Annotated in this window: 54 protein-coding genes and 2 pseudogenes (2 of these 56 only partly in view); 28 read left to right on the forward strand and 28 right to left on the reverse strand. The window is 62.3% G+C overall.

Features of this window, described 5'->3' with window-relative positions; translation table 11 throughout:
• The 8 genes from mobA to FJ492_RS02060 all read left to right on the forward strand — a co-directional run.
• A protein-coding gene (mobA, locus tag FJ492_RS02025) for a molybdenum cofactor guanylyltransferase MobA (RefSeq protein WP_140768223.1) crosses the window boundary here: on the forward strand, positions 1-27 show its 3' portion. 606 nt of this gene lie to the left of the window's left edge; the window shows 27 of its 633 coding nt (coding positions 607-633); its start codon lies off the left edge, out of view; the stop codon is at positions 25-27.
• A complete protein-coding gene (gene mobB / locus FJ492_RS02030; RefSeq protein WP_140768225.1) occupies positions 24-533 on the forward strand; it encodes a molybdopterin-guanine dinucleotide biosynthesis protein B in 510 nt (169 codons plus the stop codon). The genes mobA and mobB overlap by 4 nt, the downstream gene beginning before the upstream one ends.
• 159 nt (positions 534-692) lie before the next feature.
• Complete coding sequence (locus FJ492_RS02035) at positions 693-1478, forward strand: ABC transporter substrate-binding protein (protein WP_027142669.1); 786 nt, start codon at positions 693-695, stop codon at positions 1476-1478.
• 73 nt (positions 1479-1551) lie between these two features.
• On the forward strand, positions 1552-2268 hold the full coding sequence (locus FJ492_RS02040) for an ABC transporter permease (RefSeq protein ID WP_140768227.1): 717 nt from the start codon (positions 1552-1554) through the stop codon (positions 2266-2268).
• Entirely contained in the window at positions 2265-3089 is an 825-nt protein-coding gene (locus tag FJ492_RS02045) for an ABC transporter permease (protein WP_140505397.1), read from the forward strand. The genes FJ492_RS02040 and FJ492_RS02045 overlap by 4 nt, the downstream gene beginning before the upstream one ends.
• 113 nt (positions 3090-3202) lie before the next feature.
• Complete coding sequence (locus FJ492_RS02050; protein ID WP_140768229.1) at positions 3203-4072, forward strand: NAD(P)-dependent oxidoreductase; 870 nt, start codon at positions 3203-3205, stop codon at positions 4070-4072.
• A 7-nt stretch (positions 4073-4079) separates the two neighbouring features.
• Positions 4080-4784, forward strand: coding sequence for a DNA alkylation repair protein (locus FJ492_RS02055; protein WP_140768231.1), 705 nt, complete (start codon positions 4080-4082; stop codon positions 4782-4784).
• 104 nt (positions 4785-4888) lie between these two features.
• Positions 4889-5452: a DUF3299 domain-containing protein gene (locus tag FJ492_RS02060; RefSeq protein ID WP_140505403.1), complete on the forward strand. Its 564-nt coding sequence runs from the start codon at positions 4889-4891 to the stop codon at positions 5450-5452.
• 9 nt (positions 5453-5461) lie between these two features.
• Here the strand turns inward: FJ492_RS02060 and FJ492_RS02065 are convergent, their stop codons facing one another.
• The 4 genes from FJ492_RS02065 to FJ492_RS02080 form a co-directional block, all read right to left on the reverse strand.
• The gene (locus tag FJ492_RS02065) at positions 5462-5953 is read right to left on the reverse strand and encodes an Lrp/AsnC family transcriptional regulator (protein WP_006205209.1); all 492 of its coding nucleotides are present in this window, start codon (positions 5951-5953) and stop codon (positions 5462-5464) included.
• A 108-nt stretch (positions 5954-6061) separates the two neighbouring features.
• Complete coding sequence (locus FJ492_RS02070; RefSeq protein WP_140768233.1) at positions 6062-6736, reverse strand: uracil-DNA glycosylase family protein; 675 nt, start codon at positions 6734-6736, stop codon at positions 6062-6064.
• Positions 6676-7287, reverse strand: a complete 612-nt coding sequence (locus tag FJ492_RS02075) for a glutathione S-transferase (RefSeq protein WP_140768235.1) — start codon at positions 7285-7287, stop codon at positions 6676-6678. The genes FJ492_RS02070 and FJ492_RS02075 overlap by 61 nt, the downstream gene beginning before the upstream one ends.
• A 33-nt stretch (positions 7288-7320) precedes the next feature.
• Positions 7321-7944 carry a thermonuclease family protein gene (locus tag FJ492_RS02080; protein ID WP_140505409.1) on the reverse strand — a complete coding sequence of 208 codons (624 nt, stop codon included), beginning with the start codon at positions 7942-7944 and terminating at the stop codon, positions 7321-7323.
• A gap of 76 nt (positions 7945-8020) precedes the next feature.
• Between FJ492_RS02080 and FJ492_RS02085 the strand changes: the two genes are divergently transcribed.
• A complete protein-coding gene (locus tag FJ492_RS02085) occupies positions 8021-9541 on the forward strand; it encodes a HAMP domain-containing sensor histidine kinase (protein ID WP_140505411.1) in 1521 nt (506 codons plus the stop codon).
• Positions 9542-9589: 48 nt separating this feature from the next.
• Positions 9590-10117, forward strand: coding sequence for a GNAT family N-acetyltransferase (locus tag FJ492_RS02090; RefSeq protein ID WP_140768237.1), 528 nt, complete (start codon positions 9590-9592; stop codon positions 10115-10117).
• A gap of 19 nt (positions 10118-10136) precedes the next feature.
• On the opposite strand, the gene FJ492_RS02095 is transcribed toward FJ492_RS02090, so the two are convergent.
• A complete protein-coding gene (locus tag FJ492_RS02095) occupies positions 10137-11135 on the reverse strand; it encodes a nicotinate-nucleotide--dimethylbenzimidazole phosphoribosyltransferase (protein WP_140505415.1) in 999 nt (332 codons plus the stop codon).
• 198 nt (positions 11136-11333) lie between these two features.
• Here FJ492_RS02095 and FJ492_RS02100 point away from each other — a divergent pair, with 198 nt between their 5' ends.
• Together FJ492_RS02100 and FJ492_RS02105 are read left to right on the forward strand one after the other, a co-directional pair.
• Positions 11334-11564: a DUF1289 domain-containing protein gene (locus tag FJ492_RS02100; RefSeq protein WP_027142658.1), complete on the forward strand. Its 231-nt coding sequence runs from the start codon at positions 11334-11336 to the stop codon at positions 11562-11564.
• A 10-nt stretch (positions 11565-11574) separates the two neighbouring features.
• Complete coding sequence (locus tag FJ492_RS02105; RefSeq protein ID WP_140505417.1) at positions 11575-12279, forward strand: TIGR02281 family clan AA aspartic protease; 705 nt, start codon at positions 11575-11577, stop codon at positions 12277-12279.
• Between the two features lie 105 nt (positions 12280-12384).
• Here the strand turns inward: FJ492_RS02105 and dusA are convergent, their stop codons facing one another.
• Positions 12385-13383 carry a tRNA dihydrouridine(20/20a) synthase DusA gene (dusA, locus tag FJ492_RS02110; protein WP_140768239.1) on the reverse strand — a complete coding sequence of 333 codons (999 nt, stop codon included), beginning with the start codon at positions 13381-13383 and terminating at the stop codon, positions 12385-12387.
• 115 nt (positions 13384-13498) lie between these two features.
• Here dusA and FJ492_RS02115 point away from each other — a divergent pair, with 115 nt between their 5' ends.
• Together FJ492_RS02115 and FJ492_RS29050 are read left to right on the forward strand one after the other, a co-directional pair.
• Positions 13499-14167 (forward strand): hypothetical protein, encoded by a 669-nt coding sequence (locus FJ492_RS02115; RefSeq protein ID WP_246675855.1) that lies wholly within the window; start codon positions 13499-13501, stop codon positions 14165-14167.
• Positions 14168-14923: 756 nt separating this feature from the next.
• Positions 14924-17167, forward strand: a complete 2244-nt coding sequence (locus FJ492_RS29050; protein ID WP_246675857.1) for a hypothetical protein — start codon at positions 14924-14926, stop codon at positions 17165-17167.
• 112 nt (positions 17168-17279) lie between these two features.
• Here FJ492_RS29050 and FJ492_RS02125 read toward each other — a convergent pair whose 3' ends face one another.
• Entirely contained in the window at positions 17280-17909 is a 630-nt protein-coding gene (locus tag FJ492_RS02125) for a hypothetical protein (RefSeq protein ID WP_181166558.1), read from the reverse strand.
• A gap of 977 nt (positions 17910-18886) precedes the next feature.
• Between FJ492_RS02125 and FJ492_RS02130 the strand changes: the two genes are divergently transcribed.
• Positions 18887-19138 carry a hypothetical protein gene (locus FJ492_RS02130; protein WP_181166009.1) on the forward strand — a complete coding sequence of 84 codons (252 nt, stop codon included), beginning with the start codon at positions 18887-18889 and terminating at the stop codon, positions 19136-19138.
• Positions 19139-19293: 155 nt separating this feature from the next.
• Here the strand turns inward: FJ492_RS02130 and FJ492_RS02135 are convergent, their stop codons facing one another.
• The 3 genes and pseudogenes from FJ492_RS02135 to FJ492_RS02145 all read right to left on the reverse strand — a co-directional run.
• Positions 19294-19596: a DUF982 domain-containing protein gene (locus FJ492_RS02135; protein ID WP_140505424.1), complete on the reverse strand. Its 303-nt coding sequence runs from the start codon at positions 19594-19596 to the stop codon at positions 19294-19296.
• A 123-nt stretch (positions 19597-19719) separates the two neighbouring features.
• A pseudogene (locus FJ492_RS02140) lies at positions 19720-20705 on the reverse strand (oligopeptide/dipeptide ABC transporter ATP-binding protein).
• An 8-nt stretch (positions 20706-20713) separates the two neighbouring features.
• Positions 20714-21214: pseudogene (locus FJ492_RS02145) on the reverse strand (ABC transporter ATP-binding protein); the annotation flags it as partial.
• On the opposite strand from FJ492_RS02145, the gene FJ492_RS02150 reads away from it, so the two are divergent.
• Together FJ492_RS02150 and FJ492_RS02155 are read left to right on the forward strand one after the other, a co-directional pair.
• On the forward strand, positions 21165-21458 hold the full coding sequence (locus tag FJ492_RS02150) for a hypothetical protein (RefSeq protein WP_246675867.1): 294 nt from the start codon (positions 21165-21167) through the stop codon (positions 21456-21458). The pseudogene FJ492_RS02145 and the gene FJ492_RS02150 sit on opposite strands and share 50 nt — an antisense overlap.
• Before the next feature lie 251 nt (positions 21459-21709).
• On the forward strand, positions 21710-23167 hold the full coding sequence (locus tag FJ492_RS02155) for an NCS1 family nucleobase:cation symporter-1 (RefSeq protein WP_140505426.1): 1458 nt from the start codon (positions 21710-21712) through the stop codon (positions 23165-23167).
• A 35-nt stretch (positions 23168-23202) separates the two neighbouring features.
• On the opposite strand, the gene FJ492_RS02160 is transcribed toward FJ492_RS02155, so the two are convergent.
• The 5 genes from FJ492_RS02160 to tpiA form a co-directional block, all read right to left on the reverse strand.
• Positions 23203-23742: a DUF1697 domain-containing protein gene (locus FJ492_RS02160; RefSeq protein WP_140768241.1), complete on the reverse strand. Its 540-nt coding sequence runs from the start codon at positions 23740-23742 to the stop codon at positions 23203-23205.
• Between the two features lie 8 nt (positions 23743-23750).
• On the reverse strand, positions 23751-25388 hold the full coding sequence (locus FJ492_RS02165; protein WP_140505430.1) for a CTP synthase: 1638 nt from the start codon (positions 25386-25388) through the stop codon (positions 23751-23753).
• Between the two features lie 197 nt (positions 25389-25585).
• Positions 25586-26716 carry a L,D-transpeptidase gene (locus FJ492_RS02170; protein ID WP_140711625.1) on the reverse strand — a complete coding sequence of 377 codons (1131 nt, stop codon included), beginning with the start codon at positions 26714-26716 and terminating at the stop codon, positions 25586-25588.
• Between the two features lie 211 nt (positions 26717-26927).
• On the reverse strand, positions 26928-27398 hold the full coding sequence (gene secG, locus FJ492_RS02175; RefSeq protein WP_140505433.1) for a preprotein translocase subunit SecG: 471 nt from the start codon (positions 27396-27398) through the stop codon (positions 26928-26930).
• Positions 27399-27565: 167 nt separating this feature from the next.
• Entirely contained in the window at positions 27566-28336 is a 771-nt protein-coding gene (gene tpiA / locus FJ492_RS02180) for a triose-phosphate isomerase (protein ID WP_140505435.1), read from the reverse strand.
• 142 nt (positions 28337-28478) lie between these two features.
• On the opposite strand from tpiA, the gene FJ492_RS02185 reads away from it, so the two are divergent.
• The 5 genes from FJ492_RS02185 to glp all read left to right on the forward strand — a co-directional run bounded on the left by FJ492_RS02185 (position 28479) and on the right by glp (position 33984).
• Positions 28479-30371 (forward strand): SurA N-terminal domain-containing protein, encoded by a 1893-nt coding sequence (locus tag FJ492_RS02185; protein WP_140768243.1) that lies wholly within the window; start codon positions 28479-28481, stop codon positions 30369-30371.
• Positions 30368-31378 (forward strand): anthranilate phosphoribosyltransferase, encoded by a 1011-nt coding sequence (gene trpD, locus FJ492_RS02190; protein WP_140505438.1) that lies wholly within the window; start codon positions 30368-30370, stop codon positions 31376-31378. Before FJ492_RS02185 ends, trpD begins: the two co-directional genes overlap by 4 nt.
• 3 nt (positions 31379-31381) lie before the next feature.
• Positions 31382-32230 (forward strand): indole-3-glycerol phosphate synthase TrpC, encoded by an 849-nt coding sequence (gene trpC / locus FJ492_RS02195; protein WP_140711635.1) that lies wholly within the window; start codon positions 31382-31384, stop codon positions 32228-32230.
• Between the two features lie 66 nt (positions 32231-32296).
• Complete coding sequence (moaC, locus tag FJ492_RS02200) at positions 32297-32779, forward strand: cyclic pyranopterin monophosphate synthase MoaC (RefSeq protein WP_140505531.1); 483 nt, start codon at positions 32297-32299, stop codon at positions 32777-32779.
• Complete coding sequence (glp, locus tag FJ492_RS02205; protein ID WP_140768245.1) at positions 32779-33984, forward strand: gephyrin-like molybdotransferase Glp; 1206 nt, start codon at positions 32779-32781, stop codon at positions 33982-33984. Before moaC ends, glp begins: the two co-directional genes overlap by 1 nt.
• A 47-nt stretch (positions 33985-34031) precedes the next feature.
• Here the strand turns inward: glp and FJ492_RS02210 are convergent, their stop codons facing one another.
• On the reverse strand, positions 34032-34862 hold the full coding sequence (locus tag FJ492_RS02210; protein WP_140768247.1) for an alpha/beta hydrolase: 831 nt from the start codon (positions 34860-34862) through the stop codon (positions 34032-34034).
• A gap of 165 nt (positions 34863-35027) precedes the next feature.
• On the opposite strand from FJ492_RS02210, the gene FJ492_RS02215 reads away from it, so the two are divergent.
• Positions 35028-36653 (forward strand): AMP-binding protein, encoded by a 1626-nt coding sequence (locus tag FJ492_RS02215; protein WP_140768249.1) that lies wholly within the window; start codon positions 35028-35030, stop codon positions 36651-36653.
• Positions 36650-37486 carry a tryptophan 2,3-dioxygenase gene (kynA, locus tag FJ492_RS02220; protein WP_140768251.1) on the forward strand — a complete coding sequence of 279 codons (837 nt, stop codon included), beginning with the start codon at positions 36650-36652 and terminating at the stop codon, positions 37484-37486. Before FJ492_RS02215 ends, kynA begins: the two co-directional genes overlap by 4 nt.
• A gap of 19 nt (positions 37487-37505) precedes the next feature.
• Here the strand turns inward: kynA and kynU are convergent, their stop codons facing one another.
• Genes kynU through FJ492_RS02240 form a run of 4 tightly spaced genes read right to left on the reverse strand, consistent with a single transcriptional unit; the run spans position 37506 to position 41541 of the window.
• On the reverse strand, positions 37506-38753 hold the full coding sequence (gene kynU, locus FJ492_RS02225; protein ID WP_140768335.1) for a kynureninase: 1248 nt from the start codon (positions 38751-38753) through the stop codon (positions 37506-37508).
• Positions 38754-38787: 34 nt separating this feature from the next.
• Complete coding sequence (locus tag FJ492_RS02230; protein ID WP_140768253.1) at positions 38788-39711, reverse strand: ABC transporter permease; 924 nt, start codon at positions 39709-39711, stop codon at positions 38788-38790.
• A gap of 5 nt (positions 39712-39716) precedes the next feature.
• Complete coding sequence (locus FJ492_RS02235) at positions 39717-40496, reverse strand: ABC transporter ATP-binding protein (RefSeq protein WP_140768255.1); 780 nt, start codon at positions 40494-40496, stop codon at positions 39717-39719.
• Positions 40497-40554: 58 nt separating this feature from the next.
• Complete coding sequence (locus tag FJ492_RS02240) at positions 40555-41541, reverse strand: ABC transporter substrate-binding protein (protein ID WP_140768257.1); 987 nt, start codon at positions 41539-41541, stop codon at positions 40555-40557.
• Positions 41542-41693: 152 nt separating this feature from the next.
• Between FJ492_RS02240 and FJ492_RS02245 the strand changes: the two genes are divergently transcribed.
• Both FJ492_RS02245 and lexA read left to right on the forward strand, forming a co-directional pair.
• On the forward strand, positions 41694-42467 hold the full coding sequence (locus tag FJ492_RS02245; RefSeq protein WP_140768259.1) for a GntR family transcriptional regulator: 774 nt from the start codon (positions 41694-41696) through the stop codon (positions 42465-42467).
• 407 nt (positions 42468-42874) lie between these two features.
• On the forward strand, positions 42875-43618 hold the full coding sequence (gene lexA, locus FJ492_RS02250; protein ID WP_140505455.1) for a transcriptional repressor LexA: 744 nt from the start codon (positions 42875-42877) through the stop codon (positions 43616-43618).
• On the opposite strand, the gene FJ492_RS02255 is transcribed toward lexA, so the two are convergent.
• Positions 43612-46065: a ComEC/Rec2 family competence protein gene (locus FJ492_RS02255; protein ID WP_140768261.1), complete on the reverse strand. Its 2454-nt coding sequence runs from the start codon at positions 46063-46065 to the stop codon at positions 43612-43614. The two genes, lexA and FJ492_RS02255, sit on opposite strands and share 7 nt — an antisense overlap.
• A 103-nt stretch (positions 46066-46168) precedes the next feature.
• Here FJ492_RS02255 and gltX point away from each other — a divergent pair, with 103 nt between their 5' ends.
• A complete protein-coding gene (gltX, locus tag FJ492_RS02260) occupies positions 46169-47593 on the forward strand; it encodes a glutamate--tRNA ligase (protein ID WP_140711655.1) in 1425 nt (474 codons plus the stop codon).
• 182 nt (positions 47594-47775) lie between these two features.
• Positions 47776-49098: a citrate synthase gene (gltA, locus tag FJ492_RS02265; protein ID WP_140505460.1), complete on the forward strand. Its 1323-nt coding sequence runs from the start codon at positions 47776-47778 to the stop codon at positions 49096-49098.
• Positions 49099-49132: 34 nt separating this feature from the next.
• On the opposite strand, the gene lpxB is transcribed toward gltA, so the two are convergent.
• The 7 genes from lpxB to rseP all read right to left on the reverse strand — a co-directional run.
• Positions 49133-50305, reverse strand: coding sequence for a lipid-A-disaccharide synthase (lpxB, locus tag FJ492_RS02270; RefSeq protein WP_140750271.1), 1173 nt, complete (start codon positions 50303-50305; stop codon positions 49133-49135).
• Positions 50298-51212 (reverse strand): LpxI family protein, encoded by a 915-nt coding sequence (locus FJ492_RS02275; RefSeq protein WP_140505463.1) that lies wholly within the window; start codon positions 51210-51212, stop codon positions 50298-50300. Before FJ492_RS02275 ends, lpxB begins: the two co-directional genes overlap by 8 nt.
• Positions 51184-52017 (reverse strand): acyl-ACP--UDP-N-acetylglucosamine O-acyltransferase, encoded by an 834-nt coding sequence (gene lpxA / locus FJ492_RS02280; RefSeq protein ID WP_140505465.1) that lies wholly within the window; start codon positions 52015-52017, stop codon positions 51184-51186. The genes FJ492_RS02275 and lpxA overlap by 29 nt, the downstream gene beginning before the upstream one ends.
• Before the next feature lie 13 nt (positions 52018-52030).
• The gene (gene fabZ, locus FJ492_RS02285) at positions 52031-52498 is read right to left on the reverse strand and encodes a 3-hydroxyacyl-ACP dehydratase FabZ (RefSeq protein ID WP_015317790.1); all 468 of its coding nucleotides are present in this window, start codon (positions 52496-52498) and stop codon (positions 52031-52033) included.
• Entirely contained in the window at positions 52491-53546 is a 1056-nt protein-coding gene (gene lpxD / locus FJ492_RS02290) for a UDP-3-O-(3-hydroxymyristoyl)glucosamine N-acyltransferase (protein ID WP_140505466.1), read from the reverse strand. The genes fabZ and lpxD overlap by 8 nt, the downstream gene beginning before the upstream one ends.
• 73 nt (positions 53547-53619) lie before the next feature.
• On the reverse strand, positions 53620-55998 hold the full coding sequence (gene bamA / locus FJ492_RS02295) for an outer membrane protein assembly factor BamA (RefSeq protein ID WP_140768263.1): 2379 nt from the start codon (positions 55996-55998) through the stop codon (positions 53620-53622).
• A 217-nt stretch (positions 55999-56215) separates the two neighbouring features.
• Positions 56216-56363 carry the 3' end of an RIP metalloprotease RseP gene (rseP, locus tag FJ492_RS02300; protein ID WP_140505469.1) on the reverse strand. It continues 995 nt past the right edge of the window, so the window shows 148 of its 1143 coding nt (coding positions 996-1143); the start codon falls outside the window, past its right edge; its stop codon occupies positions 56216-56218.

Consider the following 56363-nt stretch of genomic DNA (forward strand, 5'->3'; position numbering starts at 1 on the left):
CACCTGTTGCAGAGCATGACGCCATGAACAGACGCATCTTCGGCATTACCGGCTGGAAAAACTCCGGCAAGACCACACTCACCGAGAAGCTGGTCGCCGAGCTTGTGCGGCGCGGCTGGAAGGTCTCGACGGTCAAACACGCCCATCATGATTTCGACATCGACAAGCCAGGCGCGGACAGCTTCCGCCATCGGCAGGCCGGCGCAACCGAGGTTGCGATCGTGTCGGGCAATCGCTGGGCGCTGATGCACGAGTTGCGTGGCGAGCAAGAGCCGCCGTTGGACGCGATCCTCTCGCGGCTCGCCCCGTGCGACATCGTGCTGGTCGAAGGCTACAAGCGCGAATCCCACCGCAAGATCGAAACGAGGCGGCTGGAAGCGAGGGACCGGACGCCGCTTGCGGCGGGTGATCCCAATATTGTCGCCGTCGCCGCGGATTTCGCCATCACCGACAAGAGCCTGCCAGTGTTCGACCTCGACGACGTAGAATCCATAGCCGACTTCATCGAGCGCACGACCGGCCTCGCTGCTTGAGATGTAACGTAAGGGCAGAATCCCATTACCGATTTTGGCGGTTTTGCAGTTGCTTTTTTCTTGGAAAGAGTGGGAGTATCGGCCCAGCGGGCGGTCAAAAAGCACCGCCCCACAGAGCCGCTTCGGAACGACGGCCGGGACCATAAAGAGAGGACTATCATGCGTATTGCACTGCGTATCGCGCTCGCCGCATCGGCTGCGCTGCTGACGCTCGGCGTAGCCCAGGCCCAGGAAAAGACCCTGCGGATCGGCACCGAAGGCGCCTACCCCCCATTCAACAACCTCACCGCCGATGGCCAGCTTGTCGGCTTCGACATCGACATCGCCAAGGCGCTTTGCGATGAGATGAAGGTCAAGTGCACCTTCGTCGCCCAGGATTGGGACGGCATCATTCCCGCACTTCAGGCCGGCAAGTTCGATGCCATCGTCGCCTCGATGTCGATCACGCCGGAGAGGAAGGAGAAGGTTGACTTCTCGCACAAATACTACAACACGCCATCGGCGCTCGCCGTGCCGAAGGATTCGCCGCTGAAGGGCGTGACCAAGGAAGACCTCGCCGGCAAGAGCATCGGTGTCGCCACCACGACCACCCATTTCAACTATGCCTCGAAGACCTACACCGACAGCACCGTCAAAGGTTATCCGAGCAGTCCCGAGGAGCAGGCAGATCTTGCCAATGGCCGTCTCGACGCTATCGAGGACGATATCGTCGTGCTGCAGCAGTGGCTTGATTCGCCTGACGGCGCCTGCTGCAAGATCCTCGGCCAGCCCTCGCCGCAACCTGTCGAAATTTTCGGTCCTGGCGCCGGCATAGCCGTTCGCAAAGGCGAGACCGACCTGGTCAACAAGCTGAATTCCGCCATCGACGCCATCCGTGCCAACGGAAAATATAAGGAAATCAACGACAAGTACTTCAAGTTCGACGTCTACGGCGCCGAGTCCTGATCATCATTGCCAAGGCGGCAGGGAACCCCTGCCGCCTTTCATCTCAGGAGCGCCGTGGGGATAAGACCAGTCAATGCCAGCCCAAAGCATATGGACACTGCTGAGTTGGGGACCCGAGGGCTGGAGTGACGATATTGCGTATGGCGCGCTGGTCACCATCGCGCTTGCCCTTGCAACGCTGCCGATCGGCCTGACGATCGGCTTTTTCGTCGCCTGGGCCAAGCAGTCCGAAGAACCGTCGCTGCGGGTGGCCGCCAACATCTACACCACCGTATTTCGCGGCCTGCCGGAACTGGTGACGCTGTTCCTGTTCTTCTTCGGCATGCCCATCCTGCTGCAATATGTCATCCGCCTGTTCAAGCCCGAGGCGACGGTCGACGTCGACAGCTTCATCGCCGGCATGATTGTGCTGTCGCTGATCTTTTCCTCCTACGCCAGCGAGGTATTCCTCTCCGCCTTTCGCGCCATTCCCAAGGGCCAGTATGAGGGCGGCTACGCGATCGGCCTGTCGACATGGCTGACCATGCGCAAGGTGATCCTGCCTCAGCTGCTGCGCATCGCCTTCCCCGGCCTCGAGAATTGCTGGCTCAGCCTGCTCAAGGACACCGCCCTGGTCTCGGTCGTCAACCTCGCCGAAACCCTGCGCAACGCGGGGGTGGCGGCGCGTGTCACGAAACACGCGTTCCTGTTCTACAGCGTCGCGGCCCTGGTTTTCCTCGTCCTGACGGTCCTGTCGTCGATCGCGACCGGGTTCATCTTGCGTTCGCTGGGACGGAGGGAGGCACGATGAGCGTCAGCCAAGCTATCTCCGTTGACCGGCCGCCGCCGCAGGCACGCGGCTGGCCACGCACCCGTATCGTCGGATACGCGCTCGTCGGCCTCTGGATTCTCTTCGGCCTCGGTATCCTCGCCTATCTCATCTATGCCTGGAATGGCGAGTTCTTTGCCAGATATGCGCCTGCCTATCTGCAGGGGCTGTGGACCACGCTGTCGCTCGTTGCGATCTCGATGGTGGTCGGCGCGATCTTTTCGCTGCCCGTCACCTATGGCCGCATGTCGAAGAGCCGTTTCCTGTCCGGCCTTGCCTATTGCTATGTCTATTTCTTCCGCGGCACGCCACTGCTGGTCCAGGTCTACCTCGTCTACTATGGCTTGGGTTCTTTCCGGCTGCAGCTCGAATCCATCGGGCTGTGGTGGTTCTTCCGCGAGGCCTTCAACTGCGGCGTCTTCGCCTTTGCGCTCAACACCGCGGCTTATCAGGCCGAGATCCTGCGCGGCGCCATCGAAAGCGTGCCCAGGGGCCAATGGGAAGGAGCCGCCTCGCTCGGCCTTCACAAGCTGCAGACGCTGCGCAAGGTTGTCCTGCCGCAGGCGTTTATCGTGGCATTGCGGCCCTACGGCAACGAGCTGGTTCTGATGATCAAGGCTTCGGCGATCGTCGCCATCATCACCGTCTACGACCTGATGGGCAACGCGAAGCTCGCCTACGCCAAATCCTTCGATTTCCAGGCCTATGTCTGGGTCGCCATCGTCTATCTTGTGATGGTCGAAATCCTGCGCCACGGCGTCGAATGGATCGAGCGCCGGATCACGATCCACCTAAAGCGCTGAACCGTTCCTGATTGGCCTGTGCCAGTCGATGCGGCGGTGCGCGCCTTGACGAATTCGTCGCATGGCCTAGAGCTTCCGCAGCTGAAATCTCTGTTTCGCCGGAAGGACAAGGCATGGCATCGGTGGCATTTCTCGGTCTTGGCGTCATGGGCTATCCCATGGCCGGACACCTGAAGAACAAGGGCGGCCACGACGTCACCGTCTACAACCGCACCCAAGCCAAAGCCGAACAATGGGTCGCCCAACATGGCGGCAGCCTTGCCGCGACGCCGGCCCAGGCCGCCGAGGGCAAGGATTTCGTCTTTTCCTGCGTCGGCAACGACGATGATTTGCGCTCGGTGACCACGGGGTCGGAAGGCGCCTTCAAGGCGATGGAGAAAGGCTCGGTCTTCATCGACAACACCACGGCGTCGGCTGAAGTCGCGCGCGAACTGGCGCAATCCGCGCAATCGGGCGGATTCTCATTTCTCGACGCACCGGTCTCCGGCGGTCAGGCCGGCGCCGAGAATGGCGTGCTGACCGTCATGGTCGGTGGCGAGGAGGCGGCGTTCGACAGGGCCAGGCCCGTCATCGACGCCTTTGCCCGCATGGTTGGACTGATGGGGTCGGCGGGCGCCGGCCAGCTCACCAAGATGATCAACCAGATCTGCATCGCCGGATTGGTGCAGGGACTGTCGGAAGGCATCCACTTCGGCAAGAAGGCCGGCCTCGACATCGAAAAAGTCATTGAGGTGATTTCCAAGGGTGCGGCCGGTTCGTGGCAGATGGAAAACCGACATAAGACCATGAACGCCGGCAAATATGATTTCGGTTTCGCCGTCGACTGGATGCGCAAGGACCTCGGCATCTGCCTGGCGGAAGCCGACCGCAACGGCGCCCGGCTGCCGGTGACCGCGCTTGTCGACCAGTTCTACAAGGACGTGCAGGCGATGGGCGGCAAACGCTGGGATACATCCTCGTTGCTGGCCCGGCTGGAAAAATAGGATCGCGATGGCCGAGCTTTCGCCCCAATCCAGTGCAGAAGAAATCGTCGCGTATCTGCGCTCGATCGCCACGGCGGAAAATCGTCTTGGCATGCTGCGCTACGGCATCAAGATCGAACGTGCGCTCGGCATCTCGCACGGTGTGCAGCGGCAGATTGCCAAGAAAATCAAGCGCAACCACGAGCGCGCGTTCGCGCTGTGGCAGACAGGTATCGTGGAGGCGCAATTCATCGCTTCCGTCACGGCCGACCCAAAGCGGTTTTCCGCCGCGGATGCAAGGCAATGGGCGTCGAGCTTCGACTCCTGGGATATCGTCGATGGCGTCTCTGATCTGTTCGTCGACACGGATGCCTGGATAGAACTGATCAGCGAATTTGCGGCCGATGAACGGGAATTTGTTCGACGCACGGCTTTTGCCATGATGGCCTGGTCTGTCGTCCACCGGAAGAAAGAGCCGGAGGCGACCTTTCTCGCCTTCTTGCCCATCATCGAAGTGCAGGCCACCGACGCCCGCAATTTCGTGAAGAAGGGTGTGAATTGGGCCCTTCGTTCGCTCGGCAAACGGTCCATGGTTATGCACGGTGCTGCCCTTGCTGTCGCCGAAAGGCTCGCGCAATCGACCGACAAGACCGCGCGCTGGATCGGCAAGGATGCTGTGAAGGAACTATCGGATGCCAGGACAATCGAGCGCCTCGCCGCCAGAAAGACCTGACAGGTTGAGGAGTGCTGCGGCCGGTTCTCGCCCGACATATGATGCGGCTCGAGCATTGACGCCACCGACGGCGGCGTCTTTACTCGCCCGCAAAGGATGCGGCCATGACCCATTTCAAATCAATCCTGGCGCTTGCTGCCGCGCTTGCTCTCTCCACCGCCGGCGCTTCGGCCGAAACCACGCACATCTTTTGGAAGGATTTGCGCCCAGTAACCCAGGCGGTTGCCGAAGACGCCGGCCTGCCGATGATCGCGGCGAAACTGCCGGATCACGGCGAGACGCTGTCGGTTGCCCTGCAGGGCAAAACGATACAATTAGCCGGCTATGCATTGCCGGTCGATCGCGACGGCGATCTCGTCTATCAGTTCCTGCTGGTGCCTTGGACCGGCGCGTGCAGCCACATGCCGACGCCGCCGCCCAATCAGATCATGCTGGTCACGCCTGCCCGTCCCTACAAGATGTCGAAAGCCTACCAGCCGGTCGCCGTTACTGGTGCCCTGAAGCCGGAGATGGAGAAAAGCCAATTGTTCATTCTCGACGGCGTCAGCGTCATCCAATCCGGTTACGCCGTGCGCAAGGCAGATGTCATGGCCGTCGACACGGTGCCGGATTCCATCGTATTGCCGGTGAACTCGCCCTGGAGTTTCCTCAACAAGAAGAAGAATTGAGTTGCGGGATCAGGCCGCGTTGGCGCCCGACTCCTTGTCCAGCACCATGTAATCGAGCGGGATTTCGGTCGTGTACTTGATCTGCTCCATGGCGAAGGACGACGACACGTCCCGGATCTCGATCTTGGCGATCAGCCGCTTGTAGAAGGCGTCATAGGCGGCGATATCGGGCACCACGACACGCAACAGGTAATCGACGTCGCCGCTCATGCGATAGAATTCGACCACCTCGGGAAATTCCTGGATGACCTCGGAGAACCGGCGCAGCCATTCATGGCTGTGCGAATTGGTGCGGATCGACACGAAGACGGTGACCCGCACATTGACCTTTTCGTGGTCGAGAATGGCGACGCGCCGCTTGATGACGCCCTCCTCTTCGAGCTTCTGGATGCGCCGCCAGCACGGCGTGGTCGACAGGCCGACTTTCTTGGCAACGTCGGCGACCGCGAGCGTCGCGTCCTCCTGCAGGAGGCGGAGAATTTTTCGGTCAAGGCGATCCATCGGAAGCTCCTGGTGGAATAGTTTCGCTATATTCCCTTTTATTTGGGCCGTTCACAAGAAAGAAATTCTGCTGCCTGCGCCGAAAGCGAGTGATTTCTTGCTGAATGCCTAACCGAGGCGATAGCGGATTTCCGACCGCAGGAAAGGCAGCAAATCCATTTCAAACCAAGGATTCTGCTTCAACCAGCCAGTGTTGCGCCAGGATGGATGTGGCAATGGCAGCACTTTGGGGCCGACGGAACTGTCCCAGATGGCGCGCCAGTTCATCACTGTTTCCGTCAGCGAGGGGCGGCGCGCCGCGCCCATGTGCCAGGTCTGCGCATAGATGCCGATCGCCAGCACCAGGTCGATCCGCGGCATCGACGCCATCAAGGGCGCGCGCCAGGCCGGGGCGCACTCACGCCTCGGCGGCAGGTCGCCGCCCTTGGCGTCCTGTCCGGGAAAGCAGAAGCCCATCGGCACAATGGCGAATTTCTCGATGTCATAAAATTCGTCGCTGGTCACACCGAGCCAATTGCGCAGGCGGTCGCCGGAAGCGTCGGTGAATGGCATGCCCGACACATGCACCTTGGTTCCCGGGGCCTGGCTGGCGATCAGGATGCGGGCGCTTGACGAGGGTCGCAGCACCGGACGCGGCTTGTGGGGCAGCGGCTTGCCGGCGGGAGTGTCGACGCAGATGCGGCAGGCGCGGACCGTCGCGGCGAGCCTGTCCAGTTGGACGCTCAAGCGGCGGCACTCGGGCGGCTGGAGACGGCCTGATGCCAACGTAGCACATTGGTGCATTCCTCCGGCACCTTGATGCGTGCCGGCTTCATGAAGTCGATCGCGATCAGGCCGGTGATGTCGGCAATCGAAAAGCTGTCGCCGGCGGCGAATTCGCGGCTGCCCAGTTCAGCGTCCAGCAGCCTGAGAAAATCCACCGCCTTCGGCTTGTTGGCCTCGCCCCATTCGGAGATCTGCGGGATTTCCCATTCCTTCATGGCCGGATGGATGTGGCGGAAAGCTTGCGTGACGCTGCTGAGCAGGTTGAACTCCATCCGCCTCTGCCACATCTCGACCTGCGCCTTGCCAAGTGCGCCGCGCCCGAACAATGCCGGCTCGGGATAAAGCTCCTCGAAATAGCGGCAGATAGCGACGGATTCGGTGAGGATGGTGCCGTCATCGAGCTCCAGAACCGGCAGGCGCCGCAGCGGATTGCGCGAGCTGACCGGCTGCTGCTTGTGTTCCAGTGCGCCCATGTCGATGGGCACCAACGGAACCGTGGTCCCCTTTTCAGCGAGGAAAACGCGAACCCGCCGTGGGTTGGGCGCACGACCGCCGTCGAACAGCTTCATTTCAATCCTCCTTTTCCTTTCGCCAGACATGCTTCACCAGAACCGAAATATCTCGCGCACGGCATCGCCGATCGACGCCAGCATGCCATGTTTTCGCTCCACGACATCGCCGTGGTGGCTGTCGCGCCAATCCTGCGGCTGGTCGAACGTGCCCGCCCAGATGCCAATCCTTGCGGCGCGCGCGGTGGCTTCCTCGCCTTCGAAGTCGCCATAGGCGACGGCCCAGCCCGCCTCGACCTGGGCGCGGTTGAGGTCGGTGCCGCCGGCCTTGCAGTCGCCAAGCAACCGGCCATAGCGATCGCGCTGCCAGCCGCTGCAAGTGACCGGCCTGCCGGCGATCAGCCGCACCAGCGATTGGCGCGCCTGAGTACCACAGGCATAGTCGGCGCCGCTCTTGCGGCAGGTCTGGGTATACTCCGGAGCGTCGATGCCGCGCATTCGGATGCGCTCGGCGCCGAGCGTGATCGAATCGCCGTCATTGATGATGGCCGTACCTTGCGTCTTGCGTGTCTCCACCCGGTCAAGACGCGCCGCAAGCAGGATCAACAGCCCCAGAATGATGACGGTCAGCCCGTAGTCCAGCAGCTTGCGCCACAGGCTTCTGCGGCGAGGTGCCGCGTACCGCGGGCGCGACCTTGGCGACCAGGAACGGCTCATATGGCAAACGGTTGGTTAATCATTCGAACGTAGCTTAACACCTTGAAATCGCTGCGCGCATAAATTGAAGCTTTTGATGCCCTCGCAACGCTCGAACACAGCGGACAAGTTCATTGTGGACCGCAGGAAACGGCATCGCAACAGCGATGTCGCGCGCGCGGTGCGCAAGACGCGCGACCGTCTTTCGCAGCAGGCCGGCAATCCCGATTTCGATCGCGAACTGCTGAAGCTCCACGCCCGGACCATGACAAGCGGTGCCGTCGTCATCCCGCTGCTCGTCCTGGTGATCGCCGCGGCCGGCCGTTTGGCCGGTGTCGGCAATGAGATCGGGCTCTGGGCTTTGTTTACGCTCACCTGCTATACAACAGTCGTCTTCATGGCGCGGCGCATCGAGCGCACGGAAGCTTCCGAACTCAACTCATTGCAAACGCGAAGGGAATTCCTGGTCGGGCATTTCCTTTGCGGCCTAGGCTGGGCCTGGTTCGTCTGGCTGGGCTGCGGCGCCTGCGAGGTCGACCAGTTCCAGGTGATCAAGGCGGTGGTGCTCCTGTTCGCCATGGCAGGGACCGCGCTCATGGCCTCGTCCCTGAGCGGCGCCCTGCTGGCGACCTTCGCGTTTCCAGTGGCGCTCTACGCCTATGCCGCGACCAGGTCGTGGATGCCGGTCGAGGCGATCATGGCCGGGCTGCTCGTCCTGTCGCTGCCTTTCTTCGCCTATATCGCCAGTCACCTCAATCGCTTCTCCCTGCTGCTCTTGTCGTTCCGCTCCGAAAAGGATGCGCTGATCGCCGAAGTGGAGACGGCGAAATCGATGTCGGACGAGGCGCGGCGGCGGGCCGAGGACGCCAACCTTGCAAAATCGCGTTTCCTCGCCTCGATGAGTCACGAATTGCGCACCCCGCTCAACGCCATTCTCGGCTTTTCCGAGGTGATGGCGAACGAGGTGCTGGGGCCGATGAGCAATCCCACCTATCGCGACTATGCCCATGACGTGCATGATTCAGGCCAGCACCTGCTCGACCTGATCAACGAGATCCTCGACCTGTCGCGCATCGAGGCCGGCCGATACCAGCTCAACGAGGAGCCGGTGATGCTGCTCAACATCGTCGAGGATTGCTGTCACATGATGGAGCTGAAGGCACGCAATAAGGATATCCGCGTCGTTCAGGATTTCGAACAGACATTGCCGCGGCTGTTCGCCGACGAGCGCGCCGTGCGCCAGATCGCGCTCAACCTTCTGTCCAACGCCATCAAATTCACCGCCACCGGCGGCGAAATCCGCGTCCGGGTCGGCTGGACGGCGGGTGGAGGACAGTACATTTCGATCAAGGACAACGGCCCCGGCATTCCCGAGGACGAGATCCCGATCGTGCTTTCAGCCTTCGGCCAGGGGTCGATCGCCATCAAGAGCGCCGAGCAAGGCACCGGGCTTGGCCTGCCGATCGTGCAAGGGCTGCTCGCCATGCATGGCGGCGAGTTCGAGCTTCATTCCAAGCTGCGCGAGGGCACCGAGGCGATCGCCATTTTCCCGCTGAGCAGGGTGATGGAAGAACTGCCGGCGCTGCCGACCGCCGCGGTCGCCGCGCGACGGCGGTAGCGCCTTGGGCGCCTGCGTCGACACAGCCGCGAAAAGGAACGGACCATAATGACGGCGGAGTGGGATGCCAGCAGCATCGAAATCAAATCGCAGCGGCTTCGCCTGAAGCTGTTTGCGGCCGACGATGCCGCAGAAGTCTTTGCCGCCATCACTCCCGCGATCACCCGCTTCATGCAGTGGGAACCACCTCGATCACCAGCGGCTTTTGGCGAGGTATGGCGATCCTGGCCGGCCCCGATCCTTGACGGATCGGATTGGCATTTCGTCGTGCGTTCGTTGGCGGACGGTCGCTGCCTGGGGCTTGTCGGCCTTCATGCGGCCAGGACTGCTTGTCCCGAGATCGGAATTTGGCTAAGGGAGGACGTACATGGAAACGGCATCGGCCGCGAGGCCGTTGCCGCCGTGGCGGCTTGGGCGTCCGACGCATTCAATCCGGATTGCTTCGAGTATCCAGCCGCAGAAGAGAACGTGGCGAGCAGAAGGATCGCGGAAGGCCTTGGCGGTTCAATAGTCGAGACACGCTCGAATTCGAAATATACCTCGGTCGTCTATCGCATTCCCAATAGCCGGCGTTGACGCGCGAGGACCGGGGACGTTAGCCCCGCACAGCCGCCGCCATGCCTGAACTTGTCAATGCCGCTGCCTTGACCAGCCCGGCCGCCAGGGCTGCTCCTGCCCCTTCGCCATGACCGATGCCCAGATCGAGCAGCGGACGCAGCCCGAGGTGCTCGGCGGCCCTTGCATGCGCGGGCTCCGGCGACAGGCTGGCGAGAAGACAATGATCAAGCGCTGCGGGGTTCGCCGCATGCAACACCGCCGCGGCTGCCGTTGCCGCGAAGCCATCGAGCAGTACCGGTATCTGCTGCATCCGCGCGGCAAGGATTGCGCCGGCTATCGCCGCGAACTCGCGGCCGCCGACCCGGCGCAGCGCCTCCAGCGGGTCTTCCAGATGGTTCCCGTGAAAGGCCAGCGCCGCATCGATCACCTCCGCCTTGCGGGCCTGCATCGCCGCATCGGCGCCGGATCCCGGACCAATCCAGTCGGCACCCCTGCCCCCCAGCAACGCGGCGAACAGGGCGGCGGCGACGGTGGAGTTGCCGACGCCGAGATCGCCCAGGCAAAGCAGGTCGGTGCCGCCGGCAATCGCCTCCATTCCGAAGGCCATGGTGGCCGCGCAACCGCGTTCATCGAGCGCGGCATCCTCGGCGATGTCGCCGGTCGGGATGTGCAGGGCAAGATCGAACACCTTCAGACCGAGGTCGTTGGCAATGCAGATCTGGTTGATCGCCGCACCGCCGGCCGCGCAAAGCTCGACCGCGTTGGCGGTCGCCGCCACGGGCCTCGTCGAAATGCCATGCCTGACAACGCCATGATTACCGGCAAAGACAGCCATCAAGGGCCTGGTCACGGCGGGCGGAGCGCGACCGCTCCAGGCCGCGAGCCACGCGGCGATGTCCTCGACGCGGCCAAGCGAATTCACCGGCTTGTCGGCCTTGGCAAACAGCGTGCGCACGCGCGCTTCGGCTTTGAGGTCGGCTGCCGGCAAATTGTCGAGCAGGTTACGGAAATCATCGAAAGGCAGTGCACTGGTCATGTCGCGAACAATCGTTCCTGGATCCAGGGAGCGGCATAGCTGCCTTGCGTGATCGGCACAACCTCCTCGATCGTCCTTGCTGATTTGCCGCAAAGACGGTCACGGAAGGCGCTATCGCGAGGGCTTGCATTGGCTTTGCCGTTGCACCATGTGGAGATGGAAGAGCGGATTCCGGACCGGGTCCCTCGAGAGAAAGTCATGACGGCCATCGAAACTCCCTGCATCCTGGTCTGTTCGATCGATATGAAAACCGGCTTCTGCTTCGGTTGCGGCCGCACGCGCGACGAGATCGGCGCCTGGATGGCGATGACGCCCGAGACGCGCCGCAGCGTGATGGCCGAACTGCCGGCCCGGCTGGAAACCGTCGAGCGCCGGCCGCGCCGGGAAACACGCCGCACCCGCATGGCGCGCGAACGCGACGCACTCTAGCGAGGAACGGATGAGCAGCCGGCTGTTCTGGACTGTGATGGCGGTGATCGGCGTGGGGGCAGCGCTTCTCATGCTCAACGATTCCGCAGGCAGCACGCTCGGCGTCGAGAATTACGATTTTGGACGGCTGATCTGGCTTGGAGCTTTCGGCGCCCTTATCGGTGCCGGCTTGCTGCGGTCGGCGCCGCTCGGAGTGATGGCCCGCAATCTCGGCGCCTGGGCCGCTATCGTGCTCGCGCTGATTGCCGGCTACCAATATCGTTACGAGCTGCAGGACGTCGCCAGCCGCGTGACCGCGGGCCTCGTTCCCGGCAGTCCGCTGGCGCTCGGCGTCGAAGACGGCCACGCCACCGTGACCCTGGACAAGGCCGACAATGGTCATTTCGAAGCGCGCATCCTGGTCAACGGCAACCCGGTTCGCACCGTCGTCGACACCGGCGCGACCAGCACGGTCCTGACTTCGGAAGACGCGCAAGCCGCCGGCTTCAATCCGGCGGCGCTCAACTACACAATACAGGTTTCGACAGCCAACGGCATGGCACGCGCCGCAGCGGTCAAAACCCACGAGCTGGCGATCGGCGGCATCGTGCGCAAGGATATGTCGGTAATGATCGCCGCTCCCGGCATGCTGAGCCAAAGCCTGCTCGGCATGAACTTCATCGGTTCGCTCTCGGGCTTCGACGTGCGCGGCGACCGTATGATCCTCAGGGACTAATGCATGTCGCCCGGAAGTGCCCTCGGTTCCGGGACAACGACATGCATAAAGTCAGAAGCTTACAGCCGGTCAGGCGAATCCTATTCGCCGCGACATGCTGTAAGTTCAGGCCGCTTCGGCGGCCGCTCCACCAAATTCGACAGCCGCGAAAGCCGTCTTCAGCACGTCCGGTCCGGCTCCGGGCCGGGTCGCGTCGGTGGATAGGATCTGGCGGTAGCGGCGCGCGCCGGGCAGCCCGTGAAACAGCCCGACCATATGGCGGGTGACATGGCCGAGCCGTCCGCCTTGTTCGATATGGCGCGCCGCATAATCCGCCATCGCATCGACCAGCGCCGCGAAATCGAACGCTTCCGGCAGCGCTCCGTAGAAGGCGGCGTCAACACCGGCCAGAATGCCTGGTGTGTGGTACGCGGCGCGGCCGAGCATGGCCCCATCGACATGATCGAGATGCGTCCGAGCCTCTTCAAGCGACTGAATACCGCCATTGATGCCAATGAATTTACTCGTCTTTTTTTCCTTCAGCCGATAGACCCTGTCATAGTCAAGCGGCGGGATGTCGCGGTTTTCCTTGGGGCTCAGCCCTTCCAGCCACGCCTTGCGAGCATGCACCCACAAGGTATCGGCGCCGGCATCGAAAACCCCATTCGCCAGCGCATCGAGCGCCGGCTCCGGATCCTGTTCGTCGACGCCGATGCGGCATTTGACCGTGACCGGCACCGTCACTGCCGCTTTCATCGCGGCGATGCAGTCGGCGACAAGGTCGGGCACTTTCATCAGGCAAGCGCCGAAGGTGCCCGACTGGACGCGGTCGGACGGGCAGCCGACATTGAGATTGATCTCGTCATAACCGAAGGCCTCGCCAATACGCGCCGCTTCGGCAAGTTTTGCGGGATCCGAGCCGCCAAGTTGCAGGGCGACGGGATGTTCCACCTCATCGAAGCCAAGCAGCCGCTCGCGTGCGCCATGGATCACTGCGTCGGCGACAACCATTTCGGTGTACAGCATCGCATGTATCGTCAGCCGGCGATGGAAGAACCGGCAATGCCGATCCGTCCAATCCATCATGGGTGCAATGGCCAGCCTATGATCTTGATTTTTCAGCATTTTTCCTTTAACATCAAATTCTTAGGTCCTAGCGGCCCAACCCGAATTTACGCCAGAATACGACCCTTTTCGCCACGTTTCGATCTCTCAGTGCACACGAAGCGCACACGAAAAAATGGCCACCTACACAAAGCTCCCGTCCGGTTCCTGGCGTGTCCAAGTCCGTCGCAAAGGACGCTACGTCAGCGAAACCTTCCTGCGCCGAGACGACGCACGACGTTGGGCAACTGATGCCGAACGGCAAGTCGATCGTGGCGAGACGCCGACAAAGTCCCGTATAGCGCGCCTGAAGACCTTCGGCGAACTGATAGACCTTCATATCGACGACATGTGCGATGTAGGCAAGTCCCCTCGCCGCTCCAAGGCCGCGGCCCTCGATATGCTCCAACGGCATCTGGGGAAGTGCAACCTAGCAGCGCTCGATCGCGAACGGCTCATTCGTTTTGGTCGTGACCGCGCCGCCCAAGGTGCCGGACCGATGACCCTCGGTATCGACATCGGCTTTATAAAACTTGTTCTTACTCACGCCGCTGCGGTCCACGGCCTGCCCGTCAAGGTCGAACCGGGTGATTTCGCGCGTGTCGCCCTAACGAGGCTTGGTCTCGTTGGCAAAGGCCAACAGCGAGATAGACGACCGACACAGGATGAACTCGACAAGCTCATCGCTCATTTCGAGGCAAACCCTCGCCAGATTGCACCGATTAGCCAGATCATTCGGTTCGCTGTCGCAACCGCGATGCGCCAGGAAGAGATATGCAAGGCGCGTTGGCCCGATTTGGAATAACCGGTGCCTTACGTTCAATCAGGCCGGTGATCGGCCCTACATAGGCGTCATATTCGTCTTGCGCCACCGACACATCTCTGACCAGTAACGGGTCCCAATCCGATAGTAGGATTGTGCGGATTGCCGCTCCCATTGATTTAATACTCATCATCGTTTGCCATTGGTTCGTCATTTCGGCCAGAGGGTAACGACTTGGCCAAGGGGGTTAAGGACCACGACTGCGCCGGCTCCGGTAAATCTTGTAGTGCCATTCGCCATCGGCGTCACCGAAATTGGGTTCGCTACGGCGTCCATGATCGCTGCTGGAGACTCAGACCCGCGAAGAGCAGGCACCACAATGGCCGTTCTGCATGGTACTGGCCGAGATGGTTGACCGTGGAGGTCTGTGGCCTAGCTAGAGTTCAGGATGGACCGTCCGGACCCCGAAAATGCGGATTGGAACGCACCGTGGGAGAACTTTTGGGATATTGACGATGGAGAGGTGCGAGTCGGCTTTTCGGGGCGCTGGCGGCGGGCGACAACCGGCGGCCATGGCATCTTCGAGTTTCGGTTCGAGCGCAAATCTTCTGCGCCGGGATCTTCTGCCAGCGCCCGACCGGCGCTCCGCAACGCAACAATTGTATTCGCACGGCACTGGAGGACCCGAAGCAGTGACAGCTTCGAGAGCAGGCAGAGGCTTTAGCCAGCACCAGGGAGAGGACCCGAAAACCGCTTCGCGAGCTTAAAATTGCACCCAAAAACCACACGGGCACGGCGATGCCAAATCATCTTGGTGGAATTTACACAAGTGACACAGATCTCGCCATCCTGGGCGGGATCGCGATGCTCGTATTGGCGGGCGCCTTTCTTGTGCTCCGGCATGCCCTTATCGCAGTGCTGCGGGGTCGCCCGAATCCAAATGCCTATCTGAAAGAATGCAAGCCTGTCCCTCTCGATGAGGTTTCTTGGGTCTGGGAACGCCCGATCGATCTTGCAACCGGATCTGGTTCTTCTCAGGCTGTCGTGCCCTCAGATGCGGATGCCCGGCCTCAGGATGCAAACTACCGTCAGTTGGGGGTGCGAATCGAGCATTTCGAGATGATCTCCGAAGCTTATGAGAGTTCGCCAGGCGACCTGCCCGATGCTTTCGCTTCCCCGACCAACATCGCTACGCCCCCTCCTCCTCGTTTTCGCTGGCCTATCGGTCTTGTATCACGCCTGGGCATCGCCACAGTCTGCCTGGCCGTGCCGCTTGGCTATACGATGACGAGACCAAATTGGGTCGAAAGCGCCCCCGCCATTTCGCAAGCCCAGAATCCCTCCCCGCCCGATCTTTCGCGATCCTTCGCGGTTCCGGCGAGTGCTGCATTGGATATGGAGGGACCAGCCCAGGGCGGCGGGCGTACGAATACTGAAGCGCTTGGCCCGGATCTCGCGGCTGCCAACGCTGAAGTCGAGGCTGCTCGTGCTCAGGCATCCGCTGCGAGGGATCAGGCCGGCCAGGAGCACCGAGCTGTGGAAGAAGAGCGCGCCAGAAGCGCCTCTCTGCAGAGTGAGCTCTTGGAATCGCGCAAGCAGGTCGACGTCCTGAGGACAAGCATGGCAGCAGCCGACAACGCATACGGGGAGCGTCTGCGCAACGAACTCGCGGCAGCCCGCACGTATGGCGCATTGCAGCGCATTGCGGGAGACGCTCGCAGGCTGCTGGGCGAGAGCATCAACTATGTCGTTACGCAGATGCCGGCTGCTCATCTGGAGCGTCAGCGAACCGAACTGATGGCGCGCGACCTATCCCAAGCGCGGGCGCAAATTTCACAGCTTGAGGCCACGGCCGCCGAGGACCGCGCCAGTGCCAAGGCCTCGCTTGCGCAAGTGAACGGAGTGCTTGACGACGAGCGCCGGAAGTCGAAGGACCTTCGTGGCGACCTCGCCGCAATGGAACTGTCCAAGGCCGCGATCGCGGATACGGCTGAGCGGGAACGAACCGGTGCAGCCACAGCGAGAGGACGGGTGGAGCAGACCGCAATCCAGACTGCGCAGGCCCTCGCCCGGGAACGCGCTTCCGCAGCATCGACTCGTGAGGATCTCGACAAAGCCCGCCTCGAGCGCGACGCGGCTGAACAGGAACGAGCCAAGGCTGTCTCAGCAAAAGAGCGTGCGGAGCAGACCGCAGCCCAGACGGCGCAGGCTCTGACACGAGAACGCGCTTCCGCAGCATCGATCCGTGAGGACCTCGATAAAGCCCGCCTCGAGCGCGACGCGGCTGAACAGGAACGAGTCAAGGCTGTCTCAGCAAAAGAGCGTGCGGAGCAGACCGCAGCCGTGACGGCGCAAGCTCTCGCCCTGGCGCGCGCTTCCGTAGCATCGACCAAGGAAGACCTCGATAAAGCCCGCCTCGAGCGCGACGCGGCTGAACAGGAACGAGCCAGGGCTGTCTCAGCAAGAGAGCGTGCGGAGCAGACTGCAGCCGAAGCGACGCAGGCTCTGACACGAGAACGCGCTTCCGCAGCATCGGCCCATGAGGATCTCGATAAAGCCCGCCTCGAGCGCGATGCGGCTGAGCAGGAACGAGCCAAGGCTGTGTCAGCAAGAGAGCGTGCCGAGCAGACCGCAGCCGAGACCGCGCAGGCTCTGACACGAGAACGCGCTGCCGCAGTATCGACCCGTGAGGACCTTAATAAAGCCCGCCTGGAGCGCGGCACGTCTTCAACACTTTCAGGACAGGTCACCAGGCTGAACGAAGCTCTGGACAACCAACGCGAAGCCACTGTTTCTCTGGCCCGCGACCTGGCTGCCAAACGCGCGGACAATGACAAGCTCAGGGCTGAGCGCCGCAGCGCGCAAATTGAGCCGCCGCTGCAGCCGCGCTCTGGCCGCGCATCGGACGGCACCGGTCAGGTGAAAGCTGTCAGCCAGAAGACGACTACGCGCAGCAAGCTTCGCAACTCCTCGCGGGTGATCCGCGTGCGTACTGTCGCGCTTCCCTTTGCCCTCCGGCCAATACACCCGACGTCGGATTGAATTCCAAACGATTGCGACGACGATGAAGGGTCCATTCATTGGCCTGCACCATTCGCAACACACGGAGGCCGGGAAAAGCGGAATGAATTCGCAAGGAGTTCCGCGCTCTGCGCTATGTCAGACCGATCACGCTGCCTTTCGCGTTCAATTCGCACCCGACCGGCGCCTGACGCGTCTCCACCCGTCCCTGATGCATATAGTCGATGCTGACCTGAACAGGGGCCGAGATCTTACGTTGGCTCAGCCGACGTATGGAACCTGCGCTGCTGACGCGCACACTGGCCGCGCCAAACTTGGCGGCGGCCTGCTCGATTGCGTCCTGACAGGCGCGAACGACCTTATCCGGGACACCGGGCAGCGCTTCGATCGGGTGGACCGCTGATAGAACAGTGTTGTCTTCGAGAGGCTGCAGGGCGGGCGGGAGGTCGAGCGAATGTCCGCCGTCCGTGGACCGGTTGACAATGTCAGCTGGAGTTGACGGTATTGAGGCCGTTGGAGTGGTGCTGATCCCGTCATTGGTCGACGGCGGACTGCCGCTGTTGCCCACAGGATCGCCGGGATCGCCGGGATCGCCGGCAGGTCCTTTGCCCTTGCCTTTGCCGTTGCCGCCGTTGTCATGGCTGCCATGACCCCCGTTATCACCCTGATGGCCGCCACCGTCATGCCCTCCGCCGTGCGGGCCGGCGGCTGCAGTTCCAGCGCAAGCTGCCGCGATCGAGCACGCGAATGCAAAATAAGCCAAGCTGAATCCAAGGGATCGACGCACGGCAGTCTCCAAATGTACCTCAGCCCAGCCGTCCTTGCGCGGCATGCGGTCAGAACGTCTAAACCGCCGCTGCCCCAAGGCAGAAACTCGCGAATACGGTGCCCACGGAATTAACTAGGGAATGAATCCGCTGCATCAAGGACGCGGTGTGGGACGATGATCGGCATCGATAGCGGCAACACAGCAATCTTTCCCAAGACCCAGAAACCACAACGCCGCAAAGGTTATCTCGGCAATGTTGCAGCCCTCGTCGCTGCTTGCCTTGGAGAAAATCATGACGATCACAATTTCCGCGTTTCTCAGCGCACTCGGGTCCGAAAGTCCCCCAGGCAAACTGGACGCCGCAGAGGACAACGAGGCCCACGGATATCGCAGCGAACATCCGCATGGAGCGGTCAATATCGTCGGCAGAAGAGCGTCAAAAAGGGAATGTCGGCGGCTCCGTCGTGGGAACGAAAAAGAAGAGAAGCAGAAGTTTCGTGTGCGATTTTTGCACACGTGCTCTCATAACCGTCTGATTTTATTTACTTGTCTGTCCAGTCCATCATGGGCGCCATGGCAAGTTTATGATATATACTATTCATTTCATTGTCTTTTTCGATCCGTCCAATACCAAGGAGAAGAGCTGCGGAACTTGGTCCCGCAGCCGTTCCAAAAACCATCTTCTGCGACTGTGCTCACTGTGACGTGAGGCATCAGTCTTTTCTGTGCACAGATAGTGCACACGCCCCTGCTCGCACAAGCTGCATTGGTCGATCATGAGGCGGCAGAAATGCCATGGCGCCATCACGGTCATTTAAAGTCATATGGGAAAGGGGTAATATTAGCTGTCGCTCACATTGCTGTGCGACCAACATATGGGAGGAAAGCACAAGCAAGGTGGTCGGCATACATCGCATCGCCATCCTGATACCTGCTTAGGGAGACGGGATTCCGGTCGACGCGTCGCCCGCATGTTGCCGTGCAATCAGCGACTCCAATTCCTGCAGATTCAGCGAGATCGGGCCTCGCTGTTCGAACCGGATGCGGTGATCGACTGTGGCGGTGGACGGTTTCCGCGCGGCTACGAAGCCATTCGCAGCTACTATGCCGACGTCACCGCCTTCGGTCGTAAGTTTGCCGTCGGCGAGCAGCGTGCGGCGCTGGTCAGCGGTGATCCGGCGCTGACGTCGACCCGCTTTCCGGACGGTGATGTGACAAGCTAGGTCGCCCGCCGGCAAACGGATGGATCATGGCTCTGGGTGATCGATCGGTGCGGTGTCGATTGGTGACCGGATGGTGGGACGGTTTGCCCCGAAGCGCAAACAGCGACATCGCGCCCGCAACGGGCGCGATCCGCCAGCAGTAAAGGCCGTGGACGCTACCGCCGCAGCGCGTGTATGCTCGCCTTGCTGTCGTTGCCTATCGGCAGAGCCATGTCATCGTCCAGAAGCCGCGTGATCCGGGCAAAGCCGGTGAACGCCTTTCTTGCTTCCTCCGCCGACATCTGTCCCGACAGGGCGGCCGAGCAGCAATTCAGTGCACACTGATACACAGGCCCACGCCGTCCCTTCGGCCATTTACGCAAGAAAACCATCGCCTCGGCGACACTATCCACTTCTTCTACAGGGTGTCCCTGCCCGCGCGATATCCGCACGGGCGAAAAGAAATGCAGGTAATCCATTGTTTCCTCCGGTCGATCGAGATGCGCTCGATCGAACCCCATGAAACGCGCCGTCCGGTGGTTGGTTCCACGCGGAACACAGAATTTTGAAAAATCTGGCGGTCGGATGATGAGCGATATCGGCTATGTCGTCGGGAAGTGGCAGGCCGCTTTGCGGCCGGGTCGGTACTCCCTCAGTTCCGGCCGCTCCGAACGGCAGCGCCCAACCGCTATCGGGCATCGAGGGTGGAACCGACACCCGGATGGCGGATTGAGCGGGCTCGGCACATCGCCCGTAAGGATAATGCGCCTTCGCGTCCCGCTGGGTGTCGTCTCCACGACGGAACGGCCGAGATCAGCGCCTGGCTGTAAGGATGAGCCGGGGCTGAAAACACCTCTTCCGCTGGTCCTTCCTCGACGATCGAGCCGAGATACATGACCGCGATGCGGGTCGAGACCTGACGCACCGCGGACAGGTCGTGGGCGATGAAGACATAGGTGAGGTCCAGCTTCTCCTGAAGGTCGGCAAGCAGGTTGACGATCTGCGCCTGTACGGACACGTCGAGCGCTGAGACCGGTTCGTCGAGAACGACGAGATCGGGATTGAGGGCTATGGCGCGTGCTATGCCGACACGCTGGCGCTGCCCGCCCGAGAATTCATGGGGGAAGCGCATGACATGGTCCGGTAACAGTCCGACGAGCTCGAAGAGCTCCGCGACGCGGTTGGTGATCTCGCGCGATGAAAGCTTGCCATGGATGCGCAGCGGTTCCGCCACGAGGTCGCCGACACGCCGGCGCGGATTGAGCGAGGCCGACGGGTCCTGGAACACCATTTGCAGGCGCCGCCGCAGCGGCCTCAGTTCAGACAGCGACTTCGACGTGATGTCGTCGCCTTCGAACAGCAGCTCACCGTCTGAAATGTCGTAGAGCCTGACCAGACAGCGCGCCAGCGTGGACTTGCCACATCCGGACTCGCCGACCAACCCTACGGTTTCGCCGCGCCGCACAGTCAGGGAGACATTGTCGACCGCGTGGACGGTTCGCCTGCCTTCGGCGGAAAAACGGGTGCCGATCGAGAAACGCTTGCCGAGCGAGCGCGTTTCGAGGATTGGACGGTCGTTGTCGATCATCGGTCCGCTCATGTCTGCGCCACTCGAAAGCAGGCCGCCGCGTGCGTGGCGGCGCCAAGCTCGGGCTTGCCGGTTAGACACGGCTCGTAGCGGACCCGGCAACGCGGACCGAAGGCACAGCCTTGCGGCAATCGCAGCAGCGATGGCGGTGACCCGGGAATGGCAGGCAGGCGGCGCGGTTTCGCACCGGTCAGCGGTGGGATCGAACCAAGCAATGCACGCGTATAGGGGTGTCGCGGGTCAGAAAACAGCTCCGTGCGACTGCCGCGTTCCACGATGCGGCCCGCATACATGACCATGACCCGATCGGCGAGTTCGGAGACCACGCCCATGTCATGCGTGATGAAGACGACCGCCGATTTGTGCGTGGCGCGCAGCTTGCGCACGAGATCGAGAATTCCGGCCTGCACGGTGACGTCGAGCGCCGTGGTCGGCTCGTCCGCCACCAGCAGCGCCGGGTTGCAGAACAACGCCATCGCGATCACCGCCCGTTGGCGCATGCCGCCGGATTGCACGCTGATCATGCGCGAGGCGATCAACGGCGCTGGAATAGCGCTTGCCGACACGATGATGGCCCAAGATCTGCTGCAGCAGGGCAAGCTGGTCGCCCCGTTCAGCGCCCGCCACACCTATCCGGCGGGCATCTACCTGCATCAGCGCCGCAGCATCGGCAACAAGCCGGGTACTGGCCTCTTTCAGGACTGGCTGCTTTCCGAAGTCGAGGACCATAAGCGGGTGATGGCCATCGCCTAGGCAGCCCCGCTTGCAGACAGATGTTGTGAACACGGGTTCGTCCAGATTCAGGCCGTGGATCGAGAACTCGAATCAACAGGCAGGCCTTTTCAAAAGCGGCCCACCATCATCGCCCCGTCGATAATCGCGGTTCGCATTGAATATCTTTAAGGTCAAAGCCGGCAAATCGATTGCTTGCCGGTTCCCCTGCGTCAGGCGTAACCTCCCCGGTCAACGCGTGAGGGCGCGTGCTGCAAGAAGGGGACATTGCAATGACGATACAAGGCGCATCGCCTGACCTGTATAATGAAGACCTCGCTCCTGCCAAGGTTCGAAACTGGGGACCGTTCTCGATCTTCAACGTCTGGACGTCGGACGTCCATAGCCTGTGGGGCTACTACCTCGCCGCCAGCCTGTTTCTGTTCTGTGGCGGCTTCGTCAATTTCATCATCGCCATCGGCATCGGCTCGCTGATCATTTACGCGCTGATGAACATGGTCGGCTATGCCGGTGTGAAGACCGGTGTGCCCTACCCCGTGCTCGCCCGCGCCTCCTTCGGCATCTGGGGCGCCAACATTCCGGCACTGGTGCGCGCCATCGTCGCCTGCTTCTGGTATGGCGCGCAGACCGCCGCCGCCTCCGGCGCCATCGTTGCATTGCTGATCCGCTCGCAATGGTTCGCCGACTTCAACGCCAACACCCATTTCCTCGGCCATTCCGGCCTGGAGGTGATCTGCTTCGTGGTCATATGGGCCCTGCAACTGCTCATCATCCAGAAAGGCATGGAAACGGTGCGCCGGTTCCAGGATTGGGCGGGACCAGCCGTCTGGGTGATGATGCTGCTCCTGGCCATCTATCTCTGCGTCAAATCCGGAACCTTCGCCTTCACCAGCGACATCCCGATGGACGTGCTTCTGGAAAAGACCAAGGATGCCGGCGTGCCTGGAACGCCGGGCTCGTGGACGTCGCTGTTCGCGGTCGCCGCGATCTGGGTGACGTATTTTTCGGCGCTCTATCTCAATTTCTGCGATTTCGCCCGCTATGCGCCCGATCAGGCGGCGCTGCGCAAGGGCAATATCTGGGGTCTGCCGATCAACCTGATCCTGTTCTCGCTGGTCGCCGGCGTCACCACCATTGCCGCCTACGACGTTTACCATGAGGTGCTGCTGCACCCCGACCAGATCTCGGCCAAGTTCGACAGCTGGTTCCTGGCTGCCCTTGCCGCCCTGACCTTCGCGGTGGCGACGCTTGGCATCAACGTCGTGGCCAACTTCGTGTCGCCGGCCTTCGACTTCTCCAACGTCTTCCCGCGGCAGATCGACTTCAAGAAGGGCGGCTACATCGCCGCTGTCATCGCGCTTGTGCTCTATCCGTTCGCACCGTGGGAAGGCAGTGCCGCCTCTTTCGTCAACGTCATCGGCGCGACGATGGGACCGATCTTCGGCGTGATGATGGTCGATTACTATCTGATCCGGAAGGGCGAGGTCGACGTCGAGGCGCTGTATCGCGAGGACGGCGAGTTCCGCTTCCAGGGTGGCTGGCATGTCAATGCCTTCATAGCCGCCGGCATCGGCGCCGTCTTCTCGTCGATCCTGCCGAACTTCACCAACTGGCTACCGTCCTGGTGGGGCGTCTATGGCTGGTTCTTCGGCGTGGCGATCGCCGGCGTCATCTACTACGTGCTGCGCACCGCCGCCCTGGGTGCAGGCGCCAAGATAGCAAAAGCCTGACGAACTTCTCTGGGCGGCGCAACGCCGCCCCAGATTTATGCTCTTATCATCTCGGCCAGCTTGCGCACCGTGTTCCAGTTGCGCGAGGTTCCGATGCCCATGCGTTTGTGATTTGCGGCCGCGAGCAGCCGCGAGCTAGGCCTCTCCCGTGAAAAGACGACCCAGATGTCGCCGCCGACCAGAAGCACCTTCTCGTCCGCTGCGGCATAGGCCTGAAGGCCCGACATGGCATCCTCGGCCACGGGTTTGCGCATCACGCGCACCGCGACCTGGTCGCCGGCTTCCACCGACTCGGTCGGGAATGGATTGCCGCTTGCGAGTTTGCGCCAGTCTCCGGCGGCGCGGATGATGATGTCGACATGGCGGCCAAAGGTCTGTTCGAAGGCGGATTCCAGCCGCTTCTCAAGTCCGGCGATCGAGATCTTTTCGCTCTCGAAAACCAGGTTGCCGGTCGCCACCAAGGTGCGGGCATTCTTCAGGCCGAGGCCTTCCGCCATCGCCCTGAGATCGGACATGACGACCCGCCGCCCCTCTCCCAGGGTGATGCTGTAGAGAAGCGCCACATAGGTCCGCATTGTAGCGATCAGACCAGCCGGCTCTGCTCCACCGCCGCCTCGATGAAGCTGGCGAACAGCGGATGCGGATCGAGTGGTCGGCTCTTCAGCTCGGGGTGATATTGCACACCGATGAACCAGGGATGGTCGGGATACTCGACCGTCTCCGGCAGCACACCGTCGGGCGACATGCCGGCAAAGACCAGCCCGCAATCCTCCAGGCGCTTCTTGTAGTCGATATTGACCTCGTAGCGGTGCCGGTGACGTTCGGAAATTTGGGTGTCGCCGTAGATATCGGCGATCTTCGAGCCTTTGGCGAGCTCGGCCTGATAGGCGCCGAGCCGCATGGTGCCGCCGAGATCGCCGCTCGCCCTGCGCTTTTCCAGCATGTTGCCCTTCAGCCATTCGGTCATCAAACCGACGACTGGTTCCTTGGTGGGGCCGAACTCGGTCGATGAGGCATGTTCGACACCGGCCAGCGAGCGTGCCGCCTCGATACAGGCCATCTGCATGCCGAAGCAGATGCCGAAATACGGCACCTTGCGCTCGCGTGCGAACTTCGCCGCCAGGATCTTGCCTTCGGAGCCACGCTCGCCGAAACCGCCGGGCACGAGGATGCCGTGCACCTTCTCCAGCCAAGGCGTCGGGTCTTCCTTTTCGAAGATTTCCGATTCGATCCAGTCGAGCTTCACCTTGACGTGGTTGGCCAGCCCGCCATGCGAAAGCGCCTCGATCAGCGATTTGTAGGCATCCTTGAGGCCGGTATACTTGCCGACGATGGCGATGGTGACCTCGCCCTCCGGATTATGGATGCGGTTGGAGACAGCCTGCCATGGCTCCATGCGCGGCTTGGGCGCCGGGTCGATGCCGAAGGCGGCCAGCACCTCCGAATCGAGACCTTCCTTGTGGTAGGCCATAGGCACGTCGTAGATATGCGGCACGTCGAGCGCCTGGATGACGGCGCTTTCCCTGACATTACAGAACAGCGACAGTTTGCGGCGCTCTTCCTTGGGAATGGCGCGGTCGGCGCGCACCAGAAGAATATCCGGCGCAATGCCGATGCCGCGCAATTCCTTGACCGAATGCTGCGTCGGCTTGGTCTTCAGCTCACCCGCCGTCGGGATATAGGGCATCAAGGTCAGGTGGACATAGACGGCGTTGTTGCGCGGCAGATCGTTGCCGAGCTGGCGGATGGCTTCGAGGAACGGCATCGCCTCGATGTCGCCGACCGTGCCGCCGATTTCGCACAGCACGAAATCATAGTCGTCATTGCCGTCGAGGACGAAGTTCTTGATTTCATCGGTAACGTGCGGGATGACCTGCACGGTCGCGCCGAGATAGTCGCCACGCCGCTCGCGCTCGATGATATTCTTGTAGATACGCCCGGTCGTGATGTTGTCCTGCTGGTTGGCGGAACGGCCGGTGAAGCGCTCGTAATGGCCAAGGTCGAGGTCGGTTTCGGCCCCGTCATCGGTGACGAACACTTCGCCATGCTGGTACGGCGACATCGTGCCGGGATCGACATTGAGGTAGGGGTCGAGTTTTTTGATGCGTGCGCGATAGCCTCGCGCCTGCAGGAGAGCCCCAAGGGCCGCTGCGGCAATGCCTTTTCCAAGTGAGGAAACCACGCCGCCTGTGATGAATACATATCGCGCCATGGGAGTCATCGCTTAACGCGGCCGGATTGATTCCGCCAGAGAAAAAACCGCCGCGAAGGCTTTTTCCCAAAAAGGCGCTCGGACCATGATCCCGAAAAGTGGAATTCGGTTCTTGGACATGATCACGACCAAACAGGTTTGAGCGGGACCTTAAGCAAAACAAAAGGGCCGGCTGAGCCGGCCCTTTCGGCATGATGATGGAAACGTCAGATGATGACGACTTTTGTGCCGACCCGGACGCGGCTGTAGAGATCCATGACGTGCTCGTTCATCATGCGGAAGCAGCCATTGGAGGCACTGGTGCCGATCGACTGCGGCGCGATGGTGCCGTGGATACGCAGATGCGTGTCCTTCTTGCCGTCATAGAGATAGATGGCGCGTGCGCCGAGCGGGTTCTGGCCGCCGCCGGCCATGCCGTCCTTGTACTGGCCGTAGTGCTTGGGCTCGCGCTTCTGCATGTCGAGCGTCGGGATCCAGCGCGGCCATTCCTGCTTGTCGCCGACCGCGACCGTGCCCTTGAACTGCAGGCCTTCGCGGCCGACCGCGATGGCGTAGCGGCGTGCGGTGGTCGATGATTCGACGAGATAGAGCCGGCGAGCACTGGTGTCGATGACGATCGTGCCGGCATCGTAGCCCGTGAATTCCACGTCCTGAGGCACGAATTCCGGCTTCACCTTGAACGGCTTCTTGGCATTTTTCTGGGCAAGTGCCGAGTCGAGCGCGCGTGTCTCGGGCAGATAGCTGATCGATGAGCCGGATGAGGTTCCACCGAACAGACCGGCGAACAGGCCGCCGCTTGACTGCTTCTGGCCGCCAACCACCTCGCTGCGCAATTCGCCATTGTTACCGGTCAAAGCGACATTCATCACCTCGGCCGGGACAGGCTCGGCCGACTGGATAGGCGTGACCGGTTCAATCGGCTCGATAATCTTGATGGTCTTCTTGGCCGGCTTGGCATCGGCCACTTCGGTTGCCGGTGCTTTTTGACCCTTGCTGGCCAGGAATGCCTTCCGGTCCGCGTCAGCCCTGGCTTTGGCTGCCTCGCGCATCGCCAGCTTCCGGGCTTCGAGCGCCTTGGCTTTGGCGTCTTCCTTGCCAGCGGCGATCTTGGCCTCGATCTTCTTGATCTGGGCGAGGTCGTCCGGTGTCGGGGTTTTCTTCTTTTTGAGAAGCTTCAACTGCGCCGCATCGCTCTTGGCCGCGACGGGGATGGCGTCGGTTTTTTCAAGCGACACCGACTGTTGTGCGGCCATATTTGCCGGCATGCCGGCGAAAGCCGGGGAACTCATGCCGATTGCGGCGCAAAGTCCCAGGAAAATGAAGCTGCGAAGCTGCATGGCGAAGATCCGATCGTTCAATGCTTGTTGCCCACGGCGTCGCCCGGCGTCCCCCAAGGACGCCGAAAATGCCGCGTGCAATCTATAGTCGAATAAGCGCGGATGCCTCAAGCGCGAGACCGCACTGCTGCCCGTCGAATCTTCGTGATCGCGCAGCATTTGCCGCGACTGTGTTCAAACGATCACAGATCGCGGTTTGGAAAAGTGGAAGTTACTGGTTCGGAACCTGAGGCGCCGCCGGTGCGGTGTTGGTGGTCCCATTGGTCGCCGGCGGCGTCGAGCCGGCGGCGGGTGCCGTGGCCGGGGCCGTTGCCGGAGGCTTTGCCGCGGCGTCGTTTCCGGACGGCGGCGTCGGCGTAGCGTTGCCGGCCGGTGCCGGCGTGGTCTTCCCCGGCAGTTGGTTGAGCACGCCCTTGCCGTCCGAGGTCGTGGGAACCCGATCGAGAATGTCGATCGGTTTCTCGCCGTAGCGGGCGATGATCGACAAGGTCAGCGACGTCACAAAGAACGCAGCCGCCAGGATCGCCGTCGCCCGGGTCAAAGCGTTGGCGGCGCCGCGTGCAGTCATGAAGCCCGATCCGCCACCAATGCCGAGGCCGCCGCCTTCGGAGCGCTGCAGCAGCACCACGCCGACAAGGGCGAGTACGACCATGAGATGGATGACGATCAGTACGGTTTGCATAGTTTATCCTGGCAAGGCCTTGCCCGGCCGCGGACACGACCGGTGAATTGGAGGCGGCTCAATACAATGCTTTCACGGCATTTCCAAGCCCGTGGCCGGAATATGGGAAGCAACGCGCCCTTTGCAACGAATTTGGACGGGACGAGACCCGCCCACCCTCGTGACTCTCAGCCTGCAATGCTGCGATAGGCTTCGGCGATACCCAGGAAATCAGCCGCTTTCAGGCTGGCGCCGCCGACCAGCGCGCCATCGACATTCCGGACGCCCAGCAGCTCCACCGCGTTGGACGGCTTGACCGAGCCGCCATAGAGAATGCGCATCCTGGCGGCGGCGGCGCCGAGTTTTTCCGACAGCTTTTCGCGGATATGCGCATGCGCTTCGGCCACATCGGCCGCGGTTGGCGTCAAGCCGGTGCCGATCGCCCAAACCGGCTCATAGGCAATGACGGTGTTGGATGGCGTGGCACTTGGCGGCACCGAGCCAGCCACCTGGCGCGACAGCACCTCCAGCGTGGCTCCAGCCTCACGCTCCTGCCGCGTCTCGCCGATGCAAACAATGGCCACCAGCCCGGCACGCCAGGCCGCGGTGGCCTTGGCCTGGACCGTCGCGTCGTCCTCGCCGCTTTGTTCGCGGCATTCGGAATGACCGACAATGACATGGCTCGCGCCCGCGTCCTTCAGCATCTCCGCGGAAATGCAGCCGGTATAGGCGCCGCTCTCCTTGCTATGGCAGTCCTCACCGCCGGCATGGACCGGCGTGCGTGACAGGATCTCGGCGGCATGGGAAAGCAGCGTCGCGGGAACACAGACCAGTGCTTCGGTCTCGGCGTCGAGCCCGCTCATGAAACCGTTACCGATCATCCTGAGCTCGTTCAGCGAGGCGCTGGTGCCGTTCATTTTCCAGTTGCCGGCGACAAGCGGGCGAATTCCTGGCGTCATGGTGTGCTTCTCCGGGCGATATCAGGCTCTGGCCCTCACTACCAAAATCAGGCCACAAAGCAATCGACAGTGGACCGGAAGGGCGCTATTGCGCTTGTTTCAAACTCGGCGCATGCGAAATGCGCATAAATCGGAAGTAACCATGCTTGGTATATTGAGAAGCGCGGCAAGTACCTGGGTCGCGAAGACATTGCTTTCGCTGCTGGTGGTCAGTTTCGCCGCGTGGGGCATCTCCGGACGGCTGATGGGCGGCCTTGCGGGCCACGATTCGGTGATAACGGCCGGCGGCACCAAGGTATCGATCAACGAATACCGCCTTGCATATGACCGCCAGCTCGCCGTCATGTCGCAGCAGTTCGGTCAGCGCCTCACTCACGAACAGGCAAAGGCGCTCGGCATCGACAACCAGGTGCTGGCGCAACTCGTTTCCGGTGCCGTTCTCGACGAACAGGCACGCAAGCTGGGCCTCGGCCTCTCCAAGGACCGGCTGGCCGAACTCACCCGCGAAGATCCGGCTTTCAAGGGTCCTGGCGGTCAGTTCGACCGAAGGACATTCGACTACATGCTGCACGAAGTCGGCATGCGGCCCGAGGATTACCTGAAGAACCGCGCCCAGGTGGCGGTGCGCCAGCAGATCGTCGAAGCGGTCTCGGACGGCCTCAAGGCGCCGGACACGTTCTTCAAGGCGGTCGCGCTCTACCGCGGTGAAGACCGCACCGTCGACTATTTGACATTGCCAAAGACGCTGGTCGAGCCGATCGAAGCGCCGAGCGACAGCGTGCTTAAGGCCTATTTCGAGGCCAACAAGAAAACCTACGCCGCACCTGAATACCGCAAATTTTCCTATGTCCGCCTGGAACCGGTGGACATCATGGACACGACCGCGGTCACCGACCAGCAGGTCAGTGACGACTACAACAAGAACAAGGCACGCTACACCACGCCCGAAATGCGCACCATCGAGCAGCTTGTGTTCAAGACGCCGGATGCGGCCAAGGCAGCGCTCGATTCGCTCAAGGCCGGCGCCACCTTCGACAAACTGGTGATCGCCGAAGGCAAAACCCCGGCCGACACGCTGCTTGGCACGCTCGCCAAGGACAAGATCGCCGACAAGGCGGTTGCCGATGCCGCCTTCGCGCTCAACGTCAATGAAGTCAGCCAGGTCGTTCAGGGCACCTTCGGCCCGGTGCTGTTGCGCGTGACCGAGATCAAGCCCGAGGTGGTAAAGCCGCTCGCCGAAGTGTCCGACCAGATCCGCAAGGACCTGGCGCTGGGCGAGGCAAGCCGCATCCTTTTGGATGTGCACGACAATTATGAGGACACCCGTGCATCGGGCAGTTCTCTGGCCGACGCGGCCGCCAAATTGAAGCTTAAGGACATCACCGTCGACGCCATCGATCGCAATGGCCTGAGGCCCGATGGCTCCATCGTCAAGGACCTGCCGGAATCACCGTCGCTGATCAAGGCCGTCTTTGATGCGGAACCCAACACCGAAAACGAGGCGCTGACCACCGCGGACAACGGCTTCGTCTTCTATGAGGTCGGTTCGATCACACCGGCCCGCGACCGCACTCTTGACGAGGTGCGCCAGAAAGTTGTCGCCGACTGGACGGCGGCCGAAACCACCAAGCGGCTCGCCGCCAAGGCGGACGAACTCGAGAAGCGCCTCAAGGCCGGCGCCACGCTCGACGTCATCGCCGGTGACCTCAAGCTGGAAAAGCAGACCAAGCGCGGCTTGAAGCGCGAAGCCGATGATGCCGATTTCGGCAAGGAGGGCGCCGCCGTGATGTTCGGGGTCGGCGAAGGCGGCACCGGCTTGATCCCCTCGCCCACCGGCGACGGCCAGATCCTGTTCAAGGTCGCCGAAGTGTTCGAACCGGCCGGCGCCGACGCCAGCTCGGTGCCGGACGACGCGCAGAAATCATTCACCTCCGGCATGTCCGACGACCTGCTCGACCAATTGGTGGCGCAGTTGCAGACGCAGTACGACGTCCGCATCGACCAGGCCGCCGTTGCCCAAGCCTCGACGAGATGAGCGCGCTGAAAACCCATATCGCCAAGGTCGCGACCGGCACTGCCCTGTCCTTCGAGGAGGCCTGCGAGGCCTTCGACATCATCATGTCGGGCGATGCGACCCCAGGGCAGATCGGCGGCTTCCTGATGGCGCTGCGTGTGCGCGGCGAGACGGTGAACGAGATTTCGGGCGCTGTCGCCACGATGCGTGCCAAGATGCTTCGCGTCGATGCCCCTGACGGCGCCATCGACATCGTCGGCACCGGCGGCGACAATTCGCACTCGGTCAACATCTCGACGGCCTCCGCCTTTGTCATTGCCGGCAGCGGCGTGCCTGTCGCCAAGCACGGCAATCGTGGCCTGTCCTCGCTGACCGGCGCGGCCGACGTGCTGATTGCCCTCGGCGTCAAGATCGACATTGCGCCGGAGATTATCGGCAAATGCATCCATGAAGCCGGTGTCGGCTTCATGTTCGCGCCGGCGCACCATCCGGCGATGAAGCATGTCGGTCCGGTTCGGGGCGAGCTTGGCACGCGCACCATCTTCAACCTGCTCGGCCCGCTTTCCAACCCGGCCAGCGTCAAGCGGCAGATGGTCGGCGTGTTCATGCCGGAATGGATCATGCCGGTGGCCGAAACGCTGAAGGCGCTCGGCACCGAGCATGCCTGGGTCGCCCATGGCGATGGCTATGACGAGATCACCACCACAGGCGAGACGCAGGTCGCCGAACTGGTTGGCGGCGAAATCCGCAGCTTTACGCTGACCCCGGAAGAGGTTGGACTAAAGCGCCATACCAAGGGTGAGCTGCGCGGCGGTGATGCCGCCTATAATGCCAAGGCCTTGCGCGACATGCTGGGCGGCGCCGCCGGCGCCTACCGCGACACGGTGTTGATGAATGCCGGCGCCGGACTGGTGATTGCGGGCAAGGCGACGACACTCGGCGACGGCATCGACATCGCCGCGCAGGCGATCGACAGCGGCCGGGCGCTGCAGGTGCTCGACCGGCTGGTCGAAATTTCGAACGGGTGAACCGTGTCTGACATTTTGCGCAAGATCGAAGCCTACAAGCGCGACGAGATAGCCGCCGCCAAGGCACGCCTGCCGCTGGCCGAGATCAAGGCGCGCGCAAAAGACGCCGACGCACCGCGCGGGTTCCTCGCCGCACTCGAAGCGAAGCGCAGATCGGGCGGCTTTGCACTGATCGCCGAGATCAAGAAGGCAAGTCCGTCCAAAGGGTTGATCCGTGCCGATTTCGATCCGCCGAGTCTGGCCAAGGCCTATGAAAAAGGAGGCGCGGCCTGTCTTTCCGTGCTGACCGATGCGCCCTCCTTTCAGGGCGCACCGGAGTTTCTGACCAAGGCGCGAGCCGCCGTGACGCTGCCCGCCCTGCGCAAGGATTTCCTGTTCGACCCCTACCAGGTTCACGAGGCTCGGGCCTGGGGCGCGGACGCCATTTTGATCATCATGGCCAGCGTCGATGACGCCATGGCAAGCGAACTCGAATCGACCGCATTCGAGCTCGGCATGGATGCCCTGATCGAGGTGCACGACGAAGCCGAGACGGAGCGCGCGCTGAAACTGTCATCGCAATTGATCGGCATCAACAACCGCAACCTGCGGACATTCGAGACCAGCCTCGATACGTCGGAGCGGCTGCGGGCGATGGTGCCGGGTGGTCATTTGCTGGTCAGCGAAAGCGGCATCTTCTCGCATGACGATTGTCTTAGACTGCAAAGGACGGACATCGACGCCTTCCTGGTGGGCGAGAGCTTGATGCGCCAACGGGATGTGACCGCTGCAACACGCTCGCTGCTCACGGGCAAGGCGTCCGATGGGTCGGCCCGAAAATCGGAATCGATTTTCGGAGAGCACGATGCATAGAGTCAAAGTGATAGAACGCACTTTGTGCGTCCGAATGGACGCACGTCGTTCTATGGCGATTTGACGATGGCGGCCGGCCTCACTCATCTCGGCGCGCACGGCGAGGCCAACATGGTCGATGTCGGCGACAAGGACGAGACGACGCGCACCGCGATTGCCGAGGGTTTCGTCTCGATGCAGCCAGAGACGTTGAAGACCATCCTTGCCGGCAATGCCAAGAAAGGCGATGTGCTCGGCACCGCGCGCATCGCCGGCATCATGGCGGCGAAGAAGACGCATGAATTGATCCCGCTCTGCCACCCCCTGCTGCTGACCAAGGTTTCCGTCGACATTGAGCCTGATCATGCGCTGCCAGGCCTGAAGGTCACTGCCCTGGCGCGCGTCACCGGCAAGACCGGGGTCGAAATGGAGGCGCTGACCGCCGCGTCCGTGGCCTGCCTGACCATCTACGACATGGCAAAGGCGGTGGACCGCGCCATGGTCATCTCAGGTATCCGGCTGGTCGAAAAAACCGGCGGCAAGTCTGGCGACTACAAGGCAGGTGCCTGATGGCGCTGGTTCCGGTCGCCGAGGCGCTCGAACGCCTGCTTGATGGCGCCGTGCCGCTGGAGGGCGAAAGCGTTCCTCTCATCGAAGCTGTCGATCGTGTGCTGGCGGAACCCGTCGTGGCGCTTCGCACCCAGCCACCTTTCAACGCTTCGGCCATGGACGGTTATGCAGTGCGTGCCGCCGACGTGGCGTCGGTGCCCTCGAAACTCGCGGTGATCGGCATGGCGCCGGCCGGGCGTGGCTTTGACGGTACGATCGGCCAGGCACAGGCCGTGCGCATCTTCACCGGCGCACCGCTGCCTGATGGCGCCGACACCATCGTCATCCAGGAAAATGTCCGGGATATCGGCGGTGGCAATATCGAGGTGATCGAGCCCACCGCAGAGTGGCGTAACATCCGCCGCATCGGTCTCGATTTTTCCAAGGGCGACGTGCTGCTGGAAAAGGGGCGCGTGCTCGACCCGGCGGCACTGTCGCTGGTGGCATCGGCCAATCATCCCCGAGTGAGCGTGGTGAAACGGCCGCTGGTCGCCATCATCGCTACCGGTGACGAGCTGTTGCCGCCCGGAAGCGAACTCGGGCCTGACCAGATTATTTCGTCCAACGCTTATGGCGTCGCCGCTGCAGCACACTCGGTCGGTGCCCGCGCGCTCGATCTCGGGATCGCCGCCGACCGCAAGGACGTCATAGCCGGCATGGTCAGGAAAGCTGTCGCGGCGAGCGCCGATGTCATCGTTACGCTGGGCGGCGCCTCGGTCGGCGACCACGACCTGATCCATGACGTGCTGACCGGCGAAGGCATGACGCTCGGCTTCTGGAAGATCGCCATGCGTCCCGGCAAGCCGCTGATGTTCGGACGCCTCGGCGATATCAGATGCATCGGCCTGCCCGGCAACCCGGTGGCAAGCCTGGTCTGCTCGCAATTGTTCCTGAAGCCGCTTCTGGCAAGGCTGGGCGGTCGCGCCTACCGTCAGGACATCCGTCAGGCGCGGCTGGGCACCGCAATGCCCGCCAATGATCTGCGCCAGGATTATGTGCGGGCGGTGGTCAGGGAATACCACGGCGAACTGGTGGCAACGCCGTTCGGTATCCAGGATTCCTCGATGCTGAGGATGCTTGCCGACGCCAACGGGCTGGTCGTGCGCGCGCCTTCTGCCCCTGCATCCGCTGCCGGAGACGTTTGCAGCGTTCTGATGTTGCGCTAAAGAATTTTCCCATAAATAAGCTAATAGCAAGACAAAAATGATCTCGGCTATTCCGAGATCAAGGTCCGCGTCAACGCATGTGCCGGATCGGCAAGGCCATCGACGACGTCGTAATGATGCCGATCGGGCTCGACCACGGCACTGGTGATGGCGCCAAGCCCGGTCCAGATATTGGCCAGCAATGCATTCTGGCGCAGGAACTCGGAACGCTCCCCACCGCCAGCCCAGCAGGTGATGCGGACACCATCGATGGGCCGCAGCAGTGCCGGGCTTTCCGTCAGCGCCTCATTCTCGTCGATTTTCAGCAGCGTGTTCATGTCCGTGCGCATCAGCGGACGCAAATCATGCAAGCCTGAAATCGAAACGACATGGCGTATACGCCGCGAGACATCGGCCGCCAAAGGCGTCGATGTCGTCACCATGCGGCTGGCGAGATGTCCGCCGGCCGAATGTCCGGTCAGCATCAGTGGTCCCCCGACCATGGCCGCCGCCTTGCCGATCGCCGCCCCGATTTCGCTGACAATGCCGGCGATGCGTATATCGGGGCATTGCGTATAGGACGGCATAGCCACGGCAAAGCCGCTGCCGACCCCGCCACCGGCGAGGTGCGACCACAAGCTCTTGTCGGTCTCCATCCAATAGCCGCCATGGATAAACACCACGAGTCCCCTGGGCGCGACATCGGGAAGGAAAAGGTCGAACCGATTGCGCGGCCCGTCGCCATAGGCGATGTCGAGCCGTGCCCGGCCCTGCGCCGACATCACGTCTCGGAATGCTTGCGCGGGTTCCGCCCAGGCGGCCGGCCAACGGTCGCTGCCGGCGATATTGGCGCCGTTGGCGTAGGCATTGTCCCAGTCGGCAATGCGATGGTCGAGCATCGGCACCCTCCCCGAAGCGGCATCGTTTCAAACTAGCAATGGCCGCCGCCACGTCATGCGTCAATGCTCAAGCGAAAAACATTTTAGGCTTGAAACAAATTTCGACTGGTGCGATCCTGCGCTCTGTTCCACCATGGACGTGAGGCAGACAGGGGCAGCCGCAAGATGCTTGGGCCTTCAGCGCATACCGACACGTTCACGCGCGATCATTTGCCGCCGCCCGACCAATGGCCTGACTTCCTGCTCGGCGGCTTTGACTATCCAGAACACCTCAACGCCGGTGTCGAACTGACCGACAGGCTGGTCGAGAAGGGTCTCGGCGACCACACCGCGCTGATCGGCAACGGCCGCCGCCGCACCTACAAGGAACTGTCCGACTGGACGAACCGGCTCGCCCATGCGCTGGTCGAGAATTATGGCGTCAAGCCGGGCAACCGGGTGCTGATACGCTCCGCCAATAACCCGGCAATGGTCGCCTGCTGGCTGGCCGCCACCAAGGTCGGCGCCGTCGTCGTAAACACCATGCCGATGCTGCGCGCTGGTGAACTCACCAAGATCGTCGACAAGGCGGAAATAACGACTGCGCTCTGCGACACCAGGCTGATGGACGAGATGACCGCCTGCGCCAAGGACAGTGCGTTCCTGAAGCAGGTGATCGGCTTCGACGGCACCGCCAACCATGACGCCGAGCTCGACCGCGCCGCCCTCGACAAGCCGGTCACCTTCACCGCCGTCAGCACCGGCCGCGATGACGTCGCCCTGCTCGGCTTCACTTCGGGCACGACAGGCGTGCCGAAGGCGACGATGCATTTCCACCGCGATCTCCTGATCATCGCGGATGCCTACGCCCGTGAAGTCCTGCAGGTGACGCCGGACGACATCTTCGTCGGCTCGCCGCCGCTCGCCTTCACCTTTGGCCTTGGCGGGCTCGCCATATTCCCCCTGCGCTTCGGTGCGGCGGCGACACTGCTGGAACAGGCGACGCCGCCCAACATGGTCCACATCATCGAGACCTACAAAGCGACCATTTCCTTCACCGCGCCGACCGCCTACCGGGCCATGCTGAAGGCCATGGACGAAGGCGCCGATCTGTCATCGCTGCGTGTTGCCGTTTCCGCCGGCGAGACCTTGCCGGCGCCGGTCTTCGAAGAGTGGACACGAAAGACCGGCAAGCCGATCCTCGACGGCATCGGCGCCACCGAAATGCTGCACATCTTCATCTCCAACCGCTTTGACGACAGGAAGCCGGCTTCGACCGGCAAGCCGGTCGGCGGCTATGAGGCCCGCATCGTCGACGGCGACATGCACGAGGTGCCGCGTGGCGAGACCGGACGGCTGGCGGTGCGCGGGCCAACCGGCTGCCGCTACATGGCCGATGACAGGCAGAAGGACTATGTGCGCGACGGCTGGAACCTCACCGGCGACACCTTCACGCAGGATGAGGACGGCTTCTTCCACTTCGCCGCGCGTTCCGACGACATGATCGTCAGCGCCGGCTACAATATCGCCGGACCCGAGGTCGAGGCGGCGCTGCTGTCGCATCCCGATGTCGCCGAATGCGCTGTCATCGGCGCCGACGATGGCGAGCGCGGCCAGATCGTCGAGGCGCATGTCGTTCTGGTGCAAGGTGTCTCGCCAGACGCGATGACCGTCAAGCGCCTGCAGGACCACGTCAAGGCAACCATCGCGCCCTATAAATACCCGCGATCGGTCAAATTCATCGCCGCCCTGCCCAAGACCCAGACCGGCAAGATCCAGCGCTTCCGGCTGCGCACGGAGAAAACCAATTGAGCGAGCCCTACGATCCGGCGTCCGAAGGCGCTGAGATGTCGTTCAAGGAACGCATGTCCTACAGCGACTATCTGCAACTGCAGAAAGTGCTCGACGCGCAGGCGCCGCTGTCATCGGCGCATGACGAAATGCTGTTCATCATCCAGCACCAGACATCGGAATTATGGATGAAGCTCGCCTTGCATGAGATCGGTGCAGCGATCCGTTCGATCCGTGCCGATCGGCTCGAGCCGAGCTTCAAGATGCTGTCGCGCGTCGCCCGTATTTTCGAGCAGTTGAACAATGCCTGGGACGTGCTGCGCACGATGACGCCCAGCGAATACACCGAGTTCCGCGACTCGCTCGGCCAGTCCTCGGGTTTCCAATCCTGGCAGTATCGCGCCATCGAGTTCATGGCCGGCAACCGTAACCTCGCCATGCTCGGGCCGCACAAGCACCGGCCGGACCTCAACGCCAAGCTGGAGGCGATCCTGGCCGAGCCGTCGCTCTACGATGAAGCGCTGCTGCTTCTGGCGCGCAACGGCTTCGACATTGGGGCGGAGGCAAAGCGCACGGAGTGGCGCGAGACGCGGACGGAAAACGAAGAAGTCCTGGTCGCCTGGCAGACGGTGTACCGCGATCCGCAGCGCTACTGGATGTTCTACGAATTGGCCGAGAAGCTGGTCGACTTCGAGGACTACTTCCGCCGCTGGCGCTTCAACCACGTCACCACAGTGGAACGCATCATCGGCCTGAAGCGTGGCACCGGCGGCACATCGGGCGCCTCCTATCTCAAGAAGATGCTCGAGGTCGTCCTGTTTCCCGAACTCTGGAACGTCCGTACCCGGCTCTGAACCCTTGTTTGACGATTGTTCAGGTCACCGCCGTCTTGACCGCGAAGCGCGCATCGTTCCAGGCGCCGGTACGCAGGATATCTTCCAGTACGTCGACCGCCTGCCATACATCGGTGTAACCGACATAGAGCGGCGTGAAGCCGAAGCGGATCGTCGACGGCGCACGGAAATCGCCGATCACGCCGCGCTCGATCAGTGCCCGCATCACCTGATAGCCATTGGGGTGGAGGAATGAAACCTGGCTTCCACGCGCATTGCCGTCGCGCGGGCTTTCCAGCTCCAGGCCGTAGACGCCGCATCTGGTCTCGACGAGCTGGATGAACAGATCGGTGAGCGCGATGCTCTTCTTGCGCACCACCGCCATGTCGACATCGTCCCAAAGGTCCAGTGCCCCCTTCAGCGCCCGCATCGACAAGACAGGCTGCGTGCCGCACAGGAACCGGCGGATGCCGCTGCCGGCCGCATAACCCTGTTCGAAGGCAAAGGGTCGCGCATGGCCCCACCAACCGCTGAGCGGCTGCCGGACTTTGTCGTGATGACGCTCGGCGGCGTAGATGAAGGCTGGCGACCCCGGGCCGCCATTAAGGTATTTATACGTGCAGCCGATGGCGAAATCGGCGTTGGCGCTGTCGAGCTCGACCGGTAAAGCGCCGGCCGTATGGCAGAGGTCCCAGACGATCAGCGCACCGACCTGATGGGCCTTGCATGTCAGTGCCGCCATGTCGCGCAGCTGGCCGGATTTGTAATTGACATGGTTGACCAGGATGACCGCGACACGCTCGTCGATCAGTTCCTCAATGGTCGGCGCGTCGACGCCCTCGAGCCGCAACACGGTGCCGGGCCGCGTCGAGGCCACGCCTTCGGCCATGTAGAGATCGGTCGGAAAGCTGTCGCCCTCGGCGACGATGACCGAGCGGTCCGGCCGCATGCCGAGTGCGGCATGCAGCACTTTATAGATGTTGATCGACGTCGTATCGCAGACCACCGTCTGGCCGGCCGCCGCACCGATCAGGCGTCCCAGCTGGTCGCCAAGCGCGACCGGCATGTCGAACCAGCCGGCTGTGTTCCAGGCACGGATCAGGTCCTGCGCCCACTCCTGCATCGCTGCCTTCTGCAATTCGTCAAAGACGGCCGGCGCCGCGGCCCCGAGCGAATTGCCGTCGAGGTAGATGACGCCTTCCGGCAAGATGAAGCGGTCGCGCATGGCGCGCAGCGGGTCCGCCGCGTCCATGGCTTCGACGGCTGCGAGATCGAGCGTTGCACGCATCATTTGTGACATTCCCTGATTATTCGCGCCCTGGTTATTCACGGATAGCTTCGCGTGCCGGCGCCGGCCCGCGGCTGCGCTTGAGACTGGGCAAGGCCAGCATGGCCAGCACGAACAGGCCCGTGGCAAGCTTCAGGTCGGGCGGCGGCATGCCGGCCGCAAGGCAGAACGACACCAGCTGGTAGTAGATGATCGCGCCGGCGAAGGGCGCCAGCAGTTGCCGCCAGACCGTTTGCTTGCCGACGACGGCTTCGCCGATCATCAGCGCCGCAAGGCCGTTGATGAGGATGCCCAGCCCCATATTGACGTCGGCGAATCCCTGCGACTGCACCATCAGCGCGCCGCTTGACGCCGAAAACGCGCTCGCCAGCCCGACACCGCCTATGGTCGCGGCCCAGACATTGATGCCTTGCGCCTCGGCCATGTCAGGATTGGCGCCCACGGCGCGCACGGCCGTGCCCTTCTCGGTCCTGAAGAACATGTAGAGCAGCTTGAAGGCAATAAGCGCGAGAAGGCCAGCGACGACGATCTTGCTGGCGGGAAAACCCGGACGCGCGAACGGCACCCAGTCGAACACCGTCGGCGAGCCGAACACGGAGAGGTTGGATTTGCCCATGATGCGAAGGTTGATGCTGTAGAGCATCGTCATCATCAGGATGCCCGCAAGCAGCGTGTGGATGCGGAAGCGCAGATGGATGAAGGCGGTGCAGCAGCCCGCAGCGAAGCCGGCGACAAGAGCGGCGGCGATGCCCATCAGCGGCGATGCGCCGGCGGCAAGGAGAACGCCGCAGACGCAGCCGCCCAGCGGAAAAGCGCCTTCGCTGGTGAGATCGGGAAAATTCAGCATGCGAAACGGGATCATGATCCCGAGCACGACCAAGGCCAGGATCAGGCTCTGCGCCAGGGTGACCGGCATGATTGCGACGAAGCTGGCGAGAATGTCCTGAACAAAACCCATGGTGATCAGCTCGCCAGCAACATGCGGTCGGTTTTGACGGAGAAATGGCCGATCAGATCGATAACCGTGACCCTCGCCTTCTCCTCGCCGCTAACTTCCAGAAGGACGCGGCCCGCGTCGAGCATGATCACGCGGCTGCCATAGTCGACGGCGTGCTGCATGTTGTGGGTCACCATCATAGTCGTCAGCTTCAGCGCGCTGACGGCGCGCACCGTCGCCTGCATGACAATCTCGGCCGTGCGCGGATCAAGTGCCGCGGTATGTTCGTCGAGCAGCAGCAAGTCCGGCGATCCGCCGACTGCCATGATCAGCGACAAAGATTGCCGCTGCCCGCCCGAGAGCAGGTCGACGCGTGTGTCGAGGCGGTTTTCAAGGCCGAGGCCCAGTATCGACAGGCGTTCCCTGTAGGACGCGAGGCGGGTGGCGTTCAGCCCCTGGCGTAAGGTGCGCTTGCTGCCGCGCAAATCAGCCAGCAGCATGTTTTCAGCAACCGTCATGCTGGCGGCGGTGCCGCGCATCGGATCCTGGAATACGCGAGCCAGTCTCGAGGCGCGCTTGTGCACCGGCATACCAGTCACATCGGCGCCATTGATCAGAATCTGGCCGGAATCGAGGATCAGAGCGCCGGAAATGGCATTAAGCATGCTGCTCTTGCCGGCCCCGTTGGAGCCGATGACGATGCCGAACTCGCCTGGGGCCAGCGACAGGCTGAGGCCGTCCAGCGCAATCTTCTCGTCAGCCTGGCCCTTGTAGAATACTTTACGCGCGGATCGGATCTCGAGCATCGTTCCTCCCTGACCTCGGGGTGACAGCGCCCGCGCCGTCACCCTCACAGCGCCGATGTCAGTCGACGATGCAGCCGCAATCGGCCATTGAAGCCGGTATCTCGATGCCGAACGCAGCCATCGCCTTGCGCGAGATCAACGCCATGTGGTCCTTGTAGGCCGGGCGTGACGGCGCGATCGTCTTGGGATCCTTGCCTTTGAGGACTTCGGCCGCGATGTTGCCGGCGTTGATCCCGACCTGCGTATAATTGACCGCGAAGCTCGCCGGCACGGTGCCGTTGCGGACCGCGCTGTCATCGGCGTTGACGACCGGGATACCGGCCTGGCGCGCGGCGGCCGAGACAGCTGCGATCGCCGGCTGGATCAGATTCGAGGTCGGTCCGTAGATCACATCGGCTTTCCCGGCGAGCGAGGCGATGCGTTGCTGAATGTCATTGACGTTGTCGATGCCGACTTCCACGACCTCGAAACCGGCGGCCGGTGCCGCCGCCTTGATCTTTTCGATCAGGGCAACGTCGTTGGCTTCACCGGGATTGTAAGGCACACCAAAACGCTTGCCGTTTGGTAACAGCTTCTTGGTGAAGGCCATCACCGCGGCAACATCCTGAAGATCGGTGGCGCCAGTCATGCCTTCATCACCCGAGTCCCACGACGGCACGAGCTTGGCCGCCACCGGATCGGTGACCGCGGCAAAGACGATCGGAATGCCGGAGCCCGCGAGCGCTTTCTTGGCGATTTGGGAGACCGGCGTGGTGATGGTGTAGATCAGCTTGGGCTGCTCGGCCTGCAGCTTTGCGATCATCTGCGGCACCAGCGATGCATCGAAATTGGTATGGCTCTCCGTATAGACGACGTCCTTGCCGTCGACGAAGCCGTTGTCTGTCAGCGCCTTCTTGAAGCCGGCTATGGCGGCGTTCAATTGCGGATGCTCGCCAAAATTGGCGATGCCGATGCGGATTTGATCGGCGGCGGCACTGCCGGCGCTCACCACCAATGCGCCGGCCAAGAACAAACCCGACAGCCAAGCGGATTTCGACTTCAACATCATTTCCTCCCAGATTTGATCGACGCCGCTTCCAGCGCGGCTACTGCGGCGATCATGGTCAGTCCGCCGGCCCGTGTCAAACATTATATATAATTCTTGCCATGCCCCAACATCATATATAATTTTCTTTGCCAGACCATGGGTGGACCGCGATGCAGGATCAAACGATCTCCACAAAGACGGAGGCAGCCTATCAGCTGTTGCGGCGCGATATCCTGACGACGCGCCTCATGCCCGGGGCCCCGCTCAAGCTGAGTGCGCTGCGCGGCACCTATGGTGTTGGCTGGACGCCGTTGCGCGAAGCCTTGTCGCGGCTAGAGGCCGAACGCCTTGTCACCGCCATCAGCAATCGTGGTTTTACCGTCGCTCCGGTATCGCGGGCCGAACTGGAGGACCTGGCACGCGCCAGGATGGTGGTCGAGATACCCCTGTTCCTCGAATCGATGGAAAAAGGCGGCAAGGAGTGGGAGGATGCCGTTGTCACCGCCCACTACCGGCTCTCCCGTTGCAAGACCGCGGTCGACGATCCTTCGGATGCGGCCGTCGATAAATGGGACGAGAACCACGAAGCTTTCCATGCGGCGCTGCTGAGCGCGGCGACTTCCAATTGGCTCATGCGATTCCGCTCGACCATCGCCGATCAGCTGCGACGGCATCATCGTTTTCTCGGCCTGGCGCCGACATTGCGGGCCGCGGCTGGCCTGAAGGACGGTTATGAAGAGGCAATGGAGGCATTGTGCGAAGCGATTGCGATCGAACACCATACAGCGATCATGGAAGCTGCACTCGATCGTGACGTCGAGCGGGCCAAGGCGCTGATGACGGCGCATATCGGCTATACCCTGCACGTCTATGTCCATAGCGAAGACAGCGGCGCGACCAAATACGCCGCCCGCGCCGGCAGCTTGCAAGCGGGTTCCGGGTGACTTCAATGCTTGCGCGACGCCTATTGGCATGCGCTGGCCGGAGTGGGCCAAACGCCTGGGTCCATCGCCGCCCCTAAGCTACCAATCGTTGGCGTTTTGATTTCGTTTCGTTCCGCGAATAATGGATCCATAAATTGTACAATCCACCCGCGAAGAGCCCCCCGAAAGACTGATGCCAAGGCCCATCAGTGGATAGGCCACAGGCCATTAACCAAAACGATTTCAATGCCTGCCGATCGTGGAAAGGATCGGCCTCAGTCCGCTGTCGCGGCAAAAAACTTCAGACGCGTTAACAAATTCATTAAACTTTAAACGGTTGCGGAACACAACTGGAACGGATAGTGTTTGTTCTGGGTTTGTTTTTTCGATTCTGGTCAGACCTTTCGTTCAATGCCTTGGGGGCCGCCATGCTGACACGCAAGCAACATGAACTGCTGATGTTCATCCACGAACGGCTCAAGGAAAGCGGGATACCGCCCTCCTTCGACGAAATGAAGGAAGCGCTCGATCTTGCCTCCAAATCGGGCATCCATCGCCTGATCACGGCGCTGGAGGAACGCGGCTTTATTCGCCGGCTACCCAATCGGGCGCGCGCGCTGGAAGTGCTGCGGCTGCCGGACTCGATCGCGCCGGGCCTCAATGCGGCAAAGAAGTTCTCGCCAAGCGTCATCCAGGGCAGCCTTGGCCAAGGCAGTCTCGGCCGCCAGATCAGGCCGGCGACGGCGCCTTCCCGCCTGGCCGCGGCCGGCAACGACGATGATGCGGTTTCAGCCGTGTCCATCCCGGTCATGGGTCGTATCGCCGCCGGTGTGCCGATCGATGCTATCCAGCATCAGACGCATTCGATTTCGGTGCCGCCGGACATGATCATGGGCGGCGAGCACTATGCGCTGGAAGTCAAGGGCGACTCGATGATCGAGGCCGGTATCTTCGACGGCGACACGGTCATCATCCGCAATGCCGATACAGCAAGTCCGGGCGAAATCATCGTGGCGCTGGTCGACGAGGAGGAAGCAACGCTGAAGCGGTTCCGTCGCAAGGGCGCCTCGATCGCGCTCGAAGCCGCCAATCCAGCCTACGAAACACGCATCTTCGGACCGGATCGGGTCAAGGTGCAGGGCAAGCTCGTCGGGCTGATCAGGCGCTACTGAACTGGCTTGCCATCGGGCTTGTCGGCCTTTTTATAGGGGGCCAGCCCCCTCGCCTCGCGTGAGAATTTTCGCTGCTCGTGCCAAGGCCGGTATGGTCCGTCGACGGCGAATTCGATCTCAGCCGGCGTCGTGGCCGATTGGGGATCGAAGAAAACGGCGGCACTCCCCTTGCGGGCGAGCTGGCGTTTGGTGACGACGAGAACCAGCGGATTATGACAGGTGTCATAGGCGGTCGCGTCATTGACGACGATCAGGTCGGCGAAGGCGCAGGCCTTCCAGGTGTTCTTGCGATCCTCGACATAGGCGATGATCGCGCCGGAAGGGTGCCTGGCAAGGCACAGGCCTTCGCGGCAATAGAACGGCGATCCCAGCGGCAGGTCGGTGGGAGTGGCAAGATCGAATTGCCCGTCCGTCTCCTCGAACATTTCCGGTAGGACGATTGTTTCGGAGATCAGAGCGCGTTTCCAATTGTCGGCTGCGAATTCGTTCGGACGTTCCCGGTTGACGGCCAGTTCGCCATTGCCGATCGACAGAGCCACCAGCCGCGCATCTTCCGAGATCAGCACATCGGGCGCGCGCGTGTGCGACACAGTCAACAGACCGGCAAGCGCGAATGGCACCGCCGTGAGCCGGAGCCACGTCGTCGCCATCGTCGCGATGACCAACGCGACGGTGACCAGCAGCACGGATTGCTGCGAAATCAGCCCGACTCCATCGACCGGAGAGCGCTCCGATATCCACGCCGATATGGCGATCATCGCTGTCAGGCCCTTGCCCATGAGGTAGAGAGCCGGCCAATCCAACCCGAACGGCATCAGCAACGCGCTAGCGACGGCCAGGAACATCACGATCGACACGATCGGCATGACGGCCAGATTGGCGAACAGGCTGAGCGGCGACACCCGCTGGAAATGCCAGATGGCAAACAGTGCCGTCGCGCTGCCGGCGATGATGGACGTCATGGCCAATCCACCTGTCGCCAAGAGGAATTTTCGCGTCAGAAACCCGGGTAGGGATCGCTTTGGCGGCGGAGGCCTCGTCTTTCCCGCATGGTGGTCGGCCCAGCCGGCATAGGCGCCAACCAAGGCTGCGGTTGCCGCGAACGACATCTGGAAACTCGGGCCGACGACCTCGTGCGGCGAAACCAGGATAACGGCGATCGCCGAGATCGCCAGATTGCGCATGGTCAGCGCCGCGCGATCGAACAAGACGGCGATCAGCATCACCGCCAGCATGATGAAGCTGCGTTCGGCCGCGACGACGACGCCCGAAATGACGAGATAGGCGGCGATCGAAAACAGTGCGGCGGCGGCGGCGTATTTCTTCACCGGCCGGCGCGCGGAAAACCCTGGAAACAGCGCGAAGGCGCCGCGCAGCAGACCCATGATGGTGCCGGCCACCAGCGCCATATGCAGACCTGAAATCGAGATGATGTGATAGATGCCGGTGCGCCGCATCGCTTCGTTGATTTCATCGGGAATGCCGGCCCGCACGCCGACGATCAGCGCCGCCGCGATCTCGCCTTCGGCGCCGCCAATGCTGCCCCTGATGTGGTCGGCGATGGCTTCGCGGGCATTTTCGATGCCTGAAAACACGCGTGCCGGCAGCGGCATCTCACCGGCTTCGGCGGAGACGACCGTTGGATTGCCGAGAAAGAAGCCGCTGCCGCCGATGCCGGCGAAATAGCTGTCGAAGGAGAAGTCGTAGCTGTCCGGCCGCACCGGGCCGGTCGGCGGCAGCAGTTTGGCATAGCCTGTGACATGCGAGCCGGCGGTCATTTCGGGCGGTATCTTGCGTGCCGAAAGCCGGACCCTTTCAGGCGCGTAGCGCAGTTTCGGCCGGGCGGTCGAAATCACGTCCATGGTCAGCCGGATGCGGCCGCTCTCCATCTCCTCGAGCGAGATCACGCGACCGGTCAGTTGCGTCGAGATTTCCGAGCCCAGCATCCGGGTTCCGGCTCGCCATGTTTCGACCTTCGCCGCAAGCAGGCCAAGCACACACAACAGCAGTGCCATGAAACACAGATGGGTTTTCGGCCAGGAGCGCGAGACGAATGCACATACCGCCGCCAGAACCACGACCGCGACAGGCTTTGCAAAATCGGGCTCGGACGCCAGCGAAAAGTAGCAGATCGCCCCAACGGCCAGGCAGACCGGCACCAGCAGGAAGGCGACGCCCCGGTCGAGTTCCAGCTCCGCCGCCTTGGCCACGCCGTGACGCAGGCGAGGAAAGGATATCGGGCCGATTTGCCGGCGCACGCGCACAATTCTGCGTGCGGCAGGAGATGGAGTTGGCGCTGGGCTATCCGCCTGCAGCGGCTGGGTTGCGGGCGCAGCCACGAGCGGCGATGGCAGCGGGATCGCAGGAGGCGTCGCAAACAGGGATCGCTCGCTGACGCCGACAATGGCGCCCTCGCCCCGATCCGAGCCCCGGCCTTGTCCAGTCATCGGGTCTGCCCCTTGCGCCCTCGACACCCTATGCTACATGAACGCGCGACGCGCGAAAGTCCGCGCGCTCCGCACTCAGCTTCAGACGTTCTCCGAGAGTTCCATGCCCGACAAGGTCATCACCCGTTTTGCTCCCTCGCCGACCGGCTATCTGCATATCGGCGGCGCGCGCACGGCGCTGTTCAACTGGCTCTATGCCAAGCACACCGGCGGCACGATGCTGCTGCGCATCGAGGACACCGATCGCGAGCGTTCGACCGATGCAGCCACATCGGCCATTCTGGACGGCCTGACCTGGCTCGGCCTGTCATGGGACGGTGACGCGGTGTCCCAATTCGAGCGCGCGCCGCGCCACCGGGAGGTGGCCGAGGAGCTGGTGCGCCTGGGCAAGGCCTATTACAGCTACGAGACTTCAGCCGAGCTCGAGGCAATGCGCGAGGCAGCACGCGCCAAGGGCCTGCCACCACGCTACAACGGCCACTGGCGTGACCGCGCCCCGTCGGAGGCACCCGCCGGCGTCAAGGGTGCCATCCGCATCAAGGCACCGACCGAGGGCGAGACGGTGGTGCAGGACCGGGTCCAGGGCGAGGTGCGTTTCCCCAACAAGGATCTCGACGATTTCATCATCCTGCGTTCGGACGGCAACCCGACCTATATGCATGCCGTCGTCGTCGATGACCACGACATGGGCATCACCCATATCATCCGTGGCGACGATCACCTGACCAATGCCGCACGCCAGACCGTGATCTACAACGCCATGGGCTGGGACGTGCCGTCGATGTCGCACATTCCGCTGATCCATGGCGCCGACGGCGCCAAGCTGTCGAAACGCCATGGCGCGCTGGGCGTCGAGGCCTACCGCGCCATGGGCTATCTGCCCGAGGCGCTGCTGAACTACCTGGCGCGCCTGGGCTGGAGCCATGGCGACGACGAGATCATGTCGATCAAGGACATGATCTCCTGGTTCGATATCGGCGACGTCAACAAGGGCGCGGCGCGCTTCGACTTCGCCAAGCTCGAGGCGCTGAACGGCGTCCATATGCGCCGCATGGCCGACACCGAATTGTTCGACATTTTCATCGCCACCTTGCCCTATCTGGAGGGTGGCCCGGCGATGGCGGCGCGCCTCGACGAGAAGAACAAGGCGCAGTTGCTGGCAGCACTTCCGGGCCTGAAGGAGCGCGCCAAGACGCTGGTCGAGCTCGTCGACGGCGCCGGCTTCCTGTTTGCCGCGCGGCCGCTGCCGATCGACGACAAGGCGGCACTCGTACTCAATGACGATGCCCGCAAGATCCTGCGCGGCGCTCACGAAGCTTTGAACGCGCTGTCCGGCGACTGGACAGCCGCCACGGCCGAGGCCGCGATCCGTGACTATGCGCTGGCTGGCGGCCATAAGCTCGGCGCCGTGGCCCAGCCGCTGCGGGCTGCCTTGACCGGCAAGAGCACGTCACCAGGCGTTTTCGATGTGCTGGCCGTGCTGGGGCGTGAGGAAAGCCTGGCGCGCATAGCGGATCAAATCGATTAGCAGCAAACTGGCCTAAGAAGATTGGCATTGAAAGGCGCGTTTCGCAGTGCAACATTAGGCTTGGCCCAATCTGGCACGCAACTCCTAGAATGCGGTGGCGAATACGCGCATTGCGGTGATTTCGACGTGTCGCTCTGCGGAATTTGCCTTTGCCGGCATGAGGAAACAAGAAGGAGTTTGCAATGACCGAAGCTGCGACAAAACTGGATGTGGGCGGCCAGGAGGCCACTGCAACGCTGCAATTCGCCGGCAAGACTCACGAATTCAAGGTGCGAAGCGGCTCGGTCGGACCTGACGTCATCGACATCGCCTCGCTCTACAGCACCACCGGCGCCTTCACCTATGACCCCGGCTTCACCTCTACGGCAAGCTGCGAGTCGGAGATCACCTTCATCGATGGTGATGCCGGCATTCTCCTGCATCGGGGCTACCCGATCGACCAGTTGGCCGAACACGGCGACTTCCTCGAGGTCTGTTACCTCCTGCTCTACGGCGAACTGCCGACCAAGGCGCAGAAGGACGATTTCGATTATCGCGTGACGCGCCACACCATGGTGCACGAGCAGATGTCGCGCTTCTTCACCGGCTTCCGCCGCGACGCGCACCCGATGGCGGTGATGTGCGGCGTGGTTGGCGCGCTGTCGGCCTTCTATCACGACTCGACCGACATCTCCGACCCATACCAGCGCATGGTTGCGTCCATGCGCCTGATCGCCAAAATGCCGACGATCGCGGCCATGGCCTACAAGTACCACATCGGCCAGCCCTTTATTTATCCGAAGAACGAGCTGAATTTCGCCGCCAACTTCCTGCACATGTGCTTTGCCGTGCCGTGCGAGGAATACAAGATCAATCCGGTGCTGGCGCGCGCCATGGAGCGCATCTTCATCCTGCACGCCGATCATGAGCAGAACGCTTCAACCTCGACCGTTCGTCTCGCCGGCTCTTCGGGCGCCAACCCCTTCGCCTGCATTGCCGCCGGCATCGCTTGCCTATGGGGCCCGGCCCATGGCGGCGCCAATGAAGCGGCGCTCAACATGCTGGGCGAGATCGGCCATGTCGATCACATCCCGGAATTCATCGCCCGCGCCAAGGACAAGAACGATCCGTTCCGGCTGATGGGCTTTGGCCATCGCGTCTACAAGAACTACGATCCGCGTGCCAAGATCATGCAGAAGACGGCGCATGAGGTTTTGGGCGAACTCGGCATCAAGGACGATCCGCTGCTCGACATCGCGATGGAACTGGAAAAGATCGCGCTGACCGATCCCTATTTCATCGAGAAGAAGCTCTACCCGAACGTCGACTTCTACTCCGGCATTACGCTGAAGGCGCTGGGCTTCCCCACCACCATGTTCACCGTGCTGTTCGCGGTCGCCCGCACGGTCGGCTGGATCGCGCAGTGGAAGGAAATGATCGAGGATCCGCGCCAGAAGATCGGCCGCCCGCGCCAGCTCTACACCGGCGCGCCGGAGCGCGACTACGTGCCGATCGCCAAGCGCTGAGCGGTGCCGGGCTGATGACCGAAAAAGGCGTCCGTCAGGGCGCCTTTTTCATATGACGCAGGACCACGCCCGCGGCGATCTCACCGGACGGCTTGTCCGTTGCCATGCGCCCTGAAATCTCGGCAAACCCGTCTTTCTGCCAGGCGCGCATACCACTGTCGGCCAACAGCGCTTCAAGCTGGCGCGCAAGATTGTTCGGTTTGACGTACTCGTTATAGAATTCCGGGATCAACGCGCGATCCGAGATCAGGTTGGGAAGCAGCGCCGACCAGACGGAAACGAGATACGGCGCGACGACGCGTGCAACCGGGTCGAGCCGATAGCAAGAGATCATCGGCACCCCGGACAACGCCAGTTCCAGGGACACCGTGCCGGACGCGATCAACGCGGCGTCGGCCTTGCCGAAGGCCTGCCATTTGCGCTCGGGCTCAAGGATAATCTCGGGTTTCTCGTCCCAGCGCGTGACCGCGGACCGCACGGTATCCGCGACATGTGGCACCGTCGGCAGCATCAGCCGGAGCCGATGCCCGCGGGCCCGCAACATCGACACGGTCTCGCCGAACGGCTCGAGCAGCCGCCGCACCTCGCCGCGCCGCGAGCCGGGCAGGACGAGCAGCGTCTTCACGCGGTCTGGTGATAGATCACGCGGCTGGCCTTGAGCCTTTGCCGCCGAGAGCACACCCGCGTCGTGGGTCAGACGGTGCCCGACATAGGTGCCGGGCGGACCACCCAGCCGATCGAGCTCCTTCACCTCAAACGGCAGGATGCACAGAATGTGGTCGACATAGGGCTTCATTGCCACCGCCCTGCCCGGCCGCCATGCCCAGACGCTCGGGCAGACATAGTGGACGATCGGGATCGACGGGTTGGCCGCGCGCACTTTTTTGGCGACGCGCAGCGAAAAATCGGGACTGTCGATGGTGACGAGGCAATCGGGCTTGGCGTCCGCAACCATACCCGCCAGCTGGCCGATCCGCCGGATCAGGCGCGGCAGGTCACGCAAGACGGCGCTGAACCCCATCAGCGCGACCTCGCCGGCGTCGAACGGCGAAACCAGCCCAAGCGCCTGCAGGTGGCGGCCGCCGAGTCCAACGAGCTGCACCTCGCGCCCTGTCATCTGGCGGAGCGACCGGACGATGTCGGCGCCAAGGAGGTCGCCTGACTCCTCGCCCGCGACGATCGCGATCTTCAGCGCCCTGTCAGCCATGTCCGGACTCCGCTGCGGCAAGGCCGACGATGAACAGCCCAAGCTCATTGGCACGCGAGAGAGTTGCGGGGCCTTCGAGGATCAGGGAGCGTCCCGCTTCGACGGCAATGCCGGCAAGGCCGGCCCCATGCGCTGCTTCTACCGTCTGTGGTCCCATGGAAGGAAGATCCGCCCGCAACTCCTGGCCAGGCTTGGCGCATTTGACCAGAACGCCGCGCGTCTTGCCGGCGATACGGCCGTGGCCGCGCAGCAGCCTGGCGCGGTCCAGCAATCCGGCCGTGCCCTCGATGCCTTCAAGCGCAATGGTCCGGCCGCCGACCGCGATCGCCGCCTGGCCGATATCCAGCGCCCCAATGGCCTTTGCCGCCGCAAAACCCGCCTCAATGTCGCGCCAGTCCGATTTCAGAGGCTTAGCCCTGGTCAACACCCCTTCGGCGGCGACAAGGTTCGGCACGATCTCGTGGGCACCCACGACCTTAATCCCCCTGGCCTCGAGCCCGCGCGCCACCACCTTGAGCAGCCCGTCATCGCCACGCGCCAACGCCATGACAACAAGGGGCACCACGGCGAGCAGGCTAAGGCTTGGTCGCAGATGTGCCAGCCTTGGCCTGCGCTTTATCTCGCCGGCAAGTACCAGATGGGTAATCCGGTTGCGCTTGAGCAGCGGAACGAGCGATCCTATCGCCTCCAGGGCAAGGGTATCATGCTCGTACCGGCACAACTCCGCCAAGCGGTCAGCCTCACCGTCCATGAGCACGATGAAGGGCGCATGACCCTGTTCGGCCAAACCGGCAGCGACTTCGACCGGAAGGCTGCCGCCGCCGGCGATGATGCCGACCCTGGCACCAGGCGGGAGATCAACACCAGCCGCGGCTGTCTCAGCCTTCGTCATCGGAATCGTCGCCATCGCCGCCCTTGAGCGATGGCACCGCATAGTGCCGCTTGCCGCGACTGGTGATGAAGTCGATGATCTTCATTGCGGTCGGCGACGAGGCGAACTCCGCCTTGGCGAACTCGATGTTCTCGCCGACAGTGCGGGAGCGGTCGAAGATCGTCTTGTAGGCCTTGCGCAGCAAATAGATTTCGGAACGCGGCAGACCGGCGCGCTTGAGGCCGATGATGTTCAAGCCGCGCAAGCTGGCGCGGTTACCGACCGCGATGGCGTAGGGAATGACATCACCAACAAAAGCCGAGCATCCGCCAAGAAAGGCGTTGTCGCCTACACGCACGAATTGATGAACGGCGCTAAGGCCGCCGATATAGACATTGTTGCCGATCTCGCAGTGGCCGCCCAATGTCGCCCCATTGGCGAAGGTGGCGTTGTTGCCGACGGCGCAATCATGGGCGATATGGGCGTAGGCGAGGAAATTGCCATTGTCGCCCACCGTCGTTTCGCCGCGGCTGGTGTCGGTGCCGACATGCATGGTCACGCCTTCGCGGATGGTGCAGTTGGCGCCGATGACGAGTGTGGTGCGGCCGCCCTTGTGCTTGGTGTTCTGCGGCGGTCCGCCCAGGATCGCCATTGGATAGACCTTGGTCGACGCTCCGACAGTGGTCGCGCCCATGACCGAGACATGGCTAACCAGTTCGACACCGTCACCGATCACAGCATCGGCGCTGACATGGCAGAACGGCCCAATGCGCACACCGTGGCCGATTTGGGCGCCTTCTTCCACGACGGAGGAAGGATGGATTGACGTGTTGATTTTCATAGGCACTCGATCGTCAGTCGCCGGTGACCATCATGGCTGAAATCTCGGCCTCGGCCGCCTTGGTACCTTCGACCAGGGCTTCGCAGGCGAATTTGAGCAGATTGCCGCGCTTCTTGATTTTCTTGACGTGGATCTTCAACTGGTCGCCGGGAACGACCGGTTTGCGGAATTTGGCGTTGTCGATGGTCAGGAAATAGACCAGCGACGGCTTCGACGCCCCGAGGCTGCGGATACAAATGGCGCCCGCCGTCTGCGCCATGGCCTCGACGATCAGCACACCCGGCATCACCGGCTGCTCCGGGAAATGACCCTGAAAATGCGGCTCGTTTATGGTCACGTTCTTGATGCCGATGGCGGAGTCGTCGCCATCGATGTCGACGATGCGATCGATCATGAGGAAGGGGTAACGGTGCGGCAGGAGCTTCATAAGCCCCAATATGTCGACCGCTTCCAGCGTTGTCGCCGCCACCATGTCAGCCATTGTCCTTGCCCTGCTTGCGTGCCCTGGCCATCGTGCGCAACATGGCTATCTCTCGCATGGCTTCCGCCATCGGCTGCGCCGGATAGCCACCCCATATCTCGCCGGCGGGAACATTGCTCATAAATCCACTTCTGGCGGCAAGCTTGGCACCTGTACCAATCGTCAGATGATCCGCAAGCCCGACGCCGCCGCCCATGGTGACATTGTCCCCCACCACCACGGAACCGGAAATACCCGAAAGCCCGGCTACTATGCAATTGCGACCGATGCGGACGTTATGGGCGATCTGCACGAGATTGTCGATCTTAGTGCCTTGCCCGATGATCGTATCGGACATGGCGCCGCGATCGACGGTGGAATTGGAGCCGATCTCGACATCGTCCTGGATGATGACCCGTCCGATCTGTGGAACACGTTCGGGACCCTTGGCGCCGCCGACAAAGCCAAAACCGTCCTGTCCAATCCTGGCGCCACCATGGATGATGACCCGATTGCCGATCAATGCGTACTGGATACTGGCACCCGGGCCGACATAGCCGTCACGGCCAATCTGGCAGGACTGTCCGATGACGGCGTTTGGCGCAATGACGGTGCCGCTGCCGATCGAGACGCCTGGCCCGATGACCACGCCGGCTTCGATGACAGCGCCGGCTTCGACATGCGCTGTCGGATCGACGTGGGCATGGGGCGAAACACCGGTTTCACCGGTCATCGGCCCCGGCGTAGCGGCCGTGGGGAACAGCAGCCGACCGACCAGGGCGAATGCCTGTTGCGGCCGCGGATGGATCAGGACGGCGACGGTAGCCGGCGCCTTGTTTGCGAATTCCGCCGGACACAGGACCGCTGCCGCCCGCAGCGACGGCATCAGCGACGAATTGCGCCTGCCGTCGACGAAAACGAGCGCGTTGGCCCCGCCTTCATTGGCTGGCGCCAACGCTTCGATCGAAACGTCGGATTGGCCGGAATCGACAAGCACCGAGCCAGTCAGATTCGCGACTTCGGCCGCCGTATACCGGCGTGATGGCGCGAAGAACACCGGATCGGTCATTCCAGAAGCTATATCCAGCTAGGTCGGAACATTTCTCCCGGATCCAAAACCCGGGAGCATCGTTGGCCGCCGATCAGAAGCGGGTCGATATGCCGAAGTTGAATTCCTGCACGTCGTCTTTGGCTTCCTTCTTGACCGGGATCGCATAGTCGATACGGATCGGCCCGAACGGCGAGGCCCACATCAGGCCGACACCGACCGAGGCGCGTATCTGCAAACCGGTCGAGTCCTGATCGACCAGTGACTGATCGGCAATCTTGTTGCCGTAGAGCGTCGCCGCATCCGCGAACACCGCGCCACGCAAGCCGAAGCTCTCGGGAACAACCGGGAGCGGGAATTGCGCCTCTGCCGAAGCGTTGAAATAGGTCGTGCCGCCCAGATGATCGCCGCTGGTACCGGTAGCGACCGGGCCGATGCCACCATAGGCAAAGCCGCGGATCATGCGATCGGTGCTCTGGAAGTGGTCGAAGATGCGCAGATCGCCGTCGCTGCCGTAACCCTCGACGTGACCCGCGCCACCCGAAAGGAGGCCGACAAGGTCAAGCTGCTCGGACAGCGTCTGATAGATGCTGCCGCGTCCCGTGATCTTCACGAACTTGGCATCGCCTCCGAGGCCAGCAACCTCCACGGTCGTGTTGGCATAGATACCCTCATGGGGGTTCTTCATGTCGTCGATAGTATTGTAGACCAGCCCAAGGCTGACCGAGGACTTGATCCACGGGCTCTCCTCAATGCCATCCAGAACGGCCTGGGAGATGTTGCAGTTGCCTTGCGGAACCGCATCGGTGGGATCGCAACTGTCGTCGACCTTATATTTCTCTTGCGAGATGTTGTACGCCAACTGGGTCGTGATGCTGTTGGTGATCGGCAACCCGAAGCGGATCGTCGCCCCGGTGGTGTCGCTGTCGTAATTGTTGTTGTATTCCCGCGTCGACTTGAAAATGTCGAAGCCGGCGGCTATACGCCGCCCGAGGAAATACGGCTCCGTAAAGGACAGGCTGTAGTCGCGCGAGTTCTTACCGCCACCCGCCGACACTTTGATAAACTGGCCGCGGCCGAGGAAGTTGCGCTCTGTGATCGATCCCTCAACGGACGGTCCAGCAGAATCGCCGCCGGTCGAATAGCCGGCGCCAACCGAAAATTCACCTGTCGACTTCTCGACCACGTCGACCACCAGCACGACCTGGTCAGGGGCCGAGCCAGGCACGGTCGAGATTTCGACTTTGTCAAAATAATTGAGGTCTTCCAGACGCTTCTTCGCGCGCTGGATGAGCACCTGGTTGAACGCGTCGCCTTCGCTGACGTCGAATTCGCGGCGAATGACATAGTCACGCGTCCGATCGTTGCCGCGGATCTCGATGCGCTCGACATAGGCCTTGGTGCCCTGGTCGACCGTGTAGACCACCGAAATCGTATGGTTCTCGAAGTTGCGATCGCCACGCGGCGTCACCTGCGCGAATGCATAGCCGGAACCGGCCACCTTCTCGGTCAAGGCAATGATCGAGTCTTCGACATTCTTGGCGTTGTAGACATCGCCCTTGTGTGTTTCCACTACCGATTCCAGCGACTTGGAGTCCACTTCCGGGATCGTGCTTTCGACGCTGATGTCGCCGAAAGTATAGCGCTCGCCTTCCTGGACGGTGATGGTGACCGTGTATTTGTTGGTCGCATTGTCGAGCTCGCCGACAGCGGACACGACCTGGAAATCAGCATAGCCGTGATTATAGTAGAAGCGGCGCAGCAGTTCCTGGTCGGCGCGCAGCTTGTCTTCATCATAGACGTCGTCGCGCAGGATGAACGAGACCCAGGATGAGCGCTTGGTGTTGATCACGTCCGACAGGCGGCGGCTGGAATAGGCGCTGTTGCCGACGAAATTGATTGCCGCGATCTGAGTGCGATCGCCTTCGGTGACGTGGAACACCACATTCACGCGGTTGTCGCCGAGCTCCATGATCTGCGCGGTCACGCCGGCATCGTCACGGCCGATGCGCCTGTAAGCGGCCTTGACCGCCTCGACGTCCGAATCGAGCGTAGCCTGGGAGAACGTGCCGCGCGGCTTCAGCTGAACCGCTGCCTGAAGCGCGTTGTCCTTGAGCTTCTTGTTGCCCTGGAACAGCACCTGGTTGACGACCTTGTATTCCGAAACCTTGACGACCAGGGTCGAGCCGACCTGGTTGATCTGGACATCCGAGAACAGGCCGGTGCCGAACAGCGCCTTGACCGCGCTATCGACATCGGAGCTGGAGAAGGCCTTGCCGGGCTTGATGGTGATGTAGTTGCGGATGGTATCGGCGTCGACACGCTGGTTGCCGCTCACCTCCACCCTGCTTACGACAGCGGCTTCGGCCGCCGATGTGGCAACGAACTGCACTGCGAGCGCACCGGGTACGACCAGAGCGGCGGACAGTGCCGCCGCTGACGCGGCGTTTAGAAACTTGGATGCTGCCTTCATCGGGCTTAATAACCTTTTCTCGTAGTCCCCACGGCGAGAAAACCGGACGTGCGGTCATTTCCCCTACCGTATTAACCGGATTTTCCCTACACGCAAGGCTTCTGGTTAATTTGTATTTACTTAACCCTGTTGCGTGGCTTTCGCGTCACTCATATCCCCGTGCATGGTAAACGGCGTCTCAACATCGACCATGCCCAGGCCGAATTCCTTCATGATTTCAGCACCCAAAGAGATCGTTCCAGAACACGAACGCCATGAAGCACAGCACCAGAAGCAGACCGGCCCGATAGGCCATTTCCATCATCCGTTCCGACACCGGCCGGCGGATGACGGCCTCCACCCCGTAGAACAACAGATGGCCGCCG

This window comes from Mesorhizobium sp. B2-5-4, from assembly GCF_006441095.1.
Lineage (GTDB): Bacteria > Pseudomonadota > Alphaproteobacteria > Rhizobiales > Rhizobiaceae > Mesorhizobium > Mesorhizobium salmacidum.

Excerpts from the sequence above, each read along its gene's own strand:
- lpxB (WP_140750271.1), bottom strand. The coding sequence starts at position 50,305 with ATGGCTGACAGGGCGCTGAAGATCGCGATCGTCGCGGGCGAGGAGTCA.
- gltX (WP_140711655.1), top strand. The coding sequence starts at position 46,169 with ATGCCCGACAAGGTCATCACCCGTTTTGCTCCCTCGCCGACCGGCTAT.
- mobB (WP_140768225.1), top strand. The coding sequence starts at position 24 with ATGAACAGACGCATCTTCGGCATTACCGGCTGGAAAAACTCCGGCAAG.
- FJ492_RS02155 (WP_140505426.1), top strand. The coding sequence starts at position 21,710 with ATGACGATACAAGGCGCATCGCCTGACCTGTATAATGAAGACCTCGCT.
- gltA (WP_140505460.1), top strand. The coding sequence starts at position 47,776 with ATGACCGAAGCTGCGACAAAACTGGATGTGGGCGGCCAGGAGGCCACT.
- FJ492_RS02055 (WP_140768231.1), top strand. The coding sequence starts at position 4,080 with ATGGCCGAGCTTTCGCCCCAATCCAGTGCAGAAGAAATCGTCGCGTAT.
- FJ492_RS02210 (WP_140768247.1), bottom strand. The coding sequence starts at position 34,862 with ATGCTCGACCATCGCATTGCCGACTGGGACAATGCCTACGCCAACGGC.
- bamA (WP_140768263.1), bottom strand. The coding sequence starts at position 55,998 with ATGAAGGCAGCATCCAAGTTTCTAAACGCCGCGTCAGCGGCGGCACTG.
- FJ492_RS02085 (WP_140505411.1), top strand. The coding sequence starts at position 8,021 with ATGCCCTCGCAACGCTCGAACACAGCGGACAAGTTCATTGTGGACCGC.
- FJ492_RS02215 (WP_140768249.1), top strand. The coding sequence starts at position 35,028 with ATGCTTGGGCCTTCAGCGCATACCGACACGTTCACGCGCGATCATTTG.
- FJ492_RS02045 (WP_140505397.1), top strand. The coding sequence starts at position 2,265 with ATGAGCGTCAGCCAAGCTATCTCCGTTGACCGGCCGCCGCCGCAGGCA.
- FJ492_RS02060 (WP_140505403.1), top strand. The coding sequence starts at position 4,889 with ATGACCCATTTCAAATCAATCCTGGCGCTTGCTGCCGCGCTTGCTCTC.
- FJ492_RS02245 (WP_140768259.1), top strand. The coding sequence starts at position 41,694 with ATGCAGGATCAAACGATCTCCACAAAGACGGAGGCAGCCTATCAGCTG.
- FJ492_RS02135 (WP_140505424.1), bottom strand. The coding sequence starts at position 19,596 with ATGGATTACCTGCATTTCTTTTCGCCCGTGCGGATATCGCGCGGGCAG.
- FJ492_RS02255 (WP_140768261.1), bottom strand. The coding sequence starts at position 46,065 with ATGACTGGACAAGGCCGGGGCTCGGATCGGGGCGAGGGCGCCATTGTC.
- FJ492_RS02130 (WP_181166009.1), top strand. The coding sequence starts at position 18,887 with ATGTTGCCGTGCAATCAGCGACTCCAATTCCTGCAGATTCAGCGAGAT.
- dusA (WP_140768239.1), bottom strand. The coding sequence starts at position 13,383 with ATGCTGAAAAATCAAGATCATAGGCTGGCCATTGCACCCATGATGGAT.
- FJ492_RS02050 (WP_140768229.1), top strand. The coding sequence starts at position 3,203 with ATGGCATCGGTGGCATTTCTCGGTCTTGGCGTCATGGGCTATCCCATG.
- lexA (WP_140505455.1), top strand. The coding sequence starts at position 42,875 with ATGCTGACACGCAAGCAACATGAACTGCTGATGTTCATCCACGAACGG.
- FJ492_RS02065 (WP_006205209.1), bottom strand. The coding sequence starts at position 5,953 with ATGGATCGCCTTGACCGAAAAATTCTCCGCCTCCTGCAGGAGGACGCG.
- moaC (WP_140505531.1), top strand. The coding sequence starts at position 32,297 with ATGGCGGCCGGCCTCACTCATCTCGGCGCGCACGGCGAGGCCAACATG.
- FJ492_RS02035 (WP_027142669.1), top strand. The coding sequence starts at position 693 with ATGCGTATTGCACTGCGTATCGCGCTCGCCGCATCGGCTGCGCTGCTG.
- FJ492_RS02160 (WP_140768241.1), bottom strand. The coding sequence starts at position 23,742 with ATGCGGACCTATGTGGCGCTTCTCTACAGCATCACCCTGGGAGAGGGG.
- FJ492_RS29050 (WP_246675857.1), top strand. The coding sequence starts at position 14,924 with ATGCCAAATCATCTTGGTGGAATTTACACAAGTGACACAGATCTCGCC.
- FJ492_RS02105 (WP_140505417.1), top strand. The coding sequence starts at position 11,575 with ATGAGCAGCCGGCTGTTCTGGACTGTGATGGCGGTGATCGGCGTGGGG.
- FJ492_RS02165 (WP_140505430.1), bottom strand. The coding sequence starts at position 25,388 with ATGACTCCCATGGCGCGATATGTATTCATCACAGGCGGCGTGGTTTCC.
- glp (WP_140768245.1), top strand. The coding sequence starts at position 32,779 with ATGGCGCTGGTTCCGGTCGCCGAGGCGCTCGAACGCCTGCTTGATGGC.
- FJ492_RS02090 (WP_140768237.1), top strand. The coding sequence starts at position 9,590 with ATGACGGCGGAGTGGGATGCCAGCAGCATCGAAATCAAATCGCAGCGG.
- FJ492_RS02100 (WP_027142658.1), top strand. The coding sequence starts at position 11,334 with ATGACGGCCATCGAAACTCCCTGCATCCTGGTCTGTTCGATCGATATG.
- FJ492_RS02040 (WP_140768227.1), top strand. The coding sequence starts at position 1,552 with ATGCCAGCCCAAAGCATATGGACACTGCTGAGTTGGGGACCCGAGGGC.
- FJ492_RS02235 (WP_140768255.1), bottom strand. The coding sequence starts at position 40,496 with ATGCTCGAGATCCGATCCGCGCGTAAAGTATTCTACAAGGGCCAGGCT.
- kynU (WP_140768335.1), bottom strand. The coding sequence starts at position 38,753 with ATGCGTGCAACGCTCGATCTCGCAGCCGTCGAAGCCATGGACGCGGCG.
- FJ492_RS02095 (WP_140505415.1), bottom strand. The coding sequence starts at position 11,135 with ATGACCAGTGCACTGCCTTTCGATGATTTCCGTAACCTGCTCGACAAT.
- FJ492_RS02115 (WP_246675855.1), top strand. The coding sequence starts at position 13,499 with ATGGCCACCTACACAAAGCTCCCGTCCGGTTCCTGGCGTGTCCAAGTC.
- tpiA (WP_140505435.1), bottom strand. The coding sequence starts at position 28,336 with ATGACGCCAGGAATTCGCCCGCTTGTCGCCGGCAACTGGAAAATGAAC.
- secG (WP_140505433.1), bottom strand. The coding sequence starts at position 27,398 with ATGCAAACCGTACTGATCGTCATCCATCTCATGGTCGTACTCGCCCTT.
- fabZ (WP_015317790.1), bottom strand. The coding sequence starts at position 52,498 with ATGGCTGACATGGTGGCGGCGACAACGCTGGAAGCGGTCGACATATTG.
- lpxA (WP_140505465.1), bottom strand. The coding sequence starts at position 52,017 with ATGAAAATCAACACGTCAATCCATCCTTCCTCCGTCGTGGAAGAAGGC.
- lpxD (WP_140505466.1), bottom strand. The coding sequence starts at position 53,546 with ATGACCGATCCGGTGTTCTTCGCGCCATCACGCCGGTATACGGCGGCC.
- FJ492_RS02075 (WP_140768235.1), bottom strand. The coding sequence starts at position 7,287 with ATGAAGCTGTTCGACGGCGGTCGTGCGCCCAACCCACGGCGGGTTCGC.
- FJ492_RS02230 (WP_140768253.1), bottom strand. The coding sequence starts at position 39,711 with ATGGGTTTTGTTCAGGACATTCTCGCCAGCTTCGTCGCAATCATGCCG.
- FJ492_RS02240 (WP_140768257.1), bottom strand. The coding sequence starts at position 41,541 with ATGTTGAAGTCGAAATCCGCTTGGCTGTCGGGTTTGTTCTTGGCCGGC.
- FJ492_RS02080 (WP_140505409.1), bottom strand. The coding sequence starts at position 7,944 with ATGAGCCGTTCCTGGTCGCCAAGGTCGCGCCCGCGGTACGCGGCACCT.
- FJ492_RS02185 (WP_140768243.1), top strand. The coding sequence starts at position 28,479 with ATGCTTGGTATATTGAGAAGCGCGGCAAGTACCTGGGTCGCGAAGACA.
- FJ492_RS02070 (WP_140768233.1), bottom strand. The coding sequence starts at position 6,736 with ATGCACCAATGTGCTACGTTGGCATCAGGCCGTCTCCAGCCGCCCGAG.
- trpD (WP_140505438.1), top strand. The coding sequence starts at position 30,368 with ATGAGCGCGCTGAAAACCCATATCGCCAAGGTCGCGACCGGCACTGCC.
- FJ492_RS02275 (WP_140505463.1), bottom strand. The coding sequence starts at position 51,212 with ATGGCGACGATTCCGATGACGAAGGCTGAGACAGCCGCGGCTGGTGTT.
- FJ492_RS02170 (WP_140711625.1), bottom strand. The coding sequence starts at position 26,716 with ATGCAGCTTCGCAGCTTCATTTTCCTGGGACTTTGCGCCGCAATCGGC.